This window comes from Streptomyces chlorus (genome assembly GCF_042655885.1).
Lineage (GTDB): Bacteria > Actinomycetota > Actinomycetes > Streptomycetales > Streptomycetaceae > Streptomyces > Streptomyces chlorus.
This window is the reverse complement of sequence record NZ_JBHSOA010000025.1, coordinates 81,024-137,424: the sequence shown is the minus strand read 5'-3', so window position 1 is coordinate 137,424 and position 56,401 is coordinate 81,024. Positions and strand designations below refer to the sequence as shown.

The window sequence follows — 56,401 nt, the reverse complement described above, 5'->3', positions numbered from 1 at the left end:
GGGCCGCGCAGCGCGGGCTGACCACGACCGTGCTGGACCCCGAGCCGGGCGCCGGCGCCGCCCGGGTGGCCGCCGGGATGCTGGCCGCCGTCACGGAACTGCACTACGGCGAGCAGACCCTGCTCGGTCTGAATCTCGCCTCCGCGCGCCGCTACCCCGACTTCGCGGCCGAGCTCACCGAGGCCACCGGCCATGACCTCGGCTACCGCCGCTGCGGCACGCTCGCGGTCGCGCTGGACGCCGACGACCGTGCCCACCTGCGCGAACTGCACGTCCTGCAGCAGCAGTCGGGGCTCGACGCGCAGTGGCTGTCCGGGCGGGAGTGCCGACGCCTGGAGCCGATGCTCGCACCGGGTGTGCGCGGCGGGCTGCGGGTGGACGGCGACCACCAGATCGACCCCCGGCGCTTGGCGGCCGCGCTGGTGACCGCCTGCGAGCGGGCGGGAGTGGCAGTGCACCGCGCGTGGGCCGGGCGGCTCACCGTCGCCGGGGAGCGGGCCACGGGCGTGGTCACCGCCGACGGCACCGAACTGAGCGCCGGGCAGGTGGTGCTCGCCGGGGGCAGTCTCAGCGGGCGGCTCGCGGGGGTCCCGGCGGATGTGCTGCCTCCGGTACGTCCCGTGAAGGGGCAGGTGGTCCGGCTCACGATGCCGGACCGGTTCGGTCCGTTCCTGAGCCGGACGGTACGCGCGGTGGTGCGCGGCAGCCATGTGTACCTGGTGCCGCGCGAGAACGGGGAGCTGGTGATCGGGGCGACCACCGAGGAACAGGGCTGGGACACGACCGTCACCGCGGGCGGGGTGTACGAACTGCTGCGCGACGCCCACGAACTCGTCCCCGGGATCACCGAACTGCCGTTCACCGAGACCCGGGCCGGGCTGCGCCCCGGCTCCCCCGACAACGCGCCGCTGCTCGGCCCGTCCGCGCTGGCGGGGCTGGTCCTCGCGACCGGGCACCACCGCAACGGCGTGCTGCTCACGCCGGTCACCGGCGACGTCCTGGCCGAGGTCCTGACCACCGGTGAACTCCCGGCCGAGGCCCGTCCCTTCACACCCCGGCGATTCACCGCCGCCGCACTCACGGAGCAGTCCGCATGAACGATCCGGCGCATGTCACGGCCGGCCCCACCGTCACCGTCTCCGTGAACGGGGAGCCGCGCGACGTGGCTTCCGGTACGGCGCTCGACGCGCTGGTCGCCACCCTGACCCCGGCTCCCTCCGGGGTGGCCGCCGCCCTCAACGAAACCGTCGTCCCCCGCGCGCGGTGGCCGCTCACGTCCCTCTCCGAGGGGGACCGGGTGGAAGTCCTGACCGCCGTCCAAGGAGGCTGACCATGGCCGACGATCCGTTCGTTCTCGGCGGTACGTCCTTCACGTCCCGGCTGATCATGGGGACCGGCGGGGCGCCCAGCCTCGAGGTGCTGGAGCGGGCACTGGTGGCGTCCGGTACGGAGCTGACGACCGTCGCGATGCGGCGGGTGAACCCCTCGGTGCACGGCTCGGTCCTGTCGGTGCTGGACAAGCTGGGCATCCGGGTGCTGCCGAACACGGCGGGCTGCTACACCGCCGGCGAGGCGGTGCTCACCGCGCGTCTCGCGCGGGAGGCGCTCGGCACCGACCTGGTCAAGCTGGAGGTCATCGCCGACGAGCGCACCCTGCTGCCGGACCCGATCGAGCTGCTGGAGGCGGCTCAGACGCTGGTCGACGACGGGTTCACGGTGCTGCCGTACACCAATGACGACCCGGTGCTGGCGCGGAGACTGGAGGACGCCGGCTGTGCGGCGATCATGCCGCTCGGGTCACCGATCGGGTCGGGGCTCGGCATCCGCAACCCGCACAACTTCGAGCTGATCACGCAGCACGCGCGTGTGCCGGTGATTCTGGACGCGGGCGCCGGTACGGCGTCGGACGCGGCGCTGGCGATGGAACTGGGGTGCGCGGGGGTGATGCTCGCCTCGGCGGTGACGCGGGCGCAGGAGCCGGTGCTGATGGCTGCCGCCATGCGGAGTGCGGTCGAGGCGGGGCGGCTGGCCAGGCGGGCGGGGCGGATTCCGCGGCGGTACTTCGCCGAGGCGTCGTCTCCTGCGGAGGGCCTCGCCGCGTTGGATCCGGAGCGGCCCGCGTTCTGAGGGGGTTGCCGTTACCGGGCTGTTCTCCCACCGGCGCACCACCCGTTTCCAACCGGTCGGGAGGTGGGGGCTCCTCGCGGGGGTGCACCGCCATCGGCGGCTGCCGTGCCACGGCCCGGACCGCGTCCCACCACGTCCCTCAGCCGGAACCCGTGCCCGCGACGGGATGCGTTCCAGGGCCGAAGTCGAATCCGCTTCGGGATGTGTTCCAGAACCGGAACTCCTCCGGGTCTGGATGTGTTCCGGCTCTGGAGCGCATCCGCGCCGGAGCATGGCCCTGGCCCCGGATCGGGCCCGTCGGAACACATTTCCGGGCCGGAACCGCACCCGCCGCGGAGCACGATCCTGGTCCGGAACCGCAGCCGCGGTGGGGCGTGGTCCCGGGCCGCGGCCACACCCCTCCCGAGCTGCATGCGTGGGTTGCGTCACAGGTGGGCTGCAGTCGCGGACCGATCCGCGACGAAGCGGTGGGGGGTGTCGGCGGCTGCTCGTAGACTCCCTGCGTGGACACGACCCTTCAGGACCCTCTGGTCGGGCAGGTGCTCGACGGCCGGTATCGCGTCGAGGCGCGTATCGCGGTCGGCGGGATGGCCACGGTCTACCGGGCCGTGGACACCCGCCTCGACCGCGTGCTCGCGCTCAAGGTGATGCACCCGGCGCTCGCCGCCGACGGTTCCTTCGTCGACCGGTTCATCCGCGAGGCGAAGTCGGTGGCCCGCCTGGACCATCCGAACGTGGTGCAGGTCTTCGACCAGGGCACCGACCGGGGGTACGTGTATCTGGCGATGGAGTACATCGCCGGCTGCACCCTGCGGGACGTGCTGCGCGAGCGCGGGGCGCTGCAGCCGCGCGCCGCGCTGGACATCCTGGAGCCGATGCTGGCCGCGCTCGGTGCCGCGCACCGGGCCGGTTTCGTGCACCGGGACATGAAACCGGAGAACGTCCTGATAGGGGACGACGGCCGGGTCAAGGTCGCCGACTTCGGCCTGGTCCGGGGCGTGGGCACGGTGACGAACACCACCGGCACCGTGCTGGGCACGGTCTCCTACCTGGCACCGGAGCAGATCGAGAGCGGTACCGCCGACCCCCGCGTGGACGTCTACGCGTGCGGCATCCTGCTCTACGAGATGCTGACCGGTGAGCGGCCGCACGAGGGCGACTCCCCCGCGATCGTGCTCTACAAGCATCTGCACGACGACGTGCCGCCGCCTTCGGCCGTCGTTCCCGGTATGGCGTACGCGCTGGACGAGCTGGTCGCGTCGGCGACCGCGCGCAACCCGGAGGTCCGTCCGTACGACGCGGTGGCGCTGCTCGCACAGGTCCGCGAGGCCCGCGGCGGCCTCGACGCGGCGCAGCTGGACGCGGTACCGCCCCAGGCCCTCTCCTCGGAACACCACAACGCGGACGACCGTACGAGCGTCATCCCGCGCGCGCTGACCTCCCCCACGCTCGGCTTCGCTCGCGCGGGGGGACCCCCATCCCGCCCGCTGCCCGTCAACGAGGACGACGAGCACCGCGGGCACGGCGGCGGTGCGGACTCCTACCACCGCACCAGCCGGCTTTGGACCCCGGCGCCGCTGCCGCCCCGGCGCGGCCCGGCGCTGCTGCGCGGCCCGATGACGATCGTCGTCGTGGTGCTGCTGGTTCTCGGGGCCGGAGCGGGCGTCTGGTACATCAACTCGGGCCAGTTCACCAAGGTCCCGCCGCTGCTGGCGAAGACCGAGAAGGAGGCCCGGGACCGGCTGACGGAGGCCGGACTGGAGGTCGGCCGGGTCGAGGAGGCGTACAGCGACTCCGTGAAGCGGGGCACGGTGATCAGTACGGACCCGGCGGCGGGCTCCCGTATCCGCGGCACCGACTCGGTCTCGCTGACCCTCTCCAAGGGGCCGGAGACCGTGAAGGTGCCCGATGTGGACGGCGTCGCGCTGGACAAGGCGCGGGCGACGCTGAAGAACGTGGGCCTGGAGCCGGGCATGGTCACCCGGGAGTTCAGCGAGGACGTGGCCAAGGGCTCCGTGATCTCCACCGGGCCGGCCGGGGGCACCGAGGTCCGCGCGGGCTCGGCGGTGGCGCTCACCGTGAGCAAGGGCAACCCGGTGGACATCCCCGACGTGACCGGCGAGGACCTGGCGGACGCGCGCGCCGAGCTGGAGGGGGCCGGCCTCGAGGTGGAGATCGCCACCGGGCGGATCACCTCCGAGCACGACGCGGGCCAGGTGGCCCGGCAGAGCCCGGAGGCGGGCAGGGAGGCCGTCAAGGGGGACACCGTGACACTGACGCTGTCCAAGGGACCCGAGATGATCGAGGTTCCCGACGTGGTCGGCGGCAGCGTGGACGAGGCCACGCAGAAGCTGGAGGCGGCCGGGTTCCAGGTGGAGGAGGACCGCGGGCTGCTCGGCCTGTTCGGCGACACGGTCAGGGAGCAGTCCGTGGCGGGCGGGGACACCGCGCCCAAGGGCTCGACGATCACCCTCAAGATCCGCTGATCCCCTGCCCTGCCGGTCCGGTGAGCTGCCGTTCCGCTGATCCGGCGACGGCCGCCGGACAGCGGCGTGACACCCTGGAAGGGTGAAGAGTCATCTGTCCGGCCCTGCGCGCAACCCGGTCGGCGGCCATGTCCCCGTGGCCGGCGGTCTGTATTCCGTCGGACTGTCCTACGCCCGTGAGCTGCGCGCGGAGGCCGTTCAGGTCTTCGTCGCCAACCCGCGCGGCTGGGCGACACCGGCCGGCAACCCGAAGCAGGACGAGGCTTTCCGCGAGGCGTGCGCGGCCGATTCGATCCCGGCGTACGTGCACGCCCCGTACCTGATCAACTTCGGGTCCCACACCCGGGCGACCGCCGAGCGGTCCGTCGAGTCGCTGCGGCACTCGCTGCGGCGCGGGCGCGAGATCAGGGCGCTGGGCGTGGTGGTCCACACCGGCAGCGCGACGGGCGGACGGGAGCGGTCGGTGGCGCTGGCGCAGGTACGGGAGTATCTGCTGCCGCTGCTCGACGAGCTCACCCATGACGACGACCCGTTCCTGCTCCTCGAGTCGACGGCCGGCCAAGGTTCCTCCCTCTGCTCGCGGACCTGGGACTTCGGACCGTACTTCGAGGTGCTGGACGCCCACCCGAAGCTGGGGGTCTGCCTGGACACCTGCCATGTCTTCGCGGCCGGCCACGATCTGACCGGGCCGAGCGGAATGCATCAAACACTGGATCTGCTGGTGGACACGGTCGGCGAGGGACGGCTGAAACTGATCCACGCCAATGACTCCATGGATGTGGTCGGCGCGCACAAGGACCGTCACGCGAACATCGGCGACGGCCATATCGGCGAGGACCCGTTCCGCGCGTTGATGACGCACCCCGCGACCGAGGGCGTACCGCTGGTCATCGAGACACCCGGCGGCAAGGAGGGCCATGCGGCGGACGTGCAGCGGCTGAAGAAGCTCCGGGAATCGTCGTAGTCCCCCGCGGTCCTGGGGGACGCATGCCGGACCGGCTCAGAGCTCGGGTCCCTCCCCGGGCTCCTCCTGGTACGAGTAGCGCTGTTCCTTCCAGGGATCGCCGACGTTGTGGTAGCCGCGCTCCTCCCAGAAACCGCGGCGGTCGGCGGTCATGTACTCCACTCCGCGGACCCATTTGGGTCCCTTCCAGGCGTACAGATGGGGGACGACCAGACGGAGCGGAAATCCGTGCTCGGCGGTCAGCAGCTCGCCGTCCTTGTGGGTGGCGAAGAGGGTCCGCTCGGACGCGAAGTCCGCCAGGCGCAGGTTGGAGCTGAATCCGTACTCGGCCCAGACCATCACATGGGTGACGTCGGGCGCGGGTGGGGCGAGCTCCAGGAGGGTGCGGGCCGGAATGCCGCCCCATTCGGCGCCGAGCATGCTGAACTTGGTGACACAGTGCAGGTCGGCCACGACGCTGCGGTACGGCAGGGCCGTGAACTTCTCATGGTTCCAGCAGTGCTTGTCGCCGTCGACGGTGGCGCCGAACACCCTGAACTCCCAGCGCTCGGGCCGGAACTTGGGCACCGGCCCGTAGTGCGTGACCGGCCAGCCCTTCTGCAGTCGCTGCCCCGGCGGGAGCTCGAACCGTGCCCCTTCCTCCGCTGCTCGCTCCCCCGATTCGCGTTCCGCCGGCTGACCCATGCTTCCATCCTGACAGACCCGGCGTAACGCATCAGACCGGGGCCCCGCAAAGTGGGGCAATCCACACTGAACAGGAGCAAGCATTCCCGTACTTACTAAGTCGACACTTACTGGACGATCTTCTTCGCCAGTGAAATCATGCGGCGCATCTGGCCCGTTCATTCGTACGGAAGGAGCCTCTGCGATGCAGGGCGACCCCGAAGTCATCGAATTCCTCAACGAGCAGCTGACCGCCGAGCTGACCGCGATCAACCAGTACTTCCTGCACTCGAAACTGCAGGACCACAAGGGCTGGACCAAGCTCGCCGAGCACACGCGTGCCGAGTCCTTCGACGAGATGCGGCACGCGGAGGTCCTCACCGACCGCATCCTGCTGCTGGACGGCCTGCCCAACTATCAGCGGCTCTTCCATGTGCGGGTCGGGCAGACGGTGACGGAGATGTTCCAGGCCGACCGGGAGATCGAGGTCGAGGCCATCGACCGCCTGCGCCGGGGCGTGGAGGTCATGCGCAACAAGAACGACATCACGTCCGCCAACGTCTTCGAGGCGATCCTCGCCGACGAGGAGCACCACATCGACTACCTGGACACCCAGCTGGAACTCATCGAGAAGCTGGGCGAGGCGCTGTACCTGTCGACGGTGATCGAGCAGTCCCCGCCGGACTCCTCGGGCCCGGGGACGGGCGGGTTCTCGACCCATTAGCCCGACAGGGCTCACGCGGCTTCGGGGAGCTCCGTCGCGAGGGGCGGCCGCCCCTGGTCGGCCGGCTGTCGGCGGGGGCAGGCGCCACGGCCGAGCAGCGCCTGGATGCGTCGCACACAGCCGCCGCAGTCGGTGCCGGCCTTGCAGGCGGAGGCGATCTGCCGGGGAGTGCAGGCCCCGGCATCCGCGTGACTCTTCACTTGTTCCTCGGTCACTCCGAAGCAGCTGCAGACGAACACGCGGTTCACCTCCCGACGTAGCGTGGGTCGTGCCGTACCGACTCCTGATCGGTGAGGCAAACCTAACCTTACTAGTCACCCGCAGGCCGCAAAAGTGGGGTGGGGCTCGGATTCCATGTGATCCGTGCCCCACCCCTCGCCGTTTCGGCAGGTGAGCGGTGGGTGACCGGTACAGGCGCCGTCACCCGCCGCTGCCGATGCCTACTGGTCCCGGTACATCTCGGCGACGAGGAACGCCAGGTCCAGCGACTGGCTGCGGTTGAGCCGCGGGTCGCAGGCGGTCTCGTAGCGCTGGTGCAGATCGTCGACGAAGATCTCGTCGCCGCCGCCCACGCACTCGGTGACGTCGTCGCCGGTGAGCTCCACGTGGATGCCACCGGGGTGGGTGCCGAGCTCCTTGTGGACCTCGAAGAAGCCCTTCACCTCGTCGAGCACGTCGTCGAAGCGGCGGGTCTTGTGGCCGGAGGCCGCCTCGAAGGTGTTGCCGTGCATCGGGTCGGTCACCCAGGCGACGGTGGCGCCGGAGGTGGTGACCTTCTCGACCAGCTCGGGCAGCTTGTCGCGGATCTTGTCCGCGCCCATGCGGACGATGAAGGTCAGCCGGCCGGGCTCGCGGTCCGGGTCGAGACGCTCGATGTACTGCAGCGCCTCCTCGGCCGTCGTCGTCGGGCCGAGCTTGATGCCGATGGGGTTGCGGATCTTCGAGGCGAACTCGATGTGCGCGTGATCCAGCTGCCGGGTGCGCTCGCCGATCCACACCATGTGCGCGGAGACGTCGTACAGCTGTCCGGTGCGCGAGTCGACGCGAGTCAGCGCCGACTCGTAGTCCAGCAGCAGCGCCTCGTGCGAGGAGAAGAACTCGACCGTCTTGAACTCCTCCGGCTCGACCCCGCAGGCCTGCATGAAGTTCAGCGCCTGGTCGATCTCGCGGGCGAGCTGCTCGTAGCGCTGGCCGGACGGGGACGACTTCACGAAGTCCTGGTTCCAGGCGTGCACCTGGCGCAGGTCGGCGTAGCCACCGGTGGTGAAGGCGCGCACCAGGTTCAGCGTGGAGGCCGAGGCGTTGTACATCCGCTTCAGCCGCTCGGGGTCCGGGATGCGGGTGGCCTCGGTGAAGTCGAAGCCGTTGACGGAGTCGCCCCGGTAGGTGGGCAGCGTCACGCCGTCGCGGGTCTCGGTCGACTTGGAGCGCGGCTTGGAGTACTGGCCGGCGATGCGGCCGACCTTCACCACCGGCACGGACGCGGCGTACGTCAGTACGGCACCCATCTGGAGCAGTGTCTTCAGCTTGGCCCTGATGTGGTCGGCGGACACCGCGTCGAAGGACTCGGCGCAGTCGCCGCCCTGGAGGAGGAACGCCTCTCCCTTGGCGACGGCCGCCATCCGGGCGCGCAGCTGGTCGCACTCGCCCGCGAAGACAAGCGGTGGATACGACTCGAGGTCCGCGATCACTGCGCGCAGAGCCTCGGTGTCGGGGTACTCGGGCTGCTGCGCCGCGGGCAGGTCTCGCCAGGTGTTGCCAGCGCTCGGGCTGGTCTTAACGTTCACGGTCACGCCTCAACATTACGGGGTGGGATGGTGCCTTCCGGGCGATGCCCAGGAAGTGAGATGGGGAACGCGCTCCGTGATCGGATGGCGAACACATCGGAGCCGTCCTCGGCGGATACGTTAGGGTGCGTCACATGTCCGCGCTTTCGACCCGGATCGGTTCGACTCAGAACCCTTCCGCCCCGAACTGGTGGTGGCCCGCTTCTCCGGCGGCCCACTGACCTTGTAGCGCGTACGCAAGTCTTCGCGAAGGCCGCCCGAGGGGCGGCCTTTCGGCGTTCGCGGACCGCGCGGCGCCCGCGGGTCGGCCCTCCCACACCGAGGGACCACGACCGATGAACCGACCGATGAACCTGCTCGGCCTGCTGGACGATCCCCGTCCGTTCGCCCTGCTGCGCCGCCGCACGCCCGGCCACGACGACACTGTGGTGGAGCTGCTGCTCGGCCCCGTCACCCCCCGTGACCGCCTGGCCGACCTTCCCGACGAGGGGCTGGCGCTCATCCCCTTCCGGCAGATCCGGGAGCGCGGTTTCGACGTGCGCGACGACGGCACCCCGCTGCTGGTGCTGACCCCCGAGGAGCGCCACGAGATCCCGCTCGCCGAGGCCCTGGAGCAGTTGCCCGCGCACGACGTGCGGGTGGAGGGCGGCGGCTTCGACGTCGACGACGACGCGTACGCCGGGATCGTCGGGCGGGTGCTGCGCGAGGAGATCGGGCGCGGCGAGGGCGCCAACTTCGTGATCCGGCGGACCTACGAGGGTGGTATCCCCGGGTTCGGGCGGGCCGACGCGCTGGCGCTGTTCCGGCGGCTGCTGACGGGCGAGCGGGGCGCGTACTGGACGTTCGTGGTGCACACCGGGCGGGAGGCGGGAGGGCGGACGCTGGTCGGGGCGAGCCCCGAGGTGCATGTGCGGGCGTCCGGTGGGACGGTCGTGATGAACCCGATCAGCGGCACCTACCGCTACCCGGCCGGCGGGCCGACCCCCGAGCATCTGCTGGAGTTCCTCGCCGACGGCAAGGAGATCGAGGAGCTGTCGATGGTCGTCGACGAGGAACTCAAGATGATGTGCACCGTCGGTGACATGGGCGGGGTCGTGGTCGGGCCCCGGCTGAAGGAGATGGCGCACCTCGCGCACACCGAGTACGAGCTGCGCGGCCGGTCCTCGCTGGATGTGCGGGAGGTGCTGAAGGAGACCATGTTCGCCGCGACCGTCACGGGGTCGCCGGTGCAGAACGCCTGCCGGGTGATCGAGCGGCACGAGTCCGGCGGGCGCGGCTACTACGCGGGTGCGCTGGCGCTGCTCGGCCGGGACGCGGGTGGGGCCCAGACCCTCGACTCCCCCATCCTCATCCGCACCGCCGACATCGACGCGGCCGGGCGGCTGCGGGTGCCGGTCGGCGCCACCCTGGTGCGGGGCTCCGACCCGGCGGGCGAGGTCGCCGAGACCCACGCGAAGGCGGCCGGGGTGCTGGCCGCGCTGGGGGTTCGTCCCGGGCGGCCGCGCGAGGAGTCCGTACGGCCGCGGCTGGCGGACGACCCCCGGGTGCGGGCGGCGCTGGACGGGCGGCGGGCCTCACTGGCCCCGTTCTGGCTGCGGATGCGGGAGCACCGGCCGTCGGACGGCCCGGTCGGCCGGACCCTGGACGGTCATGCGCTGGACGGTCCGGCCCTGGACGGTCACGCACTGGTCGTCGACGGGGAGGACACGTTCACGGCGATGCTCGCGCATGTGCTGCGCGCGTCGGGGCTCGCGGTCACCGTCCGGCGGTACGACGAACCCGGGCTGCGGGAGACGGTGCTCGAGCACGACGGCCCGGTCGTGCTGGGCCCCGGCCCCGGCGACCCGTCCGACACGCAGGACCCGAGGATGCGGTTCCTGCGCGGTCTGACCGCCGAGGTGATCGGGGCGGACCGGCACCACGGCGTCCTCGGTGTCTGCCTCGGCCACGAGCTGATCGCGGCCGAGCTGGGGCTGGAGACCGTCCGCAAGGAGGTGCCGTACCAGGGGACGCAGACGGAGATCGGCCTGTTCGGCCGACCGGAGACGGTCGGCTTCTACAACAGCTTCGTCGCGCGCTGCGACGACGAGGCGGCGGCGGAGCTGGCGGCGCACGGCATCGAGGTGAGCCGCGCGGCGAACGGCGAGGTGCACGCGCTGCGCGGGCCCGGCTTCGCGGCGCTGCAGTTCCACCCCGAGTCGGTGCTCACCCTGAACGGCGCGGCGATCGTCGCCGAGCTGATGGGTCAGCTGCGCGGGACCAGGACGTTCTCCGAGCGGCGGCCCTCGGTGTAGTCGAGGACGTTGGCCACCGTGGTCTCGATGATCTGGCCGACGGCGTCCGCGGTGTAGTACGCCTGGTGGGAGGTGACCAGCACGTTCGGGAAGGTGACGAGGCGGGCCAGGGTGTCGTCCTCGATGGCCTCCAGCGACCTGTCGAGGAAGAACAGGCCCGCCTCCGCCTCGTACACGTCCAGTCCGACGCCGGTGAAGCGGCCCGCGCGCAGTTCGGCGACGAGGGCGGCGGTGTCGACGAGTCCGCCGCGGCTGGAGTTCACCAGGATCGCGTCGTCCCGCATCGTCCGCAGGGCGGCCTCGTCGATCAGGTGGAGGGTCTCCGGCAGCAGCGGGACGTGCAGGCTGACCAGGTCGGACTCGGCGAGCAGCTGTTCCTTGGGGACGTAGGTCATGCCGAGGTCCCGGCAGGCGGGGTTCTCGGCGACGTCCCAGCCGAGCAGCCGCATGCCGAAGCCGTGCGCGATCCGGGTGAACGCCTCGCCGATCTTGCCGGTGCCGATCACGCCGGCGGTGCGGCCGTGCATGTCACGGCCCATCAGCCCGTCGAGCCGGAAGTCGAAGTCGCGGGTGCGGGTGGAGGCGCGGACGATACGGCGGTTGACGGCCATGGCGAGGGCCCAGGCGAACTCGGCGACCGAGTGGGGCGAGTAGTACGACACCCGGGCGACCGTCAGACCGAGCCGCTCGGCCGTCTTCAGGTCGACGTTGTTGAAGCCGGTGGACCGCTGGGCGATCATCCGGGTGCCGCCGGCCTCCAGGCTCTCCAGGACTCCGGCGCCGAGGTCGCAGTTGACGCTGGTGGAGATCACCTCGTGGCCCGCCGCGATGGGGGCGGTGTCCTCGTTGAGGAAGACATGCAGGCCGCGCACCTCGTGGTGCCCTTGGAAAGCCCGCTCGATCAAGGGCTTCTCGTCGGCCTGCACACCGAACGCGAGGATCTCCACAGGGTCCCTCCAGGGGTCGTGCCGGGAACTCTTCCGTACGCGACGACTGCCGTACGCGGCAGCCGCCTTGTGCGCGAATATACGGGGCCGGGACGGATGCGCCCGGGCCGGACGGAGCAGGAGCGGCGCGTTTCGGCCCCCGGGTCCCCGGTTCGACCGGAAGGGCCGGCTTCGGGGAGGACCGGGCCGGTTGGCCGACCGGTTGCCCGGCCGGCTGGTGCTACTCGTCGTCCAGGCCGCGTTCGATGGCGTAGCGGACGAGTTCCACGCGGTTGTGCAGCTGGAGCTTGCCGAGGGTGTTCTGTACGTGGTTCTGCACCGTGCGGTGGGAGATGACGAGCCGCTCGGCGATCTGCTTGTAGCTGAGGCCCTTGGCGACCAGGCGCAGCACCTCGGTCTCCCGGCCGGTCAGCCGGGGTGCCTTGGACGCGCCGCTGTCCGGGGCGGGTCCCGGGTCGGAGGCCAGCCTGCGGTACTCGCCGAGGACCAGTCCGGCCAGGCCCGGGGTGAACACCGGGTCGCCCGCGGCCGTGCGGCGCACCGCGGCCTGCAGGTCCTGGGTGGAGGCGGACTTCAGCAGATAGCCGGTGGCACCGGACTTCACCGCCTCCAGGACGTCGGCGTGCTCGCCGCTCGCCGAGAGCACCAGCACCCGCAGCGCCGGGTTCGCGGCGACGACTTCCTTGCAGACCTGGACGCCGGGCTTGCCGGGCAGGTTCAGGTCGAGGACGAGGACGTCGGGGGCGGCGGCCTTGGCGCGGCGCACGGCCTGGTCGCCGTCGCCCGCGGTGGCGACCACCTCGAAGCCGGACTCGGACAGGTCCCGGGCGACCGCGTCACGCCACATGGGATGGTCGTCGACCACCATCACCTTGACCGGGCCCTGCCCGCTCCTACCCGGCCCTCCGCCCGGCTCTCCGGCTGCCGTGTCGGTCATCGCTGCTCCGCCTTCCCCCGTACGTCCTGTTCGTCACTGTTGTGTTTCGGCACCTTCAGCTCGACCTCCGTGCCCTGGCCGGGCACCGAGATCAGCTCCGCGCTGCCGCCGAGGTCGCGCAGCCGTCCCCGGATCGACAGGGCCACCCCGAGCCGCCCCTCGCCCTCGGCCTGGGCGAGCCGGCCCTCGGGGATGCCGGGCCCGTCGTCGCGGACGGTGACGATCACCTCGTCCGGTTCGTCCTCGACCAGGATCCAGGCGCGCGCGTGGGGCCCCGCGTGTGTGCGTACGTTGTCCAGGGCGGCCCCGACAGCGGCGGCGAGCTCCCGCGCGGCGGCCGGCGCGAGCGGCACCGGCGCCCCGGGTTCGGCGAGGCTGACGAGGGCGCCGGCGTACGGTGCCAGCAGGACCCGCAGGTCGACGGGGTCGTCGCCGGTGCCGTCCCCGGCCTCGTCGGCGGTCCCGTCCACGGTGCGCAGGCCCGCCGATCCCCCGGCCGTGTCCTTTGCCCCTCTGGGCAGGGGCACCAGGCCGCCGGAGACCAGGGTGCGCAGTGCCACCTCCTGTTCACCGGCCATCCGGCCGAGCTCGGCCGCCTCGCCGCCGATCACCGCGCCGCGCCGCTGCACCATCGCGAGCACCTGGAGCACGCTGTCGTGAATGTCCCGCGCGAGCCGCTCCCGCTCCCTGGTCGCGGCCTCGATCTCCAGGGCGCGGGCGAGGGTGCGCTCGGAGGCGCGGGCGACCTCGACGACATAGCCGATGGCGATGGACGCGACCCAGACGAGGATCACGTTGTGCACGGTGTCGCGGGCGGGGCTGCCGCGCTCGACCAGGTTGGCGACGGCGACCAGGCTGGAGGCGAGGGCTGCCCAGCGCCAGCCGCCCTTGATGGCGAAGGCGAGCACCGCGCCCGCGGTCCATATCGACGGCATGGTCGGACCGCCGGCCGCGACCCGCTCCGGGGCGTCGGCGACGGGGGTGAGCAGGATGCCGGCGAGCGCGGTGGTCAGGTCGGCGGCGAGGAAGCGTCTGGTGCAGGCGGCGGCGTTCGCGACCTGGGGCAGGGTGGCCAGTGTCCATACGGCCAACAGGGAGAAGTAGGCGACGGCGAGCCAGGGACGCTCGAACCTCTCGTAGGCGGTGGCGAACAGGCCGACCGCGTACACCATGGTGAGGACCCGGTAACCGGCGAGCGCGCGCCACAACGGCTGCTCGACCGACATCCTCATGACTCTCTCGCGCCTGGGCATGTCCTCCCCCACCCTTCGCCCCCCGGCCCTCGCCCGCAGGCCCTCGCCCGCAGGCAGGCCCTAGGGGTCGGACCGCCGCTGCTCGGCAGCCTGCTCCCTCCGGGCTTCCTTCTGAAGTTCCTTCGCCGCTTCCTTCGCCGCTTCCTTCTCCGCCTTCTCGGCGTCCTTCTCGGCTTTCGCCGTCTCCGCGAGCTGCCGCTTCATGGCGGTCGCGTACATGTCGACGTATTCCTGGCCGGAGAGTTTCATGATCTCGTACATGACCTCGTCGGTCACCGCGCGGAGTACGAAACGGTCGTGCTCCATGCCCTGGTAGCGGCTGAACTCCAGCGGCTTGCCGATGCGGATGCCCGGCCGGATCAGCTTCGGGACGACCTTCCCCGGCGGCTGGACCTTCTCCGTATCGATCATGGCGACCGGGAGCACGGGCGCGCCGGTGGCGAGCGCCACGCGTGCGAGGCCACCCGGCTTGCCGCGGTAGAGACGGCCGTCGGGCGAGCGTGTGCCCTCGGGGTAGAGGCCGAACAGCTCGCCACGTTCGAGGACCTCTATGCCGCTCTTGATCGCCGCCTCACCGGCACCGCGCGCGCCGGAGCGGTCCACCGGGAGCTGCCCGACGCCCTTGAAGAAGGCGGCCGTCAGCCGGCCCTTCACTCCAGGTGTGGTGAAGTACTCGGCCTTGGCGATGAAGGTGACCTTGCGGTCGAGGACGGCCGGCAGGAAGAAGGAGTCGGAGAACGACAGGTGGTTACTGGCCAGGATGGCGGGACCCTCGGCAGGGACGTTCTCCAGGCCCTCCGTCCAGGGCCTGAAGGCAAGCTTCAGCGACCCTCCGACGGTGACCTTCATGGCGCCGTACAACAACCGAGTGCCTTCCCTCTGCGTGTGGATTCAGACCCTAACCCGGAGTCCCGTCAATGGCTCCTACGGCCCTGGTCGGTGTCAGTGTGGTCGCGTACGGTGAAGGTCCTGCAACCCGTGTGCAGCCCGTCGACTTCCTCGACCCTTTCCACGACTCCGACGACTCTTACGACCGGGAGGCCGAAAGTGCCGCTCCTGACCGGAGCCGAGCCGTATCGCCATGAGGGCGGGGAGGCCGCTGTCCTCCTCTGCCACGGCTTCACCGGTTCGCCTCAGTCGCTGCGCCCGTGGGCGGAGCATTTCGCCGAGCATGGCCTGAGCGTCTCGCTGCCCCTGCTCCCGGGGCACGGCACCCGCTGGGAGGACCTGCGGGCCACCGGCTGGCAGGACTGGTACGCGGAGGTGGACCGCGAGCTGCGACTGCTACGGGACCGCTGTTCGCGCGTGTTCGTGGCCGGTCTGTCCATGGGCGGCGCGCTGGCCCTGCGCCTGGCCGCGCAGCACGGCGACGCGGTGAGCGGTGTCATGGTCGTCAACCCGGCGAACAAGGTGCACGGCGCGGCCGCGCACGCCCTCCCGGTGCTCCGCCATCTCGTCCCCACCACCAAGGGCATCGCGAGCGACATCGCGGACCCGTCGGCCACGGAGGTGGGCTACGACCGGGTGCCGCTGCACGCGGCGCACTCCCTGCGCACCTTCCTGCGCCTGCTCGACGGCGAGCTTCCCCAGGTCACCCAGCCGCTGCTGCTTCTGCGCAGTCCGCAGGACCATGTGGTGCCGCCCACGGACTCCGCCCGGATCCTCGGCCGTGTCTCGTCGCTCGACGTGACGGAGGTCCTGCTGGAACAGAGCTACCACGTGGCGACGTTGGACCATGACGCGGAGCGGATCTTCCAGGAGAGCACCGCGTTCATCGGACGGCTCGCACCCGGCGCCGTCAAGGAGCCCGGTCTCGGCAAGGAAGGGACGACCACAGGTGGCTGAGCACGACTCGGACCGCGAGGACCGCGAAGGGCGTGAGGACCAGGAGGCCCGCGAGGCCCGCGAGGCGCGCGAGGCAGGTGCGGGCCAGGGGCGTGACGGCAGTGGCCCGGAGCATCAGGACCAGGGCGTTCCCTTCGACGAGGATGCCGCGTGGGAGGCGATCGTCTCCGGGTACGGTGACGAGCCGCCGGACCCGGCGGGCGCCAAGCCGTTCAAGTCGGTCGAGGATCTGGCGCTGCTGGAGTCCGACACCAACACCGACACCGACACCGACACCGACCCACGTATCGGGGCCGCCGACGACGAGGCACCGGCCGGGGCACCGACGCGGGCCGGGGGCAAGCCGGTCAAGCCGCTGGGCGGGTCGGTCGCCTTCGCACCGGGCGTGGGCGGCCCGCGCGACTACAGCGTGTCCGAGCCTGCGGAGGACGACTTCGACGACGGAGACGAGGGCCACTTCGTACCGCCGGAGCCCCCGCCGCTGCCCGAGGCCGACGTCACGTCCAAGTTCGCGTGGCTGGGGGTACTGGGCGGTCCGGTGCTGCTCCTGCTGGCGATACTGCTCGGCTGGGAGATGACCTGGTGGCTGACCACGCTGTGCATCGGTGGCTTCCTGGGCGGCTTCGCCACTCTGGTGGTGCGCATGCGCACGGACGACGAGGACGACGACCCGGGCCGGGGCGCAGTGGTCTGACCACATCCGGACCGACGGAACCCACACTCACCGCGTCCGGCCCGGCGGACAGACCACCCGCGACCGTCCGGACTGCGCGCGGGCAGCCCTGGCCGAGGTGAAACCCGGGGCCGGCCCGGCGGGTACCGACAGCCCCCGCAGCCGGGCGGCCCGGCGGCGGACCCGCGCCGGATCGGCCGCGAAACCCGCTCCGTGCGACCGGACCGGCCGCTGGGCCGGAGAGGGCGGCGAGGGCAGGGGCTTGAGGGGACGGCGAAGCGGGGGCTTGAGAGTGCGGTCGGTCTCTCCCCCGCTCAAGTCGCCGGAAGCCGCAGGGCCGCCAGGACCGGGAGGTGGTCCGTGGCCGCTCCCAGGTCCGCCTCGGTCACTCCCGGCTGACCGAGCGGCACCCCGCAGCCCAGGACCTCGACGCCCTTGGTGGTGAAGAGCGCGTCGATACGCTGGTGCGGATCGGCGGGGGTCGAGGTGTACTCGCCGCCCCAGGGCGCCGCGGCCCAGCAGTCCGTCAGCTCCTCGCCCGTCAGCCGACGGAAGGTACGGCCGTCCGGCCGCTCGTTCAGATCGCCGCCCGCGACCGCGTGCTCCACGCCCATCCCGGCGAGCCGGTCCAGGAGCAGGCCGCCCTGCGCGTACCGCTCGTCCTTCTGCAGCGACAGATGGCAGCTCAGCACGCCCAGCCGGGCACCGCCGAACCGTACGACGGCGGTGGCGAAGCCGCGCCGGTGCAGTCCCGGGGTGAGCGGCAGCAGCACGTCCTCGGTGCGCTCGACGGTCGTCCGCAGGGAACACAGAATCGCGGGACCCGCGGCCGTGGCGCCCCCGGAGAGGATCATCAGCCCGGAGGCGGAGGCCAGCCGGGCCAGTTTCTTGCGCCACCGGAAGAACCGCGGCGCCTCCTGTACCAGCACCAGATCAGGGGCGCAGGCGGTGATCACCCGGGCGAGGGCGGCGGTGTCGTCGCGCATCGACCGGATGTTGTAGCTCAGGACACGGATCACGGCCGAACCGTCCGGCTCGGTGCGGGAGTCCGGCAGCAGCGGGGTCGTCGCCATGCGGATCAAGATACGCCGACCCGCACGGCCGAAAGCATGATGCGGGCCGGCATCGGCACAAAATGAACCGGGTCAGCGGCCTGCGCCCCCGAGAACGTCACGCCACGCGGACGAAGAGACCGCGAACCGCGGACCGTCCTGCGTCTTGGAGTCGCGCACGTGCACGGCACCGGGTGCGAAGGCCACCTCCACACAAATGTCACCCGCGGACCCGCTGTAGCTGCTCTTGAACCAGTCCGGCTCGCTGACGGTGCTCATAGCACTCCTCGCATCCGCTGCAACAACTCCACCGAGTCCGCCGGGACAGGGCCTGCAAACGCATCTTGGCATAGCGCATCTGCATGACGCTCACTGCTTCTCGGTCAGAAACCAGCTGCCCCGTCTTCTGCCCCTCCGCATACCCCAGCCACTGCCGCTCCGGGGTCTCCAGAAGCTGCATGGGCCCGTCCGTTCCCGCGTGGTACCGCTGCCGCAGCGGCATGATCTGCAGCTCCACGTTCCACAGTTCCGTACAGGCAAGGAGACGGCCGAGCAGCTCCCGGGTGACCTCCCACCACTGTCCACTCTCCGCTCGTTTGAGCACTCAAGTGTCATTCGCCCGCTGACTGCTCACACTTTTCGGCAAGGCCCCTGCTTCCGGCCCCGCGGTTCCGGGGGCGCGAGTTCCAGGCCACCGGCCTGCGTGACACGGCCGGAGGGCCGGCCGTCAGGATCCGGTCCGGGAACGGCGGCGCCCGCCTGGTTCCCCGGGGGGAAGCAGGCGGGCGCCGCCGTGCACGTGGGGTGGGAGGTCACATCACCGGGTCGGGCTCCCGGGCCAGGTCCGCCGCACCCACCAGGCCGGCCTTGTTCCCGAGCTGGGCGGCGAGGACGTCTGCGACGGGGCGCCAGTTGCCGCCCACCAGCCAGCGCTTGTACGACTTGCGGATCGGGTCGAGGAGCAGTTCCCCCTCGTCGGAGAGACCGCCGCCGACGATGAAGGCGGAGGGGTCGAAGAGGGAAGCCAGGTCGGCCAGGCCGGCGCCGACCCAACGGGCCAGCTCGCGGTAGGAGTCGACGGCCACCGGGTCGCCCTGACGGGCGGCCACGGAGACGTGCTTGCCCTCGATGCCCTCGGGCGTGCCGTCGCCGAGGGCGAGCAGCGTCTCCGCGCTCTCCGGGGTCGCGTTGGCGCGCTGGGTGGCGTACCGGACGAGAGCGCGGCCGGAGGCGTACTGCTCCCAGCAACCCTGCGAACCGCAGCCGCACAGCAGACCGTCCGGGACCATCCGGATGTGCCCGAACTCCGCGGCCACGCCGAAGTGGCCCCGGCGCAGCTTGTTGCCGATGATGACACCGCCGCCGAGGCCAGTACCGAGCGTGATGCAGATGACGTTGCGGTGGCCCTTGCCGGCGCCGAACTTGTACTCGCCCCAGGCCGCCGCGTTCGCGTCGTTCTCCACGACGACCGGGAGACCCACGCGGGCCTCGACCTTCTGCTTCAGCGGCTCCTGGCGCCAGTCGATGTTGGGGGCGAAGTACACCGTCGAGCGCTGGCGGTTGACGTATCCGGCCGCACCGATTCCCACGCCGACGATCTCGTTCCCCGTACGTGCTCCCTCCACCGCGGAGGCGATGGCGTCCACGATGCCGTCGGGCGTGCCCGGGGTCGGCACCTTGTGGACCGAGAGGATGTTGCCGTCCTCATCGACCACGCCGGCCGCGATCTTGGTGCCGCCGATGTCGACGCCGATGGTGAGTCCCATGAATCCCTCAGTTCCGGTCGAGCCCCGCTATCGCCCACGGTACCCGAGGCCCTGGCGTCGGCTTCCCGGTATGGGACACCTGTGCGACGGCCCGGGGACCCTTCCCGGCGGATCTCCGCCGGGAAGGGCCCCCGGGCCGTCGCCGCTGCTCAGTCCAGGTCGATGCGTTCTCCGCCGGGGCCGGGCTCGTCGCCGCGGTTCCGGCGGCGGTCGTCGCGCGCGTCGCCACCGCTGTCGCCATCGCTGTCGCCGTCGTGCTCCCGGCTCCCGTCCGTGGCGTCCTTGGCTTCCTTGGCCTCGTCCGGGTCCCAGGGGCGGGTGTCGCGGGTGGTCCAGCGGCGCTCCTGGTCCTGGACCGCGGAGCGGTAGGCAGCGAGGAGTTCGTTGCCGGCCGCGGCCAGGTGGTCGAAGACGTCCGGGTTGCGTTCGACGACCGGTTCCACGGCCGCCTTGGCCTGCTGGACGACCTGACGCACCACCTGCTGCGCCGCCGGTCCGGCGACCGCGCCGAACAGCGGCGACCGGCCCCCGGTGAGCTGGTCGAACTTCTCCGCGACCACGTCGACGAGCTTGCGCAGCTCCTCGGCGGCCGACGTGGGGGGCGGCCCGTACTGGGCGCGGCGGCGGACCTTCTCCGCCTCGAGGTCCTCGGCGCACGCCGTCGCCCAGGCGTCCGCATCGACAGCCCGTGCGTCAAAGTCACCGGGCCGTACGTCGTCGGTGGCGGCCGCGCGCGCGTCGGACGCGGAATCGCCCACGGGCTCGTCCCCGGTGTCTTCGGGTGGGGGGAGCTGTTCGCTCATGACGGACTCCTGACTACGGTCGGCCCTTCCGACGGTACCTGAACCGGGGTACCGGCTTCACGGGGTGCGCGGCCACAGCCGCGGATCCGGCCGGAACCGGATGCGCAGTTCGTCCTCGCGCAGGGCCGCGCCGTCGACGGTGCAGCGGCGCAGCGCGGAGGGCAGCGGGACCGTCCGCCGGAACGGTCCGGCGGTGACGGCGAGTTCGTCGCCGTGCCGGATCAGGTCCAGTTCCTCGCGCCGGGCGCCGGGCAGCGGGATGTGCCAGACCAGGACGCCGTCGTCGGCGAGCCGGTCGGTGATGGGCCACTCGATCGTCGCGAGCCCCGCCTTGTCGCCGGAGGCAGCGGATGCGACGGGTGCGGCGGGCACACCCGGTACGGCGAGCGCGGTCAGGTCGTCCGGGCCGCGCGGGTCGCGGCCGAGGTGGGCGACATGGTGGACGTCGTACGTCTGGCGCCACTCGTCCAGTGTCTTGCGCTGCTGGGCGACCGGACCGGCGAGCCAGCTGTCCTCGACGCTCTCGGGCAGTACCCGGCCGGCGACCAGCACGTCGGTGCGCAGTCCACGCAGGGCGAGGCCGAGTCCCGCGGTGCGTACGGCGTCGGCGCCCGCGGGGCCGGGTTCGGCGACCAGCCGTACGGTGGTGTTCCGGTCGGCGAGGACGGCTTCGACGGCCGCCAGTTCGGTGTCCCACCGGCCGGCCGTCCCGTACAGCCATTCCGCGGGCATCGGGACCCCGGCGAGGCGGCCGAGCACGGGGCGCAGGGCGCGGGCGGCCTGGCGTTCCGGCGGGAGCAGCCTGCGCATGCCGCGGCGGAGGTCCTCGGGGAGGGCGAACAGGGCCAGGGCCCGCTCGGCGGGCGGCAGGTCGACGACGAGCAGGTCGTACGCCTCCGACAGCACGGCGTCCCGCAGGGCACGCAGCACGGAGAGCTCCTCGGCGCCGGGCAACGGGCCGAACTCCTCGGGGTCGAGCCGGGACGCGCCGAGCAGGTCGAGCGCCGAGGCGGCCCGGTCCTGCAGTGCGGCCAGGTCGGCGCGGAAGTCCTCACCGGCGTCGACCCGTCGCGCGGTGAGGCCCGGGACGACCTCGACGGGCGCAGCGCCGACGGGCGTGCCCAGGACCGCGCCCAGCGTGTCCGTCCGGTCGGTGCCGAGCAGCAGGACACGGGTGCCCGCACGGGCGGCGGCGAGCGCGGTGGCCGCCGCGACGGTGGTACGTCCGCTGCCGCCGGGGCCCGTGATCAGGAGGGTACGCATGAGGGTGAACGGTACCGGTGTACGCGCCCGCGTCCGACCGGCCGGAAGGGCGACAGCGTGCTACTCGGCGCCCGGCTTCCCGCCGGACCCGGTCCCCGGCTCGGTGCCGGGGCTGGTGCCGGGGCTGGCGTCGGTGCCCGGCTCCTCGCCGGCCTCCACCCGCTTCTTCAGCCCCGCCAGGGCCCGGTCGATGATGACCTTCTCGGCCTTGCGCTTGATCATGCCGAGCATCGGGATCTTGACGTCGACGGTGAGCCGGTAGGTGACCTCGGTGCTGCCCGCGCCGGCCGGCTTCAGGAGGTAGGAACCGTCCAGGGAGCGCAGCATCTGGGACTTCACCAGTGTCCAGGACACCTCGTGCTCGCCGGTCCAGGTGTACGCGAGGGTCTGGTCGTCCTTGATCGCACCGGCGTCCATGACGAGGCGTACCTGCTCGGCACGGCCCTGCCCGTCGGTCTCGAGGACCTCCGCCTCCTTCACCTCGCCGGTCCAGTCCGGATAGCGGGCGAAGTCGGCGATCACCCCCATGACCTCGGCCGGTGCCGCCCCGATCGTGATGCTCGAGCTGGTGTGTTCCGCCATCGCCGTGGCTCCTCCAGATGCGGGCCGTAGTCGGATCGCCGTGCGCGGCCCACGCGCACGCCCGTGCAGCGGAAGGCTATCGCGCACCACGCCGGCGCAAGTCATCCGACCTGGGACATCCTCACCATTCGAGGACCCAGGGCCGGCCGCGGCTCGCGAAGTGCCCCACGTTCACGCACTCGGTGGCCCCCACCCGCATGCGCCGGACCAGCGGCTGGTGCACGTGCCCGAACAGCGCGTACCGGGGCCGGGTGCGGTGGATGGCGTCCAGCAGGGCGCGGCTGCCGCGCTCGAAACGGCGGGCGACGGTGTCGTACACCAGCTCCGGGACCTCCGGCGGGATGTGCGTGCACAGCACGTCGACCTCGCCGACGGCTTCGATCTTCGCCGCGTACTCCTCGTCACTGATCTCGTACGGTGTGCGCATGGGCGTGCGCAGTCCGCCGCCGACGAAGCCGAAGACCCGGCCGCCGATCTCCACCCGCTCGCCGTCGAGGACGGTGGTGCCGGGTCCGGCGTACTCCGGCCACAGGGCCGGTATGTCGACATTGCCGTATGTGGCGTACGTGGGGGCGGGAAAGGCGGCGAACATCTCGGCGTACTGTTTGCGCACCGCCCTCTGGATCGCCGAGGCGCGGTCCGCGCCGATGCCCGCCCACAGCCGGGTCTGGAAGGCACTCGCCTCCTCGAAGCGACGGGCGGTGCGCAGTTCCACTATGCGGTCGGCGTTCTCGGTGCCGAACAGGTCGGGGAAGATGCCGCGCGAGTGGTCGGCGTAGTCGAGGAAGAGCACCAGGTCGCCCAGGCAGATCAGGGCGTCGGCGCCGTCACCGGCCGCGGCCAGGTCGCGGGCGTTGCCGTGGACGTCGCTGACCACATGAACGCGCATACGGCGGTTTCCGGCCGATGTGGATGCCATGGCGATCAAGCGTAGCCAGAGGGCGGCCCTTGTGAACAGTGGCGGCCGGACCTGCGGTTACTGGCTCCCTTTTCAGGGGTGGACTACTGTGCGCGATGGCAATCAACCCGTTCACCAACTTGTGTGACGCAGCGAACATCTCCCCGGGTCCCCTGTCGTTCCAGCCATACCGGCGGGTAACGTCCGGGCAGTCCACTCGTGCTCAGGATTTCAACAGGCGAATCCCGAGCACCCGCCCGAGCCTTGGACCGCACTGTCGTCGCATCGCACACCGTCGTGGCGCCGGCGCCCTAAGAGGAGCAGCAGTCTTGCGCGAGTTCAGCCTTCCGGCTTTGTACGAGGTCCCCGCGGACGGCAATCTGACCGACATCGTCCGTAGAAACGCCGCGCAGCACCCCGATGTCGCCGTCATGGCCCGCAAGGTCGCCGGTGTGTGGCAGGACGTGACGGCCACCGTCTTCCTCGTCGAGGTGCGGGCGGCCGCGAAGGGACTCATCGCCTCCGGCGTCCAGCCCGGCGACCGGGTCGCCCTGATGTCGCGCACCCGCTACGAGTGGACGCTGCTCGACTTCGCGATCTGGAGCGCCGGAGCGGTCACGGTGCCGGTGTACGAGACGAGTTCGGCGGAGCAGGTCGCCTGGATTCTCAGCGACTCCGGCGTCACCGCCTGTGTGGTGGAGTCGGACGCCCACGAGGCCACGGTCGAGTCGGTGCGCGACCGGCTGCCCGCGCTGAAGCACGTGTGGCAGATCGACCGCGGCGACGGCGGCGACGGCGGCGCGATCGAGGAACTGGGCCGCCTGGGCCAGGACGTCACCGACGAGACGGTCGAGAAGCGCAGCTCCGTCGCGGGCGCCGACGACCCGGCGACCATCATCTACACCTCCGGGACCACCGGCCGTCCCAAGGGCTGTGTGCTCACCCACCGCAGTTTCTTCGCCGAGTGCGGCAACATCGTGGAGCGGCTGCGTCCGCTGTTCCGTACCGGCGAGTGCTCGGTGCTGCTCTTCCTCCCGCTGGCGCACGTCTTCGGCCGGCTGGTGCAGATCGCACCGATGATCGCGCCGATCAAACTGGGCTGCGTCCCCGACATCAAGCAGCTCACCGACGAACTGGCCTCGTTCCGGCCGACGCTGATACTGGGCGTGCCGCGGGTCTTCGAGAAGGTCTACAACTCGGCGCGCGCCAAGGCCCAGGCCGACGGCAAGGGCCAGATCTTCGACAAGGCGGCGGACACCGCGATCGCGTACAGCAAGGCGCTGGATACGCCGTCGGGGCCGTCCCTCGGCCTGAAGATCAAGCACAAGGTGTTCGACAGGCTCGTATACGGCAAGCTGCGCGCGGTGCTCGGCGGCCGTGGCGAGGCCGCCATCTCCGGCGGGGCCCCGCTGGGCGAGCGCCTCGGCCACTTCTTCCGCGGCATCGGCTTCACGGTGCTGGAGGGCTACGGTCTCACCGAGTCCTGCGCGGCCACCACGTTCAACCCCTGGGAGCGGCAGAAGATCGGCACGGTCGGGCAGCCGCTGCCCGGGTCGGTGGTCCGCATCGCCGACGACGGCGAGGTGCTGCTGCACGGCGAACACCTGTTCAAGGAGTACTGGAACAACCCGGCCGCGACCGCGGAGGCGCTCGCCGACGGCTGGTTCCACACGGGTGACATCGGCACCCTCGACGAGGACGGATATCTGCGGATCACCGGCCGCAAGAAGGAGATCCTCGTCACAGCGGGCGGCAAGAACGTCGCCCCGGCGGTGATCGAGGACCGGATCCGCGCGCACGCGCTGGTCGCGGAGTGCATGGTCGTCGGCGACGGGCGGCCGTTCGTGGGCGCGCTGGTCACGCTCGACGAGGAGTTCCTGGGGCGCTGGGTGGCGGAGCACGGGAAGCCCGAGGGGTCGACGGCGACGTCGCTGAGCGAGGACCCCGAGCTGCTTGCCGCGATTCAGGCGGCTGTCGACGACGGGAACGCGGCGGTTTCCAAGGCGGAGTCGGTGCGGAAGTTCCGGGTGCTGCCTTCGCAGTTCACGGAGGAGTCGGGGCATCTGACTCCGTCGTTGAAGCTGAAGCGGAATGTGGTGGCGAAGGACTTCGCCCATGAGATCGAGGCGATCTACGCGAAGTAGGGCTTGGGGTCGGCCGGTGGCCGACGGCTGATGGTTGTCATGGCGCGGGCTCCCTGTTGTACGGGGGCCCGCGTTGTGGTGTGCGGTGCGGGTGGGTGAGGCGTGACTTTTTCGCCCCCGCCGCCCCGTCCCCGGGGGCGCCGCCCCGAACCCCCGCTCCTCACATGCCGGAGGGGCCGAATCTCCCCGAAGCCGGTTACAGCAAGGTCTTCAGGGTCTCTGCCAGGAGGTCCCAGCGCCATTTCTGTTCGACCCAGGCCCGGCCCCGTTCGCCCATGCGGTGGCGGAGTTCGGGGTCGGCGAGGAGGGTGACGATGCGGTCGGCGGACTCGGCGGGGGTGTCACCGCGGACGACCCAGCCGCTCTCGCCGTCGCGGACCGCGTCGGGGGCGCCGCCGGAGTCGCCGGCGACGACGGGCAGGCCGGTCGCGGAGGCCTCCAGGTAGACGATCCCGAGCCCCTCGACGTCCAGTCCCCCGCGCCGGGTCCTGCACGGCATCGCGAAGACGTCGCCGGCGCCGTAGTGGGCGGGCAGCTCGGACCAGGGCACGGCTCCGGTGAAACGGACGGAGCCGGCCACCCCGGTGTCGTGCGCGAGGCGGCGCAGGTCGCTCTCGTAGGGCCCACCGCCGACGATCAGCAGGACGGCGTCCGGCTCGGCGGCGAGGATCGCGGGCATCGCGCGGATCAACGTGTCCTGTCCCTTGCGCGGCACCAGCCGGGAGACGCAGACGACCACCGGACGGTCCGTCAGGCCGAGCCGGGCCCGGACCTCGGGGCCGCCGGAGCCGGGATGGAAGGTCTTCTCGTCGACCCCGGGCGGCAGTTGCACCATCCGCGAGGCCGCCTCGGGCGTGAGCGCGCCGGCGATCCGCGAGCGCGTGTACTCGCCGAGGTAGGTGATCGTGTCCGTGGACTCCCCGATCCGGCGCAGCAGTTGCCGGGCCGCGGGCAGCTGGGCCCAGCCCGCCTCGTGGCCGTGGGTGGTGGCCACGATCCGCTCGGCGCCCGCCCGGCGCAGCGCCGGTGCCATCAGTCCGAGCGGCGCCGCCGCACCGAACCAGACCGAGGTGCACCCGTGTTCGCGCAGCAGCCCGACGGCCTGCCTGGTCGCCTGCGGGGTCGGCAGCAGCATCGGTGTACGGGCGCGTACGACGGTGAAGGGCTGCTCGGCGTCGAAGGCGGCGGTCGCCCGGACGCCCTCCCGGGAGCGCTTCCAGGTCGAGGCGTACACGACGAGCTGCGCGGGATCGAGGCGCAGCGCCATGTTGTGCAGAAACGCCTGGATACCGCCCGGCCTGGGCGGGAAGTCGTTGGTCACGATCAGGGTCTTGTACATCGTGGCAGACCCTACCGAACCGGCGTGTCCGGGCCGTGGGCACGGTGGGCCGCTGTGGCACCCTCTCAGGGGCGCGGGACATCAGGGCCCCTCAGGGCCGCACACGGACGCGCACGGACGCGCACGGACGGGCAGGGATCACGTGGAGACGGTGGACACGACGGGCTCGCGCGGGTCCCCGGCTCGGCTGCCGGTGCGCCGGCAGGCGGTGTTGTGGCCTCTGCTGCTGTGGGGACCGACGAGAGCGCTGCTGCTGTTGTTCGTCCTGAAGGTGATCGTCTTCCCCGGCCCGGACGTCACCAGCGACGTGTCCGTGATCTACCAGGGCTGGTACGACGTCCTGCGTGCCGGAACGTTCCCGCTGGACGACGTCACCTGGCAGTACCCGCCCGCGGCGGCGCTGGCGATCCTCTCCCCCGGCCTGCTGCCGTTCCTGGAGTACGCGACGGCATTCTTCGTCCTGGTGTGCCTCGCCGACCTGGCCACCCTGGCCCTGCTGCTGTACGCGGGCGGCCGGCCGGGCCGGACCCGGCTCGGTGCCTGGGTGTGGGTGGCGGGCGTGCCGCTCCTCGGGCCGACGGTGTACGCCCGCTACGACGTGATGGTGACCGCGGTGGCGGTGGCCGCGCTGCTGGCCGGATCCCGGCGTCCCCGGCTGCTGGGGGTGCTGGCGGCGTTCGGCGCGCTGCTGAAGGTGTGGCCGGCGATGCTGCTGCTCGGTGTCCGTCGGCGTTCCGCCTGGATGTCGGCCGTGGTGACCGGGGTCGGTGTGGCGGCCGTGTTCGCGGCACTGATGCCGGGCGCGTTCGCGTTCCTGGGTTTCCAGCGCGACCGGGGCACGGAGGTGGAGTCGCTGGGCGCGCTGGTCTTCCATGTCGCCCGGCATCACGGCTGGGACGGCGAGGTGCTGCTGAACTACGGCTCGGTGGAGTTCCTCGGCCCGTACGTGGACCGGGTCAGCGCGGGCGCGATGTTCCTGAGTGGGGCGGCGCTGGCCTGGCTGGTGCTGTGGCGGCTGCTGGCCCGCCGTTTCGAGCCGCACACCTTCGTCGACGCCGCGTTCGTGGCGGTGCTGATGTTCACCACCACCAGCCGGGTGATCAGCCCGCAGTACGTGGTGTGGCTGGTCGGGCTCGCCGCGGTCTGCCTGTGCCATCGCGCGAGCCGGATGCGGGTGCCGGTGGCCCTGGTGCTGGTCGCGTCGTTCGTGACGGTGCTGGAGTTCCCGCTGTGGTTCGCGCACGTCGTGGCCAGTGACGCGCTCGGTGTCACCCTGCTGTTCGTGCGCAACGGCCTGCTGGTGGCGGCCACGTTCCTCGCCGCCCGCACGTTGTGGCGCTCGACGGTCACGCACGGGCTCCCGGCCGCCCCGGTCCCCGCTCCGGCGGCCCGTGCCACGAAGGCACCGGTCTCCCCCTGACCCTCCCCCGTCGGTCCTGCCCCCTGCCCCTGCCCCTGCCCCTGCCCCTGACCCTGACCCTGGTCCTGACCCTGGTCCTGGTCCTGGTCCTGTGCCTGGTCCTGTGCCGGCGCCTCAGCCGAACTGCTCGCGCAGGTAGGCCTGCCATCGCAGGGTGAACTCCTCCTGTGTGGTGCCGAGGACCCGCCGCATCGCGTCCTCCACCGCGCCGTCCCGTTGCCCGTGCGCGCCCACGGCCCGGTAGAAGGCGCCGAGCCGTTCCTCGCCCCAGTGCTCGGCGACGAGGCGGCAGGCCATCCAGCCGCTCTCGTAGGAGCGGGCGAGGCCGTCGGCGTCGGCGGTGAAGCCGAAGTCGTCGTCGGTCGGCAGCCCGGAGGGCACCTCGCCGTGGCGCACCGCGCGGGCGAGTTCCGGTGCCGCCTCGGCCGGGATGCGGTCGCCGCCCCGGTAGCCGACCCAGTCGGCGAAGCCCTCCGACAGCCACAGCGGGGTCGCGGCGGTGGTGTGGGCGCGGGTGGCGACATGGGTGGTCTCGTGGGTGACGACGACCTGCCGGCCCGAGTCCCCGAGCAGTCCGAAGGCGTCCGGGTTGACGATGACCCGGTCCGCGGGCGCCTGTGCGTCGGCTCCGGTCTCGCCGGTGGTGACGGCCGCGATGCCCCGGTAGGAGGAGGCGGGCGAGCCCAGCAGTCCCGCCATGTCCTCCAGGGACCCCGGGACCAGGACGACGACACGCCGCGCCCAGCCGGGTCCCCACGCGTCCGACACGGCGGGCACCGCCCGGTCGGCCAGCGCCGCGTAGTCGCGCAGCTTCACGTCGGTCTGCCCGACGCCGAGCACCAGGCTCCGTTCTCCGTGCACGGCGCGCACCGCGCCCTGGTCCCACAGTTGGCGGCCGGACTTCCCGGCCGGCCGGTCGGAGACGACGGCCCACCGCCCGTCCTCGTCCCGGCTCAGGCGCAGGGTGCGGGGGGTGGTGACAGGGGCCGCCCGGTCGTAGCCCGCGACGCGGTAGCCGAGGTCGGCGTCGACGGTGGCGGTGTCGCCGGTGCGGTGCACGGCGTTGACCCGGTAGCTCCAGTCGGCCAGCGGCACCTCGCGCAGGCTGTCGTATCCGGCCCGGGTGCCGGTACGGGCGTAGGCAGCGGCGTCCTGGCCGAGGACGGCGTCGGCCCGCCGGTCGAGCAGGGCCTGCACCTCGGTGCGGGCACTGTCGACGGCGGGCCCTTGGCCGCACGCGACCAGGGCGACGAGCAGGGAGACGAGAGCCAGGCACCGCACCACCGCCATCGGCGCTCCGGGCGCCCACCTTCGACCAGCCACCCTTGTGAGGGTACGGGCGCCGGGCCATTCGGGTCAGACCGCCTTGACCGACAGCTCCGGCCGGCCCCTCACGACCGGCCGTCCGCTCCGGTCAGACCCTGGTGACCGACGAGACGGGCATCATCCCGACCGGGTCGTAGCGGACGGGGGCGCCGGGGTAGGGCGCGTGGATCACCTGGCCGTTGCCCACGTACATGCCGACGTGGCTGGCGTCGGCCCGGTAGACGACCAGGTCGCCGGGGCGGGCCCGGGAGAGCGGGACCTGCGTGCCGGCGTACCGCTGGGCCTGCGAGGTCCGCGGGAGGGCGATCCCGGCCCGCGCGTACGACCACTGCATCAGACCGGAGCAGTCGAAACCGGAGGGCCCGTTGGCGCCCCAGGTGTAGGGCTTGCCGAGGGCGGAGCGGGCGGCGGCGACGGCGGCTGCCGCGCGGCCGGAGACGGCGGTGGCGCCGTCCGGACCGGGCAGGCCGGGCAGGTCCGCGTCGTGGCCGGAGCGGGTGGCCCTCTCGTGGGCGGCGCGCTCGTCCTCGGGGAGGGCGTTGAGCAGCCGCCGGGCCTGGGCGAGTTTGCGCTCGACGGTCTTCTTGTGGGCGGCGACCGCCTTGCGGCTGCGGTCCAGCTCGCCCAGCTTGTGGGAGGCCTCCGCACGGTCCTGGTCCAGGGTGCGCACGGCCTCCTGGAATCCCCTCAGCTCGCCGGCCTGGCGGGCGGTGAGCCGGTCGAGCACCGAGGCCCGCTCGAGGTAGTCCTCGGGATCGTCGGAGAACAGCAGCGCGAGGGACGGGTCGAGCCCGCCGGAGCGGTACTGGGCGCCGGCCAGCGAACCCAGCGACTCCCGCATGCCGTTGACGCGCTCCTGCTGCCGGGCGATCTCGTCCTGGGCCGCGTTGACCTGCCCCCGCAGGGTGTCCGCGCGCTCGTCGGCCTTGTTGTACGCCTCGGTCGCCCGCTCGGCCTCCGCGTAGAGGCGGTCCACCTCTGTCCTGGGGTCCTCGTGCGGGGCGGCCGTGGCCGGGACGGCGCCGAGAGCGGCTGCCGCCACGGACAGGAGACCTACGGCGATGGTGGTGCCCCGGTCGGGGCCGGGGGACGGTGCTGGGCTGCGATGGGACCCCACGGGGAACCGCGCTCCTTCCGCTGACGGACGGGAAACGCGGGAGACAGTAGCCGTGGGGCGGGCGGCCGACCAACGGCCTCGGCGGCCACACACGGTGACGCCCCGCCTCTGACGCAGGTCACAGGCGGGGCGCGGGCCGGTCGGTGGGGGCGCGATTCCCCCGAACGGGGGCACGCGACGAAACGTCAGACGCGGACGCCGAACATGAACGGGCCGCCGATGGTGTTCATCGACTCGTAGCGGACGACGGTACCGCTGCGCGGGGCGTGGATGATCTGGCCGTTGCCGGCGTAGAGACCCACGTGGTGCAGGTCGTTGAAGAAGAAGACCAGGTCGCCGACCTGGAGCTGGCTGGTCGAGTAGATCTTGGTACCCGCGCCGGTCTGTGACTCGGAGGTACGCGGGATGGAGACGCCGGCCTGGGCGTAGGCCCAGGAGGTGAGACCCGAGCAGTCGTAGGAGGACGGGCCGGTGGCGCCGTAGACGTACGGGGAGCCGAGCTTGCTCTGGGCGGCGGCGAAGGCGGCGCCGGCGCGGCCGGAGCCGCTGCCGACCGAGGCGGAGCTGCCGGTGTCGGTGCTGGGGGCCTTGAGGACCTCCCGCTCGCTGGCCCGGGTGGCGCGGTCCTCCTCCTCGGCGAGCTGCGCCTTCTCCTCGGCGGTGAGGGTGTTGAGCAGCTTCTGCGCGGCACCGAGCTTGTTCTGGACTTCCGTCTTCTTCTTGCCCAGTTCGGTGCGGGTGGAGGAGAGGTCCTTGAGCTTCTCGGAGGCCTCGGAGCGCTGCTGGGCGAGCTCGCGCTGCTTCTCCTGGATCTCCTTGAGCGCGTCGACCTGCTGGGTGCTCAGCTGGTCGAGGGCGGACGCCTTGTCGAGGTAGTCGTCCGGGTCGGCGGAGAGGAAGAGCTGGAGCGAGGGGTCGATGCCGCCGCTGCGGTACTGGGCGCTGGCCATCGAACCGAGGCCGTCGCGCAGCTCGTTGAGCTCCTGCTGGCCCTTGGCGACGTTGTCCTGGATCGTGGAGATCTCCTTCTGGAGCTTCTCCTGCTTCTCCTTGGCGCCGTTGTACTTCTCGGTGGCCTGCTCCGCCTGCTCGTAGAGCTTGTCGACCTTGGCCTTCACCTCGCCCTTGCTCGGCTTCTCGCTGGGGGCCGCGTTGGCGGCCTGCGAGCTCAGGACGACAGCAGCTGCGGCAGCGGTGGTGAGCACTGTGACACGTGCCCGGTTCGGCTGCTTGGGACGACGGTGGGACGCCACGGAGGCGAGCTCCTTCTTCCTCCAGCCGCCTACCGACACGCCGGTGGGCGGGGGCCTCCGCCGTCGCCACCCCATGTGAACGATCAACCGAGCGGAGGTTCGAGGTCCGACCCTAGTGATTCTCTTGTGATCAGTTCAAATCCCCGGACATGAATTCTCGGTCACAGCATGTTTCTTTGCCTTCAACTCACCTGCAGTGATACGCCATTGACGCTACGTTGCGTCAATACCGAGCCAATTCGGGCAATCGGCGGGTACGTTGCGGTTGGGGCTTACGTTTCGGATGGGATGTACCGCACTTTGCGCCCCGCGCCTCCGGCGTGATCTGCCGGCCAGGCCCTACGCCCGGGAGAACCGCTTCAGCAGGACCGCGGAAGCGACCGGGCGGGCGCCCGCGCGGGCGACTCCGTCGGCGACCTCTCGGTCGGTGGAGACGACGATGACGGGCCGCCCCAGCGGCTCGGCCCGGACCAGCTGACGGATCAGTTCGTCGGCGGTGACGCCCGGTTTGGAGAACAGCACACGCACCCCGCGCGGCGGCGCGAGCAGGACGGGAGCGGCCAGTTCGGCCCCGTCGAAGACGCAGGTCACCTCGGCGCCGGTCTGCGCCGCGAGCCGGGCGAGCTGGCCCAGGAGCCTCAACCGCTGCTTCTCCAGGGGCATCTGGGGATAGCCGGTCTTGGTCACGTTGTAGCCGTCGACGACGAGATGCGCCTGCGGCAGCGCCAGCAGCTGGTCGAGGATGGCCGGGTCGCCCTCGGACAGCGCGCGGGCGGCGATGTCCTTGGGGGACATGCTGCCGGGCTCGACGGCGTCCACGGTCTCGGCGGGCCGGACGGACACGGGAGGCAGCGCGAGTTCGCGACGGAGCCCCTGGGCGGCGTCCAGCACGGTGTCCAGGAGCAGCCGTACCCGCATGTCCCCGACGCTGCGCCCCTCGCGGGCGGCCCGGCGGGCGGCCTCCAGAGCGGCCTCCGACTCGCCGAGGCGCGCCTTGAGCCGCCGGGACTCGCTCTCGGCGGCGGACACCTGGGCCTGCCCGTCCGCGCGGACGGCGTCCATCTCGCCCTGCAGTATGCGCAGCGCGGCCGCACCGCGCTTGACGTCGCTGAGCGCGGACCGCAGCTTGCGGTGCAGGGAGTCCGCTTCCTTCCTGGCGGCTTCCAGGTCGGTACGCAGCCGCTCGGTCTCGGACCTGGTGTGCTCGCGGGCACGGGCGAGTTCCCCGCGCAGCCGCTCCAGCTCGGCCCGGGTCTCGTCGTCGACGCGCTCGGCGTCGGCCCGCTGGGCCTCCTCACCGGCGGCGGTCACCAGTTTCACCCAGCCGGGCGGTCGCATGACGTAGGCCGCGGCCGCCACATCCAGCGGGTCCGCGGCCGGGGGCGGGGAGCCTGAGTCGAGAGCGCCGGCCAGTTCCGGCTGGGCCTCTCTCAGTCGCTCCCCGATGCGCTGGCGGAACAGCGGATCGGTCTCCAGGGCGGCGGCCATCGCGTTGCCGGCGAACTTGACGCGGCGGGTCGGGGTGAACCGGGCGTACTGCCTGAGCTGGGCGGGCAGCTCGGAGACGGTCAGTCCGCCGAAGCCGTCGGAGACGAACTGGACGATTCGGCGGCGCACGCCCTCGGGCAGCGGACGGTCGAACACCTCGGCGGCGCCGTCCTCCGACCCCCCGTCCGCGGTCTCCACCATCCGTCACACCCCATGCCTGTGTCCGACCCCGCGTACGGGGTCTCCTGGGCGGGGCCCGCTCCCTCAGGAGCCGGCGCCCGGCCTGTCGACGAGTTCCACCTGATCCACGGCGTTGCACCAGCGGCACCGCACCGACTCGATCGTCTCGCCGAGAATCTCGCGCTCCTCGACCTTCGGCTCCCCTGCCAGGTCGAGGTGGACGTACTCCACGACCTTGGACGAGCGGGTCACGTCGAAACGGGTGAGGTTGCCGCAGAGGGTGCAGCGCCACCGCGTCGAGGCAGTCGGCAGGGGAACCGTCATCGTGGCTGTTCGCCTTCCTTCCAGTGTCCGTGACGCGCCGGGCACCCGGTGCGTCTGGCACATAACCCTACGGCCTGGCAGGTCTTCGCCGCCCGCCCGCCCGCCCACGACGGCGAGGCGGTCTGTGCGGTTGCGTCCGGTTACGTCATGCTCTGTGTCCATGATCCGCAACTGGGGCGCGGCGGCGGCCGGGGCGCTGAGGCGTCCGTCGGCACCGGTGACCCACACCCTCATCGCCGTGTGCTGCCTGGTTTTTCTGATCGGGCCGGCCTCGGGACTCGATCCGGGGTACGGGACCGGGGACGAGCTGCTCGCCGCGCAGCGCGGCTACTTCCGCCACTGGGGCGTGATTCCCGCAGACGCGTTCGAAGGGTCCCCGTGGAGTGCCCTCACTCCGGCCACGGCCCTGTTCGTCCACGGCAGCTGGGTGCATCTGCTCGGCAACATGCTCTTCCTCCATGTCTTCGGGACGATGACCGAGGCACGAATGGGCCGCCTGCGGTTCACCCTGTTCTACGTCGGCTGCGGGTACCTCGCCCTGTTCGGGTACGCCGTCGCCAACGCGGACTCGGAGCAGTCCCTGGTCGGTGCCTCGGGGGCGATCTCGGGGGTCCTCGGCGCGTTCCTCTTCCTGTTTCCCCGGGCGCGGGTGACCAGCCTGCTGCCGTTCCTGTTCTTTCTGCCGGTGCGCTTCCCCGCCTGGGTGGTGCTGCCGTTCTGGGTGGCGCTGCAGTGGCTGGCGGCGGGTCAGGCCTCCGACGGGTCGGGGGTGGCGTATCTGGCCCACCTGGTGGGCTTCGGGCTGGGCTTCTGCTGGGCGTGGGCGCGTTTCACGAGGGCGACTACAGTGAGAAGCGCCCCGACTCCGGCCCCCGAGGGAGAGAACCAGCAGTGATCACCGCGATCGTCCTCATCAAGACCAGCGTGGACCGGATCCCCGAGATCGCGGAGCGGATCGCCGCGCTGGACAGCGTCAGCGAGGTCTTCTCCGTCACCGGGACCTACGACCTGATCGCCATCGTCCGGGTCAAGGAGCACGAGGACCTGGCGGAGGTCATCCCGGGCCGGATCAACAAGATCCCGGGCGTGGAGGGGACGGACACGCATGTGGCGTTCCGCACGTACTCGCAGCACGACCTGGAGGCCGCGTTCGCGATCGGCCTCGACAACTGAGCGGGCCGGCCTGAGCGGGGAGAGCTGAGCGGGGAGAGCTGAGCGGGGAGGGCTGAGCGGGGAGGGCTGAGCGGGGAGGGCTGAGCGGGGAGGGCTGACATGCCTGAGCCTGGATCCACCGATGACCATGGAGGGCAGACTGTGTCCTCCCAGGTCAACCAGTCCTTCGGGTGGTAGTCGATCTTCACCTGAGAGGTGAAGGCGCGGAACGGCTCAATCGGGCCGCTGACTTGGACGAAGGCTGCTCGGGTCCGGTTTTCGTCGGTGGATTCAGGCTGAGGCGGCCGAGACGCCTTGCTGAGGCCTCTGAGGGGCCTGAGACGCGCCCGGCGTGGACGCCGCGTTCCACGGCGTCCTCCCCCGCCCCGATGTCCCTCGCCGAGGCCCTGGCCCGCGGCGCCGAACTCCTCACCGAAGCCGCGGAACACGCCTTGCGCATGATCGTCCCGGGCACTCGCCTGCCCTCGCCTGCCCGCCCCCGCCGTCCGGCGGGCGGTGCCCGGCGGGGACGCACGCACCGGGGCGGGCGAGCGGGGCTCAGGCGGAGGTGTCCGGCACGCAGCGGCCGTCGATCGTCCGGTAGCTCCAGCGGGCGCCGCCGCGCACGAGCTCCCGGACGGCGCGGACGAAGCGCTCCACGTGTTCGTCCGGCGTGCCCGCGCCGAAGCTGACGCGGATCGCGTTGAGGGACGTCTCGCCGGGCGCCGCCTCGGGGGCGCCGCACTCGCCCTGGTCCTGCGGATCGCCGCCGAGCAGGGTGCGCAGCAGCGGGTGGGCGCAGAACAGTCCGTCCCGTACGCCGATGCCGTACTCGGCGGAGAGGGCCGCGGCGAAGTGGGAGCTGTTCCAGCCGTCGACGACGAAGGAGAGCACACCGACGCGCGGCGCGGCGTCCCCGAACAGGGACAGGAACCGCACCTCGGACACGTCCGCGAGCCCGTCCCGTACGGTGCGGATCAGCCGCTCCTCGCGGGCGGCCAGCGCGCCGAACCCGGCCTCGCCGAGCGCCTTGCAGGCCGAGGCGATGGCGTAGGCGCCGATGACGTTGGGCGAGCCGGCCTCGTGGCGGGCGGCGCTGTCGTGCCACTCCACCTCCACTCCCCCGTCCTCGCGCCGGGTGACCTTGCGGCTGGCGCCGCCCCCCGCGAGGTAGGGCTCGGCCTCCCGCAGCCAGTCGGCACGGCCGGCCAGGACGCCGGCGCCGAACGGGGCGTACAGCTTGTGCCCGGAGAAGGCGACCCAGTCGACGTCCAGCTCGCGCAGGCTCACCGCGTGGTGCGGGGCGAGCTGGGCGGCGTCCAGGACGATCCGGGCGCCGTGCGCGTGGGCGGCGGCGGCCAGCTCGCGCACGGGCCACAGCTCGCCGGTGACGTTGGATGCGCCGGTGACACAGACCAGGGCGGGGCCATTGGGGCCTCCCCTGCTCATGGGGGTCCCCCCGCTCGAGCGAAGCCGAGAGTGGGGGAGAAGCCGAGAGCTTGGGGAAGGGTCGCGGGCGGCGAGGGCGTCTTCCAGGGCCCGTACGGCCTGCTCCGGGCTGTCCGGGGCGTCGAGGAAGGTGACGCGGGCGCCGCGCCAGGGCAGCAGGGCGGCGTGGTGCTCGCTCTCGAAGACGAAGACCTGGCAGTCGTCCGGGAGCGCGGCGGCGAGCAGGTTGAGCGAGTCGGTGGTGGACCGGGTGAAGACCACCTGGTCTCCGGCGCGGCAGTCGAGGAACTCGGCGACGGTCCGGCGGGCGTTCTCGAACAGCTCGGTGGAGAGCTGGGAGAGGTACCCGGCGCCGCGGTGGACGCTGCCGTAGTAGGGCGCGTACGCGGCCACGTCGTCCCACACGCGCTGGAGCGCCGGGGCACTGGCGGCGTAGTCGAGCGCGGCGTAGGTGACCTCCTCTCCGGTGACGAGCGGAACGGTGACGTCCCAGCCGAGAACGGGCAGCGGGGCGCAGCCGGACGGGCCGCCGGCGGAGGCAGGGGCGGAGGAGGCAGGGGCGGAGGAGACGGTGGAAACAGACATGGCTGAACTCCCGTGAAAGCAGGCGGAATCATCACGCGAGCGCATACGGCTCGAGCGTGGGAGAAGGCGGAGAGGGTGTGCGGAGGCGGTTCTGCGGCCCGGCAACGGCCGTCACAACCACCCGGGGCCTGCCCGGAGGATCGAGCCGGAGGCGACTGGCCGTGTGCTCCGCCCCGCTGGGCGAGCGGGGGCTGGTGCGTCCAGTCGCGGGAATGAGGAGGGCGTCGACGCGCCCGGGTTCCCCGTGCGTAGGGCGTGGGAGGAACGCGCCCGGCCTCACGTCTCCGGCATGGTCCGGCGGACAGGCCCTAACGCATTCGCTTGCTCACGGAAGGCTCCCTCGAACGACCAGGACCCCTGGTGTGTCACTCGATCGAGTGCGAGGGATCCGCGCTTGCCGCGAGCCCTGCTGCTCACGGCCTGGTCCTCACCCGGGGCACCCCGCCACGGACGGAGGGTTGCCGGACAGCCGGCCGGGGCCTGATGGCTGTCACTCATGACCTGGTCCCAGATCTTGCCAACACAGCCCCGTACGCGCAAGGCGCGGTCCGGATCCTGGACGGATCCGGACCGCGCCGGTACCTCAGAACGTACGGCTCACGCGTTGCTGACCAGCACCCAGCGCTCCAGAATCCGCCGGGCGGCGCCCGAGTCGATCGATTCGGCGGCCTTGGCCATCCCTGCCCGGATCTGCTCCGCCAGCGTCCCGGTGCCCGGTTCGAGCGCCACCAGCGCCGCCGCCGAGTTCAGCAGCACCGCGTCCCGCACCGGGCCGTGCTCGCCGTTCAGCATCCGCCGGGCGACCTCCGCGTTGTACGACGCGTCGGCGCCGCGCAGGGCCTCCAGCGGCACGGGCTCGATGCCGACGTCGCGCGGGTCGAAGCGCTCCTCGGTCACCTTTCCGTCCCGGACCACCCACACCGTCGAGGGGCCGGTGGTGGTCAGCTCGTCGAGGCCGTCGTCGCCGCGGAACACCAGCGAGGAGTGGCCGCGTCCGGCGAACACTCCGGCCATGATCGGAGCCATCCTCGGGTCGGCGACCCCGACGGCCTGGGCCCTGACCCGGGCCGGGTTGGCCAGCGGGCCGAGGAAGTTGAACACCGTCCGGATGCCCAGCTGTCCTCGCGCGGCCGCCACATGGCGCAGCGCCGGGTGGAACTTCACCGCGAAGCAGAAGGTGATCCCGGCCTCCTCGGCGACCTCGGCGACCCGCTGCGGGGTCAGCTCCAGGTTGACGCCGAGCTTCTCCAGGACATCGGAGGCGCCGGACGCGGAGGAGGCGGCCCGGTTGCCGTGCTTGACGACCTTCGCCCCGGTGCCGGCGATGACGATGGAGGACATCGTGGAGATGTTCACCGTCTTGGCGCCGTCGCCGCCGGTGCCGACGATGTCGACGGTCTCCCCGGGCACCTCGATGTCGATGGCATGGTCGTACATCGCCCGGACGCAGCCGGTGATCTCCTCGACGGTCTCGCCCTTGGCCCGCAGGGACACGGCGAACCCGGCGATCTGCGCGTCGGTGGCCTCACCGCGCATGATCAGGTCCATCGCCCAGGCGGTGTCGTCGGCGGACAGGTCGTGGCCGTCGAGCAGGCCGTTCAACAGGGCGGGCCAGGAGCGGCCCGCCGCGGTGTTGCCTCCTGCGGGGGTCACAGCGCTCATCAGCCGCTCCTGGGGCCTCGACGTCTTCGACAGACGGATGGGTAGGGGTTTCGTCCCCACCCTATCGATCCAGGGGTACGACGAAGGGCCCCCGTCCGGTCCTCGGACGGGGGCCCTTCGCAGTCGTGTGGCGACTCGGTTGCCCGGTAAGGCGGTTGAGGCGGTGCGGGGATCAGTGGTGGCCGTGGCCGCTCGTGATCTCCTTGTACTCCTCGACGGTCGGCTTCGGAATCTGGGACTCCTCGCCGTAGTAGCCCTTGCTGAGCTTGGCGCGCAGCTTCTCGAGCGGCTTCACCTTGCGCTCGACGCCGTTCTCGTCGACCAGCGGGCCGATCTCGGCCGGCTGGTACTGCTCGTGCGCCGTGAGGGTGTACAGCGAATCCTGGCTGAGCGGCTCGTGGACCTCGATGAACTCACCGTGCGGCAGGCGCTTGATGATGCCCGACTCGCGGCCGTGCAGCACCTTGTCCTTGTCCCGGCGCTGGAGGCCGAGGCAGATCCGCTTGGTGACGATGAACGCCACCACGGGCCCGACGAAGAACGCGATGCGGATGAACCAGGTGATCGCGTTGATCGACAGGTTGAAGTGGGTGGCCCACAGGTCGTTGCCACCGCCGACGAGGAGCAGGAAGTACAAGGTGATCCAGGCGACACCGAAGGCGGTGCGCGTCGGGGCGTTGCGCGGGCGGTCCAGGATGTGGTGCTCGCGCTTGTCCCCGGTGACCCAGGACTCGATGAACGGGTAGAGGGCGATGGACCCCAGGACCAGCCCGAAGATCATCAGCGGGATGAACACACCCAGGACGAGCGTGTGGCCCCAGAAGTTGATCTCCCAGCCCGGCATCACACGGATCAGGCCCTCGGAGAAGCCCATGTACCAGTCGGGCTGGGCTCCCGTGGAGACCATGTCCGGCCGGTAGGGGCCGATGTTCCAGATCGGGTTGATCGACGCGACCGCCGAGACGACGCACAGCACGCCGAAGACCAGGAAGAAGAAGCCTCCGGCCTTCGCCATGTACACCGGCAGCAGCGGCATGCCCACGACGTTCTTGTTGGTCTTGCCGGGGCCCGCGAACTGCGTGTGCTTGTGGTAGAAGACCAGGATCAGGTGCGCCACCACGAGGCCGAGCATGATGCCCGGCAGCAGCAGGATGTGGATCGAGTAGAACCGGGCGATGAAGTCGTCCCCCGGGAACTCCCCGCCGAAGATGAAGAACGAGAGGTACGTGCCGACGATCGGAATGGACAGGACCGCGCCCTGCGTGAAGCGGATACCGGTGCCGGAGAGCAGGTCGTCCGGGAGCGAGTAGCCGGTGAACCCGGTGAACATGCCCAGGACGAGCAGCAGGAAGCCGAACAGCCAGTTGACCTCACGCGGCTTGCGGAACGCGCCGGTGAAGAACACGCGCATCATGTGCACGAACATGCCGGCCACGAAGATCAGCGCGGCCCAGTGGTGGAGCTGACGGATCAGCAGACCGCCGCGGACGTCGAAGCTGATGTCCAGCGTCGACTTGTACGCCTCACTCATCAGCTGTCCCTGCATGGGGACGTAGCTGCCGTGGTACACCACCTCGTTCATCGACGGGTGGAAGAACAGCGTCAGGTACACACCCGTGAGGATGATGATGATGAAGCTGTAGAGGCAGATCTCACCCAGCATGAACGACCAGTGGTCGGGGAAGATCTTGCGCATGTTGGCCTTGGCCAGGGAGTAGATCCCCAGCCGTCCGTCGGCCCAGTCCGCGACGCGTTCGCCGGCCGGGGCCTTCCCGCGGGGGCGGCCCGGCCCCTCGGCGCCGGACGGATTCGTGGTGCTGGTCGTGGTACTCATCCGCGCTCCCAGAAGGACGGACCGACGGGCTCTTCGAAGTCGCCGAGCGCTTCGAGATAGCCCTCGTCGTTCACACCGATACGCAGCTGCGGCAGGGCGTGACCGGCGGGACCGAAGATGACCCGGGCCCCGTCGGAGAGGTCGAAGGTGGACTGGTGACAGGGGCACAGCGCATGGTGCGTCTGCTGCTCGTACAGGGAGATCGGGCAGCCGACGTGGGTGCAGATCTTCGAGTACGCGACGATGCCCTCGTGCGACCACTCGAGCTCGCGCTTGTCCTTGATGTCCTCCGGCTGGATACGGACGATCATCAGGGCGGCCTTGGCGATCTCGTTCATGAACCCGTGCTCGTGCGGGTCCAGGCCCTCGGGCTGGGCGAAGGTCAGCGAGCCCACGATGAGGTCGGACGGCCGCAGGGGCTCGTTCGTGTTCATGTTGATGAGCAGCTTGCCCTTTTTCCACGCGGTGTGGCGGAGCTTGGTCTCGGGCAGCGGACCGAGGTCGCGCAGCAGGACCACACCGGAGAGCGGGAACAGGGCCAGCGCGCCGAACATCGTGTTGCGGATCAGCTTGCGCCGTCCGAGCACGGACTCCTTCGCGCCCTGGCGGAAGTCGTCCATGACCTTCTCGCGGACCTCCGGCGAAGCGGAGACCGGGTGCCGCTCGTCGGCGGTCTCCTGGTCCGACATCAGCGTGCGGGCCCAGTGGACCGCGCCGGCTCCGATGGTGAACAGAGCGACGCCGAGGGTCATACCGAGCGCGAAGTTCAGCGCGCCGATGTGACCGAACGGGAAGATGTAGACGGACTGGTCGACCGGGATCGTCACGAACGACGCGATGAAGCCGACGGTGGCCAGCATCGACAGCGTGAACAGCAGGGCGACCGTACGCTCGGACCGCTTGGCGGCCCGCTCGTCGATGTCCTGGACCCGCGGCTCGTGGGGCGGCAGCCCCGGGTCGGCGAACGGGTTCTTCTCGTCCGCGACACGCACCGCGCCGTGCGCGGTGCCCTGCCCTGCGGGCAGCTTCTCTTCGGGAGTCTCTTGGGTACTCATGACTTCCTGGCCTTTGCGGTCCGAGCGGCGACCCAGACGGTGACCGCGATCAGCGCGCCGAGTCCGAAGACCCAGGCGAACAGACCCTCGGAGACCGGGCCGAGCCCGCCCAGCGACAGGCCGCCGGGGCTCACGGTCTCATCGCCGTTCACCGTCTGCACGTAGGCGATGATGTCCTTCTTGTTCTGCTCCGACAGCGAACCGTCGGGGAAGGAAGGCATGTTCTGCGGGCCGGTCAGCATGGCCTGGTAGATCTGCTTGGCGTCCACACCCTCGAGGTCCGGGGCGTACTTGCCGTGCGTGAGCGCGCCGCCCTTGCCCGTGAAGTTGTGGCACTGCGCGCAGTTGTTGCGGAACAGCTGACCACCCTGGGCGATGTCGGCGCCCTCGGGGCCGTACTGCTCAGCGGTGGGAACGGCCGGGCCGGCGCCCAGGGAGGCGATGTACGCCGCCAGCTGGTCGATCTCGGCCTGGGTGTAGACGGCCTTCTTCTTCGGAAGCTGCGCGGCCTGCGAGGTGGCGGCCGGCATACGGCCGGTGGCCACCTGGAAGTCGACGGCCGCTGCGCCCACGCCCACCAGGCTCGGGCCGTCGGTGGTGCCCTGCCCACCGGTGCCGTGGCAGCTGGCACAGCCGACCGCGTAGAGCTTCTTGCCCTCCTCGATGGTGAGGGATTGGGCGGTTTCGTCGGCCTGCGCCTTGCTCGCGGGTGCGAACACGGCGTACAGCCCCCCGGTGCATGCCAGCGCGAGGAGCAGAACGACGAGCGCCGCCAACGGGTGGCGTCGTCGTGCGGAGAGCTTTTTCACGGATTACCCCGGTGTCAGGATCTTCTGCGTCGATGCTTCTGGTTAGGTGCGCTTCTTCGAGCGCGGATTCGGGTCCGCCTACTTGATCATGTAGATCGTGGCGAAGAGGCCGATCCAGACGACATCGACGAAATGCCAGTAGTAGGACACGACGATGGCCGCCGTCGCCTGGTCATGGGTGAACCTCCGAGCCGCGTAGGTCCGGCCCAGGACGAACAGGAAGGCGAAGAGACCGCCCAGTACGTGCAGGCCGTGGAAGCCGGTGGTCAGGTAGAAGACCGAGCCGTAGGGGTCTGAGGAGAGGGACAGGCCCTCGTGCTTGACCAGCTCGGTGTATTCGAGGATCTGACCGCCGATGAAGACCGAGCCCATGATGAACGTGACGATGAACCACGCCCGGAGCTTCTTCACGTCACCGCGCTCGGCGGCGAAGACGCCGAGCTGGCAGGTGAGGGAGGAGAGCACCAGGATCGTGGTGTTCGTCAACGCGAACGGGAAGTTCAGCGTGTCGGCCCTCTCCGACCAGAAGTCGGGTCCGGTCACCGATCGCAGGGTGAAGTACATCGCAAAGAGGGCCGCGAAGAACATCAGCTCGGAACTCAGCCAGATGATGGTTCCGACGCTGGTGAGGTTCGGTCGATTGACCGACGGGGGCGCGTGCCCGGTATCTACTGTCGTTGCTGTCGCCACGCCGACATTATGTCGGTCGCTTATCCCGCCCTCACCCCGGGGGGTGCCGTTCGGTGTGTCCGCCCGTCGTGTACTGCCCGGATAGCCCATCGAAGCGGTGTCCGAACCAGTGTTGACAAGCTGCCGGAAGGGGTAGCATCCGCGCCATCGGCACCACGGGTGCCGGACGATGCCGTGCCCCCTCGGAAGCGTGGAGGAACAATGCAGGCGACCGCCACGGTGCTGGTCTACAGCGACAACGCAGGCACCCGGGAGCAGGTGCGGCTCGCCACCGGCCGGCGGCCTGCCCCGGACGTGCCCGTCGTGGAGTTCGTGGAGTGCGCGACCCTCCCGGCCGTCCTCAAGGAACTGGAACGGGGAGGGATCGACGTCTGCGTCCTGGACGGCGAGTCGTCGCCGGTGGGCGGCATGGGCGTGTGCCGGCAGATCAAGGACGAGATCTTCGAGTGCCCACCGGTACTGCTGCTCATCGGCCGGCCCCAGGACGCCTGGCTGGCCACCTGGAGCCGTGCGGAGGCCGCTGTGACGCTGCCGGTGGAGCCGGTGGAGTTCGCCTCGGCCCTGGCCTCCCTGCTGCGCCAGAAGCACGCCCTGAGCGCTTAGGGCCTGTCCGGCGGATCAAGTCGGAGGAAACCAACGGCGCCTGCCCAGCTGGGTCGAGCGGGAGCTGGTGCGTGCAGCTGCAAGGCGGAGGAGGAAGTCGGCGCGGAGCGATGGGGCCCTCCCGCTCATGGGGTCCCCCCCTCGAGCGAAGCCGAGAGTGGGGAGTCGGCCGGTGACGACAACGCCGCTGGGGGCACCCCCTGCTCGAAGAGCTGGGGTGAGGGCGTGCCGGCCCCCGCGTCTCCGGCGGATCACGCCGGCTGGGGGCGCAGGCGTGCCTTCTCCTCGGGGGCGGGACCGGCCCCGGTGCCGCCCACCAGGGCGCTGCCCTCGCGCCATTGGGCCCAGCTGAGGTTCCAGTCGCCGAAGCCGTTGCCGAACGGCTCCATGGTGGTGCCGCCCGAGTTGACGACCTCGACGAGGTCGCCCGGCCTGAACGTGTCGAAGAACCACTTGGCGTCGTCGGTGCTCATGCCGACGCAGCCGTGGCTGACGTTGTCGTAGCCCTGGGAGCCGACGGACCAGGGGGCGGCGTGCACGTACTCGCCGCTCCAGGTCACCCGGGTGGCGAAGTTGACGTCCATGTCGTACGACTCGGCGGAGCCCTCGGCGATGCCGACGGTGCTGCTGCGCATACGTACCAAGCGTTCCTTGGCGAGGACGACCTTGACGCCGTTGCGGGTCTCGAAGCCGGCCTTGCCGGCGGTGACGGGAATCGTCCTGATCTCCTCGTCGCTCTTGTGCACGGTCAACCGGTGCGCGGCGACATCGGTGACGGCTATGACCCGGTCTCCGATCCTGAGGGTCACTGGTGCGGTCTTGCCGCCCCTCAGCCGGTCGCCGATCCCGATGCCCTCCAGGTTGCTGCGCATCCTGACGGTGGCGTTCTCGGGCCAGTAGTTCTTCGGGCGGAAGTGGAGCAACTTGTCGTTCACCCAGTGCCAGGCGCCGTCCACCGCGGGCGTGGAGGACACCTTCAGGCCGCGCTCCACGACGGCGCGCTGGGCGGGGGCCCGGACCGGCGCGGTCAGTTCGGCGGTGAGCGGCTGGCCGACGCCGTAGGTGCCCGCCCCGGGGCCGAAGGTGACGCCGAGGCTCTTGGCGGCGGTGGGCTTGCCCGTGGTGAAGCTGAGGACCTTGCGGCCCCGCGCCCCGCCCTCGTCCTCGGTGCTGACCCGGACCGTGTAGTCGGCCTCGGCGACCAGCGGGGAGATGCTGTGCCAGCGGCTGCCGTCGGCGGCGAGTTCGCCCACCACGTGGCGGCCCGCGGCGTCCACTGCCGTGACGTCGGTGATGCGCCCGTCGGAGTCCTCGGCGACGATCTCCAGGGACTTGTCCGGGTCGGCCTTCTTCCCTTCGGAGGGACCGCTGAAGCTGATCCGGTCCGCGGCGTCATAGGGCTCGGCGGACAGCGGGTCACCGCCGGAGGAGCAGCCGGTGACGCCCGCACCGAGGGCGATCACCAGCAGCGTGCAGCCGACGGCAATGCGGTTTCGGGGATCACATCTCATGACCTCACGCTAGGTAATCTCGTCAACCGTGGCGCGCTGGAGCACTCGAACGAGTGATGCTCGGTGCGGCCGGACGCGACGCAGGGCCCGGACCATCCTGGCGGAGTGTCCGGGCCCTGCGCGGGTCGCCCGTATTACTGGCGCGTACTACTGGGTGCGGTTCTCACCGCGGTAGTACTCGAAGACCCAGCCCCAGAGGCTGAGCAGGATCAGCGGTGCCGCGAAGTACATCAGCCACCAGCCGACGGCGACGGCCAGGAAGGCGACCGCGGCACCGAGGCCGAGACCGAGCGGCTGCCAGCTGTGCGGGCTGAAGAACCCGACCTCGCCGGCGTCGTCGGCGACGTCCGCCTCCTTGTTGTCCTGAGGACCCACGTCGACCCGCCGGGCGGTGAAGCCCAGGTAGAAGCCGACCATGATGCTCAGGCCGAAGGCCAGGAAGAGGGCCGTGGTGCCGGCCGGCTCCTTCGACCACACGCCGTAGACGACCGCCACGACGAGCAGGAAGGCGCTCAGCCAGATGAACATCTTGCCCTGGATCTTCACTTGCCGGCCTCCTTGCCGCCGGAGAGGACCTTCTCACCGTGACCGGCGTTCTCCAACTGGTCGAGCGCGGCGATCTCCGGGTGGTGCAGGTCGAACGCCGGGGATTCGCTGCGGATCCGCGGCAGGGTGAGGAAGTTGTGGCGCGGCGGCGGGCAGGAGGTGGCCCACTCCAGCGAACGGCCGTAGCCCCACGGGTCGTCGACCTCGACCTTCTTGCCGTACTTGGCCGTCTTCCAGACGTTGTAGAGGAACGGCAGCATCGACAGGCCGAGCAGGAACGACGCGATGGTCGAGACCGTGTTCAGCGCGGTGAAGCCGTCGGCCTCCAGGTAGTCGGAGTAACGGCGCGGCATGCCCTCGGCACCCAGCCAGTGCTGGACCAGGAACGTGCCGTGGAATCCGGCGAACAACGTCCAGAAGGTGATCTTCCCGAGCCGCTCGTCGAGCATCTTGCCGGTGAACTTCGGCCACCAGAAGTGGAATCCGGCGAACATCGCGAAGACGACGGTGCCGAACACCACGTAGTGGAAGTGCGCCACCACGAAGTACGAGTCCGAGACGTGGAAGTCCAGCGGCGGCGAGGCCAGGATGACGCCCGTGAGACCACCGAAGAGGAAGGTGACCAGGAAGCCCGCCGACCAGAGCATCGGTGTCTCGAAACTCAGCGACCCCTTCCACATGGTCCCGACCCAGTTGAAGAACTTCACCCCGGTGGGGATCGCGATCAGGAAGGTCATGAACGAGAAGAACGGCAGCAGCACACCGCCCGTGACGTACATGTGGTGCGCCCACACCGTCACCGACAGACCCGCGATCGCGATCGTCGCGCCGATCAGACCCATGTAGCCGAAGATCGGCTTGCGGGAGAAGACCGGGATGATCTCGGAGACGATGCCGAAGAACGGCAGCGCGATGATGTACACCTCGGGGTGGCCGAAGAACCAGAACAGGTGCTGCCAGAGCAGCGCCCCGCCGTTGGCCGCGTCGAAGATGTGGGCCCCGAACTTGCGGTCCACCTCCAGCGCGAACAGCGCCGCCGCGAGCACCGGGAAGGCGAGCAGGACCAGCACACCGGTCAGCAGCACGTTCCAGGTGAAGATCGGCATACGGAACATCGTCATGCCGGGAGCGCGCATGCAGATGATCGTGGTGATGAAGTTGACCGCACCGAGGATCGTTCCGAAGCCGGAGAGGGCCAGGCCCATGATCCACATGTCGGAGCCGATACCCGGCGAGCGGATGGCGTCCGACAGCGGGGAGTAGGCGAACCAGCCGAAGCTGGCGGCCCCGTCCGGGGTGAGGAACCCGCCGACCGCGATCAGCGAGCCGAACGTGTACAGCCAGTAGGCGAACATGTTCAGCCGCGGGAAGGCGACGTCGGGCGCGCCGATCTGGAGCGGCATGATCCAGTTCGCGAAACCGGAGAACAGCGGCGTCGCGAACATCAGCAGCATGATCGTGCCGTGCATCGTGAACGCCTGGTTGAACTGCTCGTTCGACATGATCTGCAGGCCCGGCCGGGCCAGCTCGGCGCGCATGACGAGCGCCATCACGCCACCGATGCAGAAGAACACGAACGACGACACCAGATACAGCGTGCCGATCGTCTTGTGGTCAGTGGTCGTCAGCCACTTGACGACCACGCTGCCGGGCTGCTTGCGCCGGACCGGCTGCTCGCTCTCGTAGGAGTCCACAGCAGCCGCGGCACCCTGGGGTTCGTTGAGGATGCTCACAGGTTGTTCGTCTCCCGGTTCTTCTCGTGGCTCGTCTGCGCGATGCCGGCGGGAACGTAACCGGTCTGCCCCTTCTCGGCGAGTTCCTTGAGGTGCTGCTCGTAGCGCTCGGGGGAGACGACCTTCACGTTGAACAGCATCCGGGCGTGGTCCACGCCGCAGAGCTCGGCGCACTTGCCGAGGAAGGTGCCCTCACGGTTGGGGACCACCTCGAAGGCGTTGGTGTGGCCCGGGATGACGTCCTGCTTCATCAGGAACGGCACCACCCAGAAGGAGTGGATGACGTCGCGCGAGGTCAGGACGAACCGGACCCGCTTGCCCTCGGGCAGCCACAGGGTGGGGCCCGGGTTGTTCGTCTGCGGGTTCCGCGTGGAGGGGGTACCGCAGTCGTTGACACCGCCGGCGTCGGCCGGGAAGGCATCCTTGTAGCGGTCCGGGATCGCGTCGAGTTCCTTGGAGGTCTTCGCGTCGCCGGTGGAACCCTCGACGTTCTCGATGTAGTTGAAGCACCAGCTCCACTGGAAGCCGACGACGTTGACGGTGACGTCGGGCTTCTCGAGCTTCATCAGCTCGGACTCGTCCCGGGCCGTGAAGAAGAAGAAGACCGACACGATAATGAGCGGAACCACGGTGTACAGCGCCTCGATGGGCATGTTGTACCGGGTCTGCGGAGGTACCTCGACCTTGGTGCGGCTGCGCCGGTGGAAGAAAGCACTCCACAGGATCAGGCCCCACACCAGCGCGCCGATGGCGAGCGCGGCGGCCCAGGATCCCTGCCACAGGGAGAGGATTCGCTCGGCCCCCTCTGACGTGGGGGTGGGCATACCAAGGCGGGGGAAGTCCTCCCATGTGCAACCGGTGGCGGTTGCCAGGACCAGGCCCGCGGTCAGTGCCTGCAGCAGCTTCCGCCGCGTCGGGCGCCGCGGCGAGCGGTCGGAGCCGTTGGGACTCACGTAGCGCCTTCCCGAGAGTCTCGCCCGCGCTGTACGGCTGCGGCCTGGCCTTCTCGCTGGTCGGTCGCCGCCCTGCGTCGGGCAGGGGTTTGGATGTTTATGCGGACCAAACCCTAGCCGACGCCTTCCGGGGGGTCGCGGGGAGGGGGTCATACGCGCCGCCCGTCACCCCGAAGGGGTGGGGAAGGCGTACCCAATGGCCAGGAGTGCGGCTTGTGCGGTGGCAACGGCCTGGCACGGCAGGCATAAAGGGCTCCGGGGTGCTCGTGCGCCGGCCTTCCCCACTGCCTGAAGGGCGTGGGAGGTGCCCCCGAGCCGTGGCCGGGCGCCCGTCCCCTCGCCCCTCCCCATCCCCTCGCCCTCCCCGCCCGCGGCTTACCGTTGTCGTATGGCCTACTTCGACGCCGCGTCCGCCGCTCCGCTCCATCCCGTCGGCCGTCAGGCCCTGTTGGCCGCGCTGGACGAGGGGTGGGCCGATCCGGCGCGGCTGTACCGGGAGGGCAGGAGGGCCCGGCTGCTGCTGGACGCGGCGCGCCAGGCTGCGGCGGAGGCGGTGGAATGCCGCCCGGACGAGCTGGTGTTCACCCCGTCCGGCACCCGGGCGGTGCACGCCGGGATCGAGGGTGCGCTGGCCGGGCGGCGGCGCGTCGGACGCCACCTGATCGTGTCAGCGGTCGAACACTCTTCCGTACTCCATGCGGCTGAAGTTCACGAAGCGCAGGGCGGTTCGGTCACCGAGGTCGGGGTGGACCGCACGGGGGCCGTGGCTCCGGACGCCTTCGCCGGGTCGCTGCGGCCGGACACCGCGCTGGCCTGTCTCCAGTCGGCCAACCACGAGGTGGGGACGGTGCAGCCGGTGGCCGAGGTCGCCGAGGCGTGCCGGGCGGCGGGTGTGCCGCTGTTGGTGGACGCGGCCCAGTCGCTGGGCTGGGGGCCGGTGGCGGGCGACTGGTCGCTGCTCACGGCGAGCGCCCACAAGTGGGGTGGCCCGTCGGGTGTCGGGCTGCTCGTGGTGCGCAAGGGGGTGCGGTTCGCTCCCCGGGGGCCGCTGGACGAGCGGGAGTCGGGACGGGCGGCCGGGTTCGAGAACATCCCGGCGGTGGTGGCCGCGGCGGCCTCGCTGCGGGCGGTGCGTGCCGAGGCGGCCGAGGAGGCGGCCCGGCTGCGGGAACTGACGGAGCGGATCCGGACGCGAGTGCCCGCGCTGGTGCCGGACGTGGAGGTGACCGGCGATCCGGAGCGGCGGCTGCCGGGGATCGTCACCTTCTCCTGTCTCTATGTCGACGGGGAGACGGTGCTGCACGAGCTGGACGGCGCCGGCTTCTCCGTGTCGTCCGGTTCGTCGTGCACGAGCAGCACGCTCACCCCGAGCCATGTGCTGAGGGCGATGGGGGTGCTGAGCGAGGGCAACGTCCGCGTCTCGCTGCCGCCGGGGACACCGGCCGAGGACGTCGAGCGGTTCCTGACGGTCCTGCCGGGGGTGGTGGCGGGGGTACGGGAGAAGCTGGGGGCACCGGTGCCGGCCGGGGGCGTACGGGGCGCGGAGCGGGGCGACGAGCAGAGCGGCGCCCCGGCCGTGAATGCGCCGGTGGTGGACACTCCGGCCGTGGACGCGCTGGTCGTGGACGCACTGGGCCGGCGGTGCCCGATCCCGGTGATCGAGCTGGCCCGGGTGATCGGCGACGTGCCCGTGGGCGGCACGGTACGGGTCCTCGCGGACGACGAGGCGGCCCGGCTGGACATCCCGGCGTGGTGCGAGATGCGCGAGCAGGAGTACGTGGGTGAGGAACCGGCGGACCGGGGCTCGGCCTATGTGGTCCGCCGGATCTCATGAACCGCCGGGGGTCGGGTCCGCGGAGGTTCGGGGCCACGAAGGTTCGGGGCCCCGAAGGTTCGGGTCCGCGCGGGTTCAGGACCACGCGGGTTCGGTCCGGCGGATTGGGTCCGCAGGGCTTCAGGACCTCGAGGTTTCAGGGCTGTGAGGCTTACTGACCGCGAGGCTTACTGACCGCGAGGCTTACTGACCGCGAGGCTTACTGACCGCGAGGCTTACTGACCGCGGGGGCTCATGAACCCCCGCGGTTCGTGAACCGCCGGTGTGTCAGGCCAGGTGCTTCTTCACCTCGGCCGCGGGCTCGTCGCCGTAGGCCTGGGCGAAGCGCTCCATGAAGTGGGCGCGGCGCAACTGGTACTCCTGGGTGCCGACGGTCTCGATGACCAGGGTGGCGAGCATGCAGCCCACCTGCGCGGCACGCTCCAGCGAGACGCCCCAGACCAGTCCGGACAGGAAGCCGGCGCGGAAGGCGTCGCCCACTCCGGTCGGGTCCGCCTTGCGCTCCTCCTGGGCGCAGCCGACCTCGATGGGGCCCTCGCCGGCGCGCTCGATGCGCACGCCGCGGGAGCCGAGGGTGGTGACGCGGTGGCCGACCTTGGCGAGGATCTCGGCGTCGGTCCAGCCGGTCTTGCTCTCGATGAGCCCCTTCTCGTACTCGTTGGAGAAGAGGTAGGTCGCCCCGTCCAGCAGTATCCGGATCTCCTCCCCGTTCATCCGGGCGATCTGCTGGGAGAAGTCGGCGGCGAACGGAATGCTCCGGGAGCGGCACTCCTCGGTGTGGCGGAGCATTGCCTCCGGGTCGTCGGCGCCGATGAGGACCAGGTCGAGGCCGCCCACGCGGTCGGCGACGGTCTTCAGCTCGATCAGCCGGGCCTCGCTCATCGCGCCCGTGTAGAAGGAGCCGATCTGGTTGTGGTCGGTGTCCGTGGTGACCACGAAGCGGGCGGTGTGCAGCGTCTCGGAGATACGGACGGATCCGGTGTCGACGCCGTGCCGCTCCAGCCAGGCCCGGTACTCGTCGAAGTCGAAGCCCGCGGCGCCGGCCAGGATCGGCCGGGTGCCGAGCTGGCCCATGCCGAAGGCGATGTTCGCGGCCACGCCGCCCCGGCGTACATCGAGGGTGTCGACCAGGAAGGACAGCGAGACCGTGTGCAGCTGGTCCGCGACGAGCTGGTCGGCGAAGCGGCCGGGGAAGGTCATGAGGTGGTCGGTGGCGATGGAGCCGGTGACTGCGATGCGCACGGCGTGGACTCTCCTGAGGGAGGGGGATTGGCAGTCCACGCTATCTGGTGGGGGCCGCTCGATGAAGCCCGACAAAACTACCCGATAGTAGATCTTTCTTCGTGACCTGCGGCATGCATACGGTGCCGATATGACGAACCTCAAGGTCCACGCCCCCACTCAGGCCGACCTCGAAGGCGACCTCGCGTCGCTGCGCGGCGACTGCGCCCGGATGGCTCCCCGCTGGACGGCACCGGACCGGGGCGCCGCCCGCCCGGTCTCCCCGTCCCTGATCCACGGCGTGTCCGTCCCCTCGTCCTCGGCCCGTCTGCTGGACGAGATGTCGGAGTACGGCGACTGAGCCGAGTTTCTTCTGCGGCCGGCTCGGCGCCCGGGGAACCGTGCGCTCCTCCGTTGCGTCCCATCGCTGTCCCCCGTAAAGGGGATGCGGGATACGACCCGTCAGCAGTCCCGGTGTGACCGGGCAGGGTCTTCAGGGACAGCTGTGCAGCAGAAGGAGCGATGCGGTGAACACCGAGCGACCCGACAACGACGACGCCGAGGCACACGCCTTCGGCAGCGCGCGCGACACCGGGGGCGCTTCGGCCGACGGCGCAGAAAACAGCACCCCGCAGGGCGGACGGCCCCGGGACGACGCCGCCATGCCCGGCTCCTCCCCCGAAGCGCCCGCTTCGGAGACGGACGGGGCCGGGGGGCCGGAAGGGGACACCGGGGACGCCGAGGCCGACGGCGACCGGGCGCTGAAGAGCGAGCCGTCCAAGGGCGCCCTCCCGGCCGACGGGCCGTCGAAAACCGTCCGGGCCGGGACCGAGGTCCCGGAGGCGGACGACGCCCCCGTCGGCCCCGCGCGGACCGACGACGCATCGACCGGCCCCGCGGCGGCGGACGGCGCTCAGGAGCGGGACGCGGAGAGCGGGCCCGGAGAGGCCGTGCCGGCCGGGGCCGGACGGCCGGAGGGCGAAGCCCTCGGGAGTGAAGCTCCAGGGACCGAGGACGCACAGGCCGATTCCGTACCGGCCGACGCCACCGGGCTGTCGGCGCCGAAGGCCTCGGACGCGAGCACAGCCCCCGGAACGGAACCCGAGGCTCCGCGGCCTGACGGCGGCGAGACCCCGGTACGGGACGCCGCAGCCGGCGGGAGTGATGCCTCGGAGACGGACGGGGGCAGGACCCGGGCGCCGGAGAGCGGGCCCGAGAAGACGCAGGGGGACGAGTCCGGAGGCGCGGCACCCGGAGCCCTGTCGGCCGGGAGCGCAGGGGCCGATACCGCGAAGCCGGACGGTAGCGAGGACCGGGCTGCCGGGAGCGAGCACGCGCACACTCTCCCGGCCCAGGACGGGGAAGCGGCGGCCGAAGGCCCGGAGGCCGGGTCTTCGGCCATCAAGGCTCCGGGTGCCGATGCGTCGTCGGCCCCGGCCTCGGCGGCCGCGGGATCGGGGGCGGCCGAGGCCGAGCCCTCCGTCGCACGGGTCGCCACCGACCCGGTGTCCGGGGTCGGCGACGGTGCGGTACCGGACGTGGGCGAGGGGCGTACCGGTGGGGGTCATGGTGCGGGCGGGGGGCCCGGCGACGCGCACGGCGGCGCTGACGGTCACGGCGTCGGGCGGCGGCGGTCGCCGGGGCTGGCCGCGGCGGTGGCCGCGGCGGTGCTGCTGGTCGGGGGCGGCGGGGCGTATCTCGCCGCCAGTGCCTCCGGCGGGTCGGGCGGCGGCACGACTCCGGGGGCGAACGGGGACGGCACTCCCCCGCCGCTCACCCTCGACGCCTATGCCGAGGGTGGGACGCACGGCATCGCGCCGGGTGAGCCCAACCCGTACGGCGCCACCTACCGTGCTGACGGCCCGCTCCCCGAGGGTCCCGGCTCGGCGCCGGTGTACCGCGCCCGGGGGCAGATCACCGAGGCTCAGGTGGCCGGTCTCGCGAAGGCGCTCGGGGTCGACGGGAAGCCGGTGGCGGAGAGCGATGCCTGGCGGATCGGCGGCAAGGACGGCAGCGGGCCCACGCTACGGGTGGACCGCAGCGCCCCCGGCACCTGGACGTTCAGCCGGTACACGCCGGGCCCCGACGCCTGCACGGGCAAGGGCGAGACGTGCAGGGCCCCGTCGGCCGGTGACACCCCCGCGGTGAGCGAGGAGGCCGCGAAGAAGGCCGCCGCGCCCGTGCTGAAGGCGCTGGGCCAGGACGACGCGAAGCTCGACGCCGGCCAGGTCATGGGCGTCAAGCGGGTGGTGAACGCGCAGCCGGAGGTCGGCGGGCTGCCGACGTACGGCTGGACGACCGGGGTGGTCGTCGGCGCCGGCGGTGAGGTGGTCGGCGGCAGTGGCCGACTGTCGGCGCCGGTGAAGGCGGACACGTACCCCGTCGTGAGCGCCGCGGAGGCGCTGGAGCTGATGAACACGGCGCCGGGCGCCGGTGGCCGCCCGGAGATCGGCGGCTGCGCCACTCCCGTACCGCTGGAGAGCGACGGCCGGCAGGCGCGGCAGGAGCCGTGTGCCACGGCGACGACCCTGCCCGCCAAGGACACGGTCACCGTCGAGAAGGCGGTGTTCGGGCTGGCCGCGCACGCGGTGGACGGGCAGCAGGCGCTCGTACCGTCCTGGCTGTTCGAGGTGCGGCCGACGAAGGCGCAGGACGGCGGCACGGTCACGTACCCGGCGGTCGAACCGGAATACCTCGCACCGCGGGCACGGTCCGGGGAAACCGGCACGCAGCCGGCGAAGCCGGGGGACGGTGACCGGCCGACCTCGGCACCGGCCGCGCGCGATGTCGCCGTCGAGGGCTACACCGCCGAGGGCAGCGAGCTGACGGTGACCTTCATCGGCGGAGTGTGTGCCGACTACGAGGCGACGGCGAGCGAGCGCGGCGACCGGGTCACGGTCACCGTGACCGAGACGCCCTGGCCGGACAAGGTCTGCATCCTGATCGCCAAGCAGTACCAGCAGACGGTGCGGCTCGACGCGCCGCTGGCCGCCCGCGCAGTGGTGGACGCCGACGGCGAGCCGGTGCCGCTGCACAAGGACGGTGCGCGGCTGCCCGCGGCGCCTTCGGAGCGGTGACGGGAGACTGAAAAGCCCGAAGGCGGCGGTCCCGTTGCAATGGGACCGCCGCCTTCGTGGTGCACCGTGCCGCCCGGGAACGGGTCCCGGACCGGCGACGGAGCCTGCTCAGCTGAAGGAGTCGCCGCAGGCGCAGGAGCCCGTGGCGTTCGGGTTGTCGATCGTGAAGCCCTGCTTCTCGATGGTGTCGACGAAGTCGATGGTGGCGCCGCCCAGGTACGGGGCGCTCATCCGGTCGGTGACGACCTTCACGCCGTCGAAGTCCTTCTCCACGTCGCCGTCGAGGGAACGCTCGTCGAAGAAGAGCTGGTAGCGCAGGCCGGAGCAGCCGCCGGGCTGGACGGCGACGCGCAGGGCGAGGTCGTCACGGCCTTCCTGGTCGAGCAGCGCCTTGACCTTGGCCGCCGCGGCTTCGGTCACGAGGATGCCGTCGGTGACGGTGGTGGTCTCGTCCGATACGGACATCTACATCTCTCCCGGGTTGTACGGAGACTGCTTGCCGACGGTTGCAACCGTCGGGGCCGCGGATTCATTCCGGGCCGGGAACGTGTTCTCTCGGCTCCGTCTTCATGCTCGCACACGCCCCCGCGAGCGGAAACCGGTCCATCCGCCGCCTTCCGGACACCGCTCCGAAAACCGCCCCGGGACCATTCGTGCCCGGCCGGGGGAATGAACGGACCGCCGCCGGGATTCATGTCACGTGGACGCTATGGCCGTCGTCAAAGTGACGTGAACCGGCTATGATAAATAGCGTCAATTCGACGAGAAGTCGAATCGGTCTCCCGCCAGTCCCGCCGGTCCGGTCCACACGGACCGGCGAGCCGCAGAACAGAAAGGGTGCGTGTCGTGACCACCGCCCAGACCCAGGAGCTCGACGTCCAGCCGACGCCCCTCGCCCTGCTGCTCCTCGGCCGGGAGGCCGACCCGAGGAGCGAGCGCGGTGTGGAGTGTCCCGGAGACCTCCCCTCGCCGTCCGACCCGAATCTGGTGGAACGCGCCCGCGCCGCCAAGGAGAAGCTCGGGGACAAGGTCTTCGTGCTCGGCCACCACTACCAGCGCGACGAGGTCATCCAGTTCGCCGACGTCACGGGCGACTCGTTCAAGCTGGCGCGGGAGGCCGCCGCGCGCCCGCAGGCCGAGTACATCGTGTTCTGTGGCGTGCACTTCATGGCCGAGTCCGCCGACATCCTCACCGGCGACGACCAGAAGGTCGTCCTGCCGGACCTCGCGGCCGGCTGCTCCATGGCGGACATGGCCACCGCCGAGCAGGTCGCGGAATGCTGGGACGTGCTGACCGAGGCCGGGATAGCCGAGCAGGTCGTCCCCGTCTCGTACATGAACTCCTCCGCCGACATCAAGGCCTTCACCGGCAAGCACGGCGGCACCATCTGCACCTCCTCCAACGCGAAGCGCGCCCTCGACTGGGCCTTCGAGCAGGGCGAGAAGGTCCTCTTCCTCCCCGACCAGCACCTCGGCCGCAACACCGCGGTGCGGGACATGGGGATGTCCCTGGAGGACTGCGTCGTCTACAACCCGCACAAGCCGAACGGCGGGCTGACGGCGGACGAGCTGCGGGCCGCGAAGATGATCCTGTGGCGGGGCCACTGCTCGGTGCACGGCCGCTTCAGCCTGGACTCGGTCAACGACGTGCGCGAGCGCGTCCCGGGCGTCAACGTCCTGGTCCACCCCGAATGCCGGCACGAGGTCGTGGCCGCGGCGGACTACGTCGGGTCGACCGAGTACATCATCAAGGCACTGGAGGCCGCTCCGGCCGGTTCCAAGTGGGCGATCGGCACGGAGCTGAACCTGGTGCGCCGGCTGGCGAACCGTTTCGCTCCCGAGGGCAAGGAGGTCGTCTTCCTCGACAAGACGGTCTGCTTCTGCTCCACCATGAACCGCATCGACCTCCCCCACCTGGTCTGGGCCCTGGAATCCCTCGCGGAGGGCAACCTGGTCAACCGCATCGAGGTGGACCGGGAGACCGAGAAGTTCGCCAAGCTGGCCCTGGAGCGAATGCTCGCGCTGCCGTAGC

The 56,401-nt window shown here is 71.2% G+C and carries 51 protein-coding genes and 1 riboswitch (1 of these 52 running past the window's edge); of the genes, 18 read left to right on the top strand and 33 right to left on the bottom strand.

The genetic code is table 11. The annotated features are described in order from the left end of the window. The 5 genes from thiO to ACFPZI_RS12155 form a co-directional block, all read left to right on the top strand. On the top strand, positions 1-1,097 hold the 3' portion of the coding sequence (gene thiO / locus ACFPZI_RS12175; protein ID WP_381362092.1) for a glycine oxidase ThiO. Its footprint begins 100 nt before the window's first position; only the last 1,097 of its 1,197 coding nucleotides appear in the window; its start codon lies beyond the left edge, outside the window; it ends in the stop codon at positions 1,095-1,097. Then, the gene (thiS, locus tag ACFPZI_RS12170; RefSeq protein ID WP_381362089.1) at positions 1,094-1,330 is read left to right on the top strand and encodes a sulfur carrier protein ThiS; all 237 of its coding nucleotides are present in this window, start codon (positions 1,094-1,096) and stop codon (positions 1,328-1,330) included. Before thiO ends, thiS begins: the two co-directional genes overlap by 4 nt. A gap of 2 nt (positions 1,331-1,332) precedes the next feature. Further along, positions 1,333-2,127, top strand: a complete 795-nt coding sequence (locus ACFPZI_RS12165; RefSeq protein ID WP_381362086.1) for a thiazole synthase — start codon at positions 1,333-1,335, stop codon at positions 2,125-2,127. A gap of 503 nt (positions 2,128-2,630) precedes the next feature. Further along, positions 2,631-4,613 (top strand): Stk1 family PASTA domain-containing Ser/Thr kinase, encoded by a 1,983-nt coding sequence (gene pknB, locus ACFPZI_RS12160; RefSeq protein ID WP_381362085.1) that lies wholly within the window; start codon positions 2,631-2,633, stop codon positions 4,611-4,613. 82 nt (positions 4,614-4,695) lie between these two features. Continuing rightward, positions 4,696-5,577, top strand: coding sequence for a deoxyribonuclease IV (locus ACFPZI_RS12155; RefSeq protein ID WP_381362082.1), 882 nt, complete (start codon positions 4,696-4,698; stop codon positions 5,575-5,577). Positions 5,578-5,613: 36 nt separating this feature from the next. Here ACFPZI_RS12155 and ACFPZI_RS12150 read toward each other — a convergent pair whose 3' ends face one another. Continuing rightward, positions 5,614-6,261, bottom strand: a complete 648-nt coding sequence (locus ACFPZI_RS12150) for a sulfite oxidase-like oxidoreductase (protein WP_381362080.1) — start codon at positions 6,259-6,261, stop codon at positions 5,614-5,616. A gap of 184 nt (positions 6,262-6,445) precedes the next feature. On the opposite strand from ACFPZI_RS12150, the gene bfr reads away from it, so the two are divergent. Beyond that, positions 6,446-6,964: a bacterioferritin gene (gene bfr, locus ACFPZI_RS12145; RefSeq protein WP_381362077.1), complete on the top strand. Its 519-nt coding sequence runs from the start codon at positions 6,446-6,448 to the stop codon at positions 6,962-6,964. Positions 6,965-6,975: 11 nt separating this feature from the next. Here bfr and ACFPZI_RS12140 read toward each other — a convergent pair whose 3' ends face one another. Beyond that, on the bottom strand, positions 6,976-7,212 hold the full coding sequence (locus ACFPZI_RS12140; RefSeq protein ID WP_381362075.1) for a (2Fe-2S)-binding protein: 237 nt from the start codon (positions 7,210-7,212) through the stop codon (positions 6,976-6,978). A gap of 192 nt (positions 7,213-7,404) precedes the next feature. Further along, positions 7,405-8,757, bottom strand: coding sequence for a class II 3-deoxy-7-phosphoheptulonate synthase (locus ACFPZI_RS12135; protein WP_381362072.1), 1,353 nt, complete (start codon positions 8,755-8,757; stop codon positions 7,405-7,407). Between the two features lie 341 nt (positions 8,758-9,098). On the opposite strand from ACFPZI_RS12135, the gene ACFPZI_RS12130 reads away from it, so the two are divergent. Then, positions 9,099-11,045, top strand: a complete 1,947-nt coding sequence (locus tag ACFPZI_RS12130; RefSeq protein WP_381362928.1) for an anthranilate synthase family protein — start codon at positions 9,099-9,101, stop codon at positions 11,043-11,045. Here the strand turns inward: ACFPZI_RS12130 and ACFPZI_RS12125 are convergent. The 4 genes from ACFPZI_RS12125 to ACFPZI_RS12110 all read right to left on the bottom strand — a co-directional run bounded on the left by ACFPZI_RS12125 (position 10,997) and on the right by ACFPZI_RS12110 (position 15,031). Then, positions 10,997-11,992, bottom strand: a complete 996-nt coding sequence (locus tag ACFPZI_RS12125) for a 2-hydroxyacid dehydrogenase (protein ID WP_381362070.1) — start codon at positions 11,990-11,992, stop codon at positions 10,997-10,999. The two genes, ACFPZI_RS12130 and ACFPZI_RS12125, sit on opposite strands and share 49 nt — an antisense overlap. A 220-nt stretch (positions 11,993-12,212) precedes the next feature. Further along, positions 12,213-12,929 (bottom strand): response regulator, encoded by a 717-nt coding sequence (locus ACFPZI_RS12120; RefSeq protein WP_381362068.1) that lies wholly within the window; start codon positions 12,927-12,929, stop codon positions 12,213-12,215. Further along, a complete protein-coding gene (gene macS, locus ACFPZI_RS12115; protein WP_381362065.1) occupies positions 12,926-14,182 on the bottom strand; it encodes a MacS family sensor histidine kinase in 1,257 nt (418 codons plus the stop codon). Before macS ends, ACFPZI_RS12120 begins: the two co-directional genes overlap by 4 nt. Before the next feature lie 60 nt (positions 14,183-14,242). Beyond that, positions 14,243-15,031: a lysophospholipid acyltransferase family protein gene (locus ACFPZI_RS12110; RefSeq protein WP_381362062.1), complete on the bottom strand. Its 789-nt coding sequence runs from the start codon at positions 15,029-15,031 to the stop codon at positions 14,243-14,245. Between the two features lie 198 nt (positions 15,032-15,229). On the opposite strand from ACFPZI_RS12110, the gene ACFPZI_RS12105 reads away from it, so the two are divergent. Both ACFPZI_RS12105 and ACFPZI_RS12100 read left to right on the top strand, forming a co-directional pair. Continuing rightward, positions 15,230-16,027 carry an alpha/beta hydrolase gene (locus ACFPZI_RS12105; RefSeq protein WP_381362059.1) on the top strand — a complete coding sequence of 266 codons (798 nt, stop codon included), beginning with the start codon at positions 15,230-15,232 and terminating at the stop codon, positions 16,025-16,027. Beyond that, complete coding sequence (locus ACFPZI_RS12100) at positions 16,020-16,721, top strand: hypothetical protein (RefSeq protein ID WP_381362056.1); 702 nt, start codon at positions 16,020-16,022, stop codon at positions 16,719-16,721. Before ACFPZI_RS12105 ends, ACFPZI_RS12100 begins: the two co-directional genes overlap by 8 nt. Before the next feature lie 293 nt (positions 16,722-17,014). Here the strand turns inward: ACFPZI_RS12100 and ACFPZI_RS12095 are convergent, their stop codons facing one another. The 8 genes from ACFPZI_RS12095 to ACFPZI_RS12060 form a co-directional block, all read right to left on the bottom strand. Further along, positions 17,015-17,773, bottom strand: a complete 759-nt coding sequence (locus ACFPZI_RS12095) for an endonuclease/exonuclease/phosphatase family protein (RefSeq protein WP_381362053.1) — start codon at positions 17,771-17,773, stop codon at positions 17,015-17,017. A gap of 72 nt (positions 17,774-17,845) precedes the next feature. After that, entirely contained in the window at positions 17,846-18,031 is a 186-nt protein-coding gene (locus ACFPZI_RS12090) for a DUF397 domain-containing protein (protein WP_381362051.1), read from the bottom strand. Continuing rightward, positions 17,973-18,269, bottom strand: a complete 297-nt coding sequence (locus ACFPZI_RS12085) for a Scr1 family TA system antitoxin-like transcriptional regulator (RefSeq protein WP_381362926.1) — start codon at positions 18,267-18,269, stop codon at positions 17,973-17,975. Before ACFPZI_RS12085 ends, ACFPZI_RS12090 begins: the two co-directional genes overlap by 59 nt. Positions 18,270-18,564: 295 nt before the next feature. Further along, entirely contained in the window at positions 18,565-19,518 is a 954-nt protein-coding gene (locus tag ACFPZI_RS12080; protein WP_381362048.1) for an ROK family glucokinase, read from the bottom strand. Between the two features lie 149 nt (positions 19,519-19,667). Beyond that, positions 19,668-20,321 carry a DUF5304 domain-containing protein gene (locus ACFPZI_RS12075; protein ID WP_381362045.1) on the bottom strand — a complete coding sequence of 218 codons (654 nt, stop codon included), beginning with the start codon at positions 20,319-20,321 and terminating at the stop codon, positions 19,668-19,670. 57 nt (positions 20,322-20,378) lie between these two features. Next, entirely contained in the window at positions 20,379-21,584 is a 1,206-nt protein-coding gene (locus tag ACFPZI_RS12070; RefSeq protein ID WP_381362042.1) for an ArsA family ATPase, read from the bottom strand. Positions 21,585-21,644: 60 nt separating this feature from the next. Beyond that, on the bottom strand, positions 21,645-22,166 hold the full coding sequence (locus ACFPZI_RS12065; RefSeq protein WP_381362039.1) for an SRPBCC family protein: 522 nt from the start codon (positions 22,164-22,166) through the stop codon (positions 21,645-21,647). 121 nt (positions 22,167-22,287) lie between these two features. After that, positions 22,288-23,085 carry a metallophosphoesterase family protein gene (locus tag ACFPZI_RS12060; RefSeq protein WP_381362036.1) on the bottom strand — a complete coding sequence of 266 codons (798 nt, stop codon included), beginning with the start codon at positions 23,083-23,085 and terminating at the stop codon, positions 22,288-22,290. 308 nt (positions 23,086-23,393) lie between these two features. On the opposite strand from ACFPZI_RS12060, the gene ACFPZI_RS12055 reads away from it, so the two are divergent. Continuing rightward, positions 23,394-25,208: an AMP-dependent synthetase/ligase gene (locus ACFPZI_RS12055; RefSeq protein WP_381362033.1), complete on the top strand. Its 1,815-nt coding sequence runs from the start codon at positions 23,394-23,396 to the stop codon at positions 25,206-25,208. 196 nt (positions 25,209-25,404) lie between these two features. On the opposite strand, the gene ACFPZI_RS12050 is transcribed toward ACFPZI_RS12055, so the two are convergent. Further along, entirely contained in the window at positions 25,405-26,547 is a 1,143-nt protein-coding gene (locus ACFPZI_RS12050; RefSeq protein WP_381362030.1) for a glycosyltransferase family 4 protein, read from the bottom strand. 151 nt (positions 26,548-26,698) lie between these two features. Between ACFPZI_RS12050 and ACFPZI_RS12045 the strand changes: the two genes are divergently transcribed. Then, positions 26,699-27,967 (top strand): glycosyltransferase 87 family protein, encoded by a 1,269-nt coding sequence (locus tag ACFPZI_RS12045; RefSeq protein ID WP_381362925.1) that lies wholly within the window; start codon positions 26,699-26,701, stop codon positions 27,965-27,967. A gap of 114 nt (positions 27,968-28,081) precedes the next feature. On the opposite strand, the gene ACFPZI_RS12040 is transcribed toward ACFPZI_RS12045, so the two are convergent. From ACFPZI_RS12040 to ACFPZI_RS12020, 5 genes are all read right to left on the bottom strand, one after another. Further along, entirely contained in the window at positions 28,082-29,257 is a 1,176-nt protein-coding gene (locus tag ACFPZI_RS12040; RefSeq protein WP_381362923.1) for a hypothetical protein, read from the bottom strand. Positions 29,258-29,381: 124 nt separating this feature from the next. Further along, complete coding sequence (locus tag ACFPZI_RS12035) at positions 29,382-30,410, bottom strand: C40 family peptidase (RefSeq protein WP_381362027.1); 1,029 nt, start codon at positions 30,408-30,410, stop codon at positions 29,382-29,384. A 185-nt stretch (positions 30,411-30,595) separates the two neighbouring features. Beyond that, positions 30,596-31,663, bottom strand: coding sequence for a C40 family peptidase (locus ACFPZI_RS12030; RefSeq protein WP_381362024.1), 1,068 nt, complete (start codon positions 31,661-31,663; stop codon positions 30,596-30,598). A gap of 339 nt (positions 31,664-32,002) precedes the next feature. After that, positions 32,003-33,352, bottom strand: coding sequence for an NYN domain-containing protein (locus ACFPZI_RS12025; RefSeq protein WP_381362021.1), 1,350 nt, complete (start codon positions 33,350-33,352; stop codon positions 32,003-32,005). 63 nt (positions 33,353-33,415) lie between these two features. Next, positions 33,416-33,655, bottom strand: a complete 240-nt coding sequence (locus tag ACFPZI_RS12020; RefSeq protein WP_381362019.1) for a hypothetical protein — start codon at positions 33,653-33,655, stop codon at positions 33,416-33,418. A gap of 160 nt (positions 33,656-33,815) precedes the next feature. Here ACFPZI_RS12020 and ACFPZI_RS12015 point away from each other — a divergent pair, with 160 nt between their 5' ends. Then, a complete protein-coding gene (locus ACFPZI_RS12015; RefSeq protein ID WP_381362016.1) occupies positions 33,816-34,550 on the top strand; it encodes a rhomboid family intramembrane serine protease in 735 nt (244 codons plus the stop codon). Then, the gene (locus tag ACFPZI_RS12010; RefSeq protein ID WP_381362013.1) at positions 34,547-34,828 is read left to right on the top strand and encodes an Lrp/AsnC family transcriptional regulator; all 282 of its coding nucleotides are present in this window, start codon (positions 34,547-34,549) and stop codon (positions 34,826-34,828) included. Before ACFPZI_RS12015 ends, ACFPZI_RS12010 begins: the two co-directional genes overlap by 4 nt. 537 nt (positions 34,829-35,365) lie before the next feature. Here ACFPZI_RS12010 and ACFPZI_RS12005 read toward each other — a convergent pair. The 6 genes from ACFPZI_RS12005 to ctaE all read right to left on the bottom strand — a co-directional run bounded on the left by ACFPZI_RS12005 (position 35,366) and on the right by ctaE (position 42,891). Continuing rightward, a complete protein-coding gene (locus ACFPZI_RS12005; protein WP_381362010.1) occupies positions 35,366-36,841 on the bottom strand; it encodes an aminotransferase class V-fold PLP-dependent enzyme in 1,476 nt (491 codons plus the stop codon). Positions 36,842-37,226: 385 nt separating this feature from the next. Further along, positions 37,227-37,343: riboswitch (SAM riboswitch) on the bottom strand. Between the two features lie 95 nt (positions 37,344-37,438). After that, positions 37,439-38,503 (bottom strand): anthranilate phosphoribosyltransferase, encoded by a 1,065-nt coding sequence (gene trpD, locus ACFPZI_RS12000; RefSeq protein WP_381362007.1) that lies wholly within the window; start codon positions 38,501-38,503, stop codon positions 37,439-37,441. A 172-nt stretch (positions 38,504-38,675) separates the two neighbouring features. Continuing rightward, the gene (gene qcrB, locus ACFPZI_RS11995; protein ID WP_381362004.1) at positions 38,676-40,337 is read right to left on the bottom strand and encodes a cytochrome bc1 complex cytochrome b subunit; all 1,662 of its coding nucleotides are present in this window, start codon (positions 40,335-40,337) and stop codon (positions 38,676-38,678) included. Next, entirely contained in the window at positions 40,334-41,392 is a 1,059-nt protein-coding gene (qcrA, locus tag ACFPZI_RS11990) for a cytochrome bc1 complex Rieske iron-sulfur subunit (protein ID WP_381362001.1), read from the bottom strand. The genes qcrB and qcrA overlap by 4 nt, the downstream gene beginning before the upstream one ends. Next, complete coding sequence (qcrC, locus tag ACFPZI_RS11985) at positions 41,389-42,201, bottom strand: cytochrome bc1 complex diheme cytochrome c subunit (protein ID WP_381361998.1); 813 nt, start codon at positions 42,199-42,201, stop codon at positions 41,389-41,391. Before qcrC ends, qcrA begins: the two co-directional genes overlap by 4 nt. Before the next feature lie 78 nt (positions 42,202-42,279). Further along, entirely contained in the window at positions 42,280-42,891 is a 612-nt protein-coding gene (gene ctaE, locus ACFPZI_RS11980; RefSeq protein ID WP_381361995.1) for an aa3-type cytochrome oxidase subunit III, read from the bottom strand. A 201-nt stretch (positions 42,892-43,092) separates the two neighbouring features. Here ctaE and ACFPZI_RS11975 point away from each other — a divergent pair, with 201 nt between their 5' ends. Then, positions 43,093-43,494, top strand: coding sequence for a DNA-binding transcriptional response regulator (locus tag ACFPZI_RS11975; RefSeq protein WP_381361993.1), 402 nt, complete (start codon positions 43,093-43,095; stop codon positions 43,492-43,494). A gap of 251 nt (positions 43,495-43,745) precedes the next feature. On the opposite strand, the gene ACFPZI_RS11970 is transcribed toward ACFPZI_RS11975, so the two are convergent. From ACFPZI_RS11970 to ctaC, 4 genes are all read right to left on the bottom strand, one after another. Continuing rightward, the gene (locus ACFPZI_RS11970; protein ID WP_381361990.1) at positions 43,746-45,005 is read right to left on the bottom strand and encodes a L,D-transpeptidase; all 1,260 of its coding nucleotides are present in this window, start codon (positions 45,003-45,005) and stop codon (positions 43,746-43,748) included. 147 nt (positions 45,006-45,152) lie between these two features. Beyond that, entirely contained in the window at positions 45,153-45,551 is a 399-nt protein-coding gene (locus tag ACFPZI_RS11965) for a cytochrome c oxidase subunit 4 (protein WP_381361988.1), read from the bottom strand. Beyond that, on the bottom strand, positions 45,548-47,284 hold the full coding sequence (gene ctaD, locus ACFPZI_RS11960; protein ID WP_381361986.1) for an aa3-type cytochrome oxidase subunit I: 1,737 nt from the start codon (positions 47,282-47,284) through the stop codon (positions 45,548-45,550). The genes ACFPZI_RS11965 and ctaD overlap by 4 nt, the downstream gene beginning before the upstream one ends. Beyond that, a complete protein-coding gene (gene ctaC / locus ACFPZI_RS11955; protein WP_381361983.1) occupies positions 47,281-48,237 on the bottom strand; it encodes an aa3-type cytochrome oxidase subunit II in 957 nt (318 codons plus the stop codon). The genes ctaD and ctaC overlap by 4 nt, the downstream gene beginning before the upstream one ends. Positions 48,238-48,625: 388 nt before the next feature. Here ctaC and ACFPZI_RS11950 point away from each other — a divergent pair, with 388 nt between their 5' ends. Further along, positions 48,626-50,071 carry a cysteine desulfurase/sulfurtransferase TusA family protein gene (locus tag ACFPZI_RS11950; protein ID WP_381361980.1) on the top strand — a complete coding sequence of 482 codons (1,446 nt, stop codon included), beginning with the start codon at positions 48,626-48,628 and terminating at the stop codon, positions 50,069-50,071. 267 nt (positions 50,072-50,338) lie between these two features. Here ACFPZI_RS11950 and ACFPZI_RS11945 read toward each other — a convergent pair whose 3' ends face one another. Beyond that, the gene (locus ACFPZI_RS11945; RefSeq protein ID WP_381361978.1) at positions 50,339-51,313 is read right to left on the bottom strand and encodes a carbohydrate kinase family protein; all 975 of its coding nucleotides are present in this window, start codon (positions 51,311-51,313) and stop codon (positions 50,339-50,341) included. Between the two features lie 130 nt (positions 51,314-51,443). On the opposite strand from ACFPZI_RS11945, the gene ACFPZI_RS11940 reads away from it, so the two are divergent. Beyond that, positions 51,444-51,653, top strand: a complete 210-nt coding sequence (locus ACFPZI_RS11940; RefSeq protein WP_381361975.1) for a hypothetical protein — start codon at positions 51,444-51,446, stop codon at positions 51,651-51,653. Positions 51,654-52,830: 1,177 nt separating this feature from the next. Then, positions 52,831-54,369 carry a hypothetical protein gene (locus ACFPZI_RS11935; protein WP_381362921.1) on the top strand — a complete coding sequence of 513 codons (1,539 nt, stop codon included), beginning with the start codon at positions 52,831-52,833 and terminating at the stop codon, positions 54,367-54,369. Positions 54,370-54,477: 108 nt separating this feature from the next. Here ACFPZI_RS11935 and ACFPZI_RS11930 read toward each other — a convergent pair whose 3' ends face one another. Further along, positions 54,478-54,834: a HesB/IscA family protein gene (locus ACFPZI_RS11930; RefSeq protein ID WP_055574575.1), complete on the bottom strand. Its 357-nt coding sequence runs from the start codon at positions 54,832-54,834 to the stop codon at positions 54,478-54,480. Positions 54,835-55,215: 381 nt separating this feature from the next. On the opposite strand from ACFPZI_RS11930, the gene nadA reads away from it, so the two are divergent. Continuing rightward, complete coding sequence (gene nadA, locus ACFPZI_RS11925) at positions 55,216-56,400, top strand: quinolinate synthase NadA (RefSeq protein WP_381361972.1); 1,185 nt, start codon at positions 55,216-55,218, stop codon at positions 56,398-56,400. Position 56,401 lies beyond the last annotated feature (1 nt).

Bases quoted from the DNA above. Each gene is read 5' to 3' on its own strand.
- thiS (WP_381362089.1), top strand. From the start codon at position 1,094: ATGAACGATCCGGCGCATGTCACGGCCGGCCCCACCGTCACCGTCTCC.
- ACFPZI_RS12165 (WP_381362086.1), top strand. From the start codon at position 1,333: ATGGCCGACGATCCGTTCGTTCTCGGCGGTACGTCCTTCACGTCCCGG.
- ACFPZI_RS12150 (WP_381362080.1), bottom strand. From the start codon at position 6,261: ATGGGTCAGCCGGCGGAACGCGAATCGGGGGAGCGAGCAGCGGAGGAA.
- bfr (WP_381362077.1), top strand. From the start codon at position 6,446: ATGCAGGGCGACCCCGAAGTCATCGAATTCCTCAACGAGCAGCTGACC.
- ACFPZI_RS12130 (WP_381362928.1), top strand. From the start codon at position 9,099: ATGAACCTGCTCGGCCTGCTGGACGATCCCCGTCCGTTCGCCCTGCTG.
- ACFPZI_RS12120 (WP_381362068.1), bottom strand. From the start codon at position 12,929: ATGACCGACACGGCAGCCGGAGAGCCGGGCGGAGGGCCGGGTAGGAGC.
- macS (WP_381362065.1), bottom strand. From the start codon at position 14,182: ATGCCCAGGCGCGAGAGAGTCATGAGGATGTCGGTCGAGCAGCCGTTG.
- ACFPZI_RS12110 (WP_381362062.1), bottom strand. From the start codon at position 15,031: ATGAAGGTCACCGTCGGAGGGTCGCTGAAGCTTGCCTTCAGGCCCTGG.
- ACFPZI_RS12095 (WP_381362053.1), bottom strand. From the start codon at position 17,773: ATGGCGACGACCCCGCTGCTGCCGGACTCCCGCACCGAGCCGGACGGT.
- ACFPZI_RS12090 (WP_381362051.1), bottom strand. From the start codon at position 18,031: ATGAGCACCGTCAGCGAGCCGGACTGGTTCAAGAGCAGCTACAGCGGG.
- ACFPZI_RS12080 (WP_381362048.1), bottom strand. From the start codon at position 19,518: ATGGGACTCACCATCGGCGTCGACATCGGCGGCACCAAGATCGCGGCC.
- ACFPZI_RS12075 (WP_381362045.1), bottom strand. From the start codon at position 20,321: ATGAGCGAACAGCTCCCCCCACCCGAAGACACCGGGGACGAGCCCGTG.
- ACFPZI_RS12070 (WP_381362042.1), bottom strand. From the start codon at position 21,584: ATGCGTACCCTCCTGATCACGGGCCCCGGCGGCAGCGGACGTACCACC.
- ACFPZI_RS12065 (WP_381362039.1), bottom strand. From the start codon at position 22,166: ATGGCGGAACACACCAGCTCGAGCATCACGATCGGGGCGGCACCGGCC.
- ACFPZI_RS12060 (WP_381362036.1), bottom strand. From the start codon at position 23,085: ATGGCATCCACATCGGCCGGAAACCGCCGTATGCGCGTTCATGTGGTC.
- ACFPZI_RS12050 (WP_381362030.1), bottom strand. From the start codon at position 26,547: ATGTACAAGACCCTGATCGTGACCAACGACTTCCCGCCCAGGCCGGGC.
- ACFPZI_RS12040 (WP_381362923.1), bottom strand. From the start codon at position 29,257: ATGGCGGTGGTGCGGTGCCTGGCTCTCGTCTCCCTGCTCGTCGCCCTG.
- ACFPZI_RS12025 (WP_381362021.1), bottom strand. From the start codon at position 33,352: ATGGTGGAGACCGCGGACGGGGGGTCGGAGGACGGCGCCGCCGAGGTG.
- ACFPZI_RS12020 (WP_381362019.1), bottom strand. From the start codon at position 33,655: ATGACGGTTCCCCTGCCGACTGCCTCGACGCGGTGGCGCTGCACCCTC.
- ACFPZI_RS12015 (WP_381362016.1), top strand. From the start codon at position 33,816: ATGATCCGCAACTGGGGCGCGGCGGCGGCCGGGGCGCTGAGGCGTCCG.
- ACFPZI_RS12005 (WP_381362010.1), bottom strand. From the start codon at position 36,841: ATGTCTGTTTCCACCGTCTCCTCCGCCCCTGCCTCCTCCGCCCCTGCC.
- trpD (WP_381362007.1), bottom strand. From the start codon at position 38,503: ATGAGCGCTGTGACCCCCGCAGGAGGCAACACCGCGGCGGGCCGCTCC.
- qcrB (WP_381362004.1), bottom strand. From the start codon at position 40,337: ATGAGTACCACGACCAGCACCACGAATCCGTCCGGCGCCGAGGGGCCG.
- qcrA (WP_381362001.1), bottom strand. From the start codon at position 41,392: ATGAGTACCCAAGAGACTCCCGAAGAGAAGCTGCCCGCAGGGCAGGGC.
- ACFPZI_RS11975 (WP_381361993.1), top strand. From the start codon at position 43,093: ATGCAGGCGACCGCCACGGTGCTGGTCTACAGCGACAACGCAGGCACC.
- ACFPZI_RS11970 (WP_381361990.1), bottom strand. From the start codon at position 45,005: ATGAGATGTGATCCCCGAAACCGCATTGCCGTCGGCTGCACGCTGCTG.
- ACFPZI_RS11950 (WP_381361980.1), top strand. From the start codon at position 48,626: ATGGCCTACTTCGACGCCGCGTCCGCCGCTCCGCTCCATCCCGTCGGC.
- ACFPZI_RS11940 (WP_381361975.1), top strand. From the start codon at position 51,444: ATGACGAACCTCAAGGTCCACGCCCCCACTCAGGCCGACCTCGAAGGC.
- ACFPZI_RS11930 (WP_055574575.1), bottom strand. From the start codon at position 54,834: ATGTCCGTATCGGACGAGACCACCACCGTCACCGACGGCATCCTCGTG.